This is a genomic window from Bradyrhizobium sp. SZCCHNS1022 (assembly GCF_032484835.1).
Lineage (GTDB): Bacteria > Pseudomonadota > Alphaproteobacteria > Rhizobiales > Xanthobacteraceae > Bradyrhizobium.
This window is the reverse complement of the sequence record NZ_JAUETT010000006.1, coordinates 56,475-114,145: the sequence shown is the minus strand read 5'-3', so window position 1 is coordinate 114,145 and position 57,671 is coordinate 56,475. Positions and strand designations below refer to the sequence as shown.

General features: G+C 62.0%; 49 protein-coding genes and 4 pseudogenes (2 of these 53 cut by a window edge). 35 read left to right on the top strand and 18 right to left on the bottom strand.

The genetic code is table 11. The annotated features are described in order from the left end of the window. From QX071_RS28585 to QX071_RS28560, 6 genes are all read left to right on the top strand, one after another. Positions 1 to 454, top strand: partial view of an RbsD/FucU family protein gene (locus QX071_RS28585; RefSeq protein ID WP_315705842.1) — the 3' portion only. Its footprint begins 5 nt before the window's first position; 454 of the gene's 459 nt are visible here — the last part of the coding sequence; its start codon lies off the left edge, out of view; its stop codon occupies positions 452 to 454. Positions 455 to 456: 2 nt separating this feature from the next. Continuing rightward, positions 457 to 1,389, top strand: a complete 933-nt coding sequence (locus tag QX071_RS28580; RefSeq protein WP_315705953.1) for a ribokinase — start codon at positions 457 to 459, stop codon at positions 1,387 to 1,389. Next, positions 1,386 to 2,261, top strand: a complete 876-nt coding sequence (locus QX071_RS28575; RefSeq protein ID WP_315705843.1) for a sugar ABC transporter permease — start codon at positions 1,386 to 1,388, stop codon at positions 2,259 to 2,261. The genes QX071_RS28580 and QX071_RS28575 overlap by 4 nt, the downstream gene beginning before the upstream one ends. Next, on the top strand, positions 2,258 to 3,295 hold the full coding sequence (locus tag QX071_RS28570) for a carbohydrate ABC transporter permease (protein ID WP_315705844.1): 1,038 nt from the start codon (positions 2,258 to 2,260) through the stop codon (positions 3,293 to 3,295). The genes QX071_RS28575 and QX071_RS28570 overlap by 4 nt, the downstream gene beginning before the upstream one ends. A gap of 37 nt (positions 3,296 to 3,332) precedes the next feature. Continuing rightward, on the top strand, positions 3,333 to 4,790 hold the full coding sequence (locus QX071_RS28565) for an extracellular solute-binding protein (protein WP_409977603.1): 1,458 nt from the start codon (positions 3,333 to 3,335) through the stop codon (positions 4,788 to 4,790). Between the two features lie 66 nt (positions 4,791 to 4,856). Then, complete coding sequence (locus QX071_RS28560; RefSeq protein ID WP_315705845.1) at positions 4,857 to 5,951, top strand: sn-glycerol-3-phosphate ABC transporter ATP-binding protein UgpC; 1,095 nt, start codon at positions 4,857 to 4,859, stop codon at positions 5,949 to 5,951. 184 nt (positions 5,952 to 6,135) lie between these two features. On the opposite strand, the gene QX071_RS28555 is transcribed toward QX071_RS28560, so the two are convergent. The 7 genes from QX071_RS28555 to QX071_RS28525 form a co-directional block, all read right to left on the bottom strand. Next, positions 6,136 to 6,618: a hypothetical protein gene (locus tag QX071_RS28555; RefSeq protein ID WP_315705846.1), complete on the bottom strand. Its 483-nt coding sequence runs from the start codon at positions 6,616 to 6,618 to the stop codon at positions 6,136 to 6,138. A gap of 58 nt (positions 6,619 to 6,676) precedes the next feature. Beyond that, positions 6,677 to 8,113, bottom strand: coding sequence for a HAMP domain-containing sensor histidine kinase (locus QX071_RS28550; RefSeq protein WP_315705847.1), 1,437 nt, complete (start codon positions 8,111 to 8,113; stop codon positions 6,677 to 6,679). Between the two features lie 8 nt (positions 8,114 to 8,121). Further along, the gene (locus QX071_RS28545) at positions 8,122 to 8,799 is read right to left on the bottom strand and encodes a response regulator transcription factor (protein ID WP_315705848.1); all 678 of its coding nucleotides are present in this window, start codon (positions 8,797 to 8,799) and stop codon (positions 8,122 to 8,124) included. A 506-nt stretch (positions 8,800 to 9,305) separates the two neighbouring features. Next, a complete protein-coding gene (locus QX071_RS28540; protein WP_315705849.1) occupies positions 9,306 to 9,638 on the bottom strand; it encodes a hypothetical protein in 333 nt (110 codons plus the stop codon). Between the two features lie 162 nt (positions 9,639 to 9,800). Next, positions 9,801 to 11,456 (bottom strand): glycosyltransferase family 39 protein, encoded by a 1,656-nt coding sequence (locus QX071_RS28535; protein ID WP_315705850.1) that lies wholly within the window; start codon positions 11,454 to 11,456, stop codon positions 9,801 to 9,803. Between the two features lie 915 nt (positions 11,457 to 12,371). After that, on the bottom strand, positions 12,372 to 13,445 hold the full coding sequence (locus QX071_RS28530; RefSeq protein WP_315705851.1) for an ATP-binding protein: 1,074 nt from the start codon (positions 13,443 to 13,445) through the stop codon (positions 12,372 to 12,374). Further along, positions 13,442 to 14,128, bottom strand: a complete 687-nt coding sequence (locus QX071_RS28525; RefSeq protein WP_315705852.1) for a response regulator — start codon at positions 14,126 to 14,128, stop codon at positions 13,442 to 13,444. The genes QX071_RS28530 and QX071_RS28525 overlap by 4 nt, the downstream gene beginning before the upstream one ends. Before the next feature lie 331 nt (positions 14,129 to 14,459). Here QX071_RS28525 and QX071_RS28520 point away from each other — a divergent pair, with 331 nt between their 5' ends. The 7 genes and pseudogenes from QX071_RS28520 to QX071_RS34150 form a co-directional block, all read left to right on the top strand. Beyond that, positions 14,460 to 15,668 (top strand): efflux RND transporter periplasmic adaptor subunit, encoded by a 1,209-nt coding sequence (locus QX071_RS28520; RefSeq protein ID WP_315705853.1) that lies wholly within the window; start codon positions 14,460 to 14,462, stop codon positions 15,666 to 15,668. A gap of 3 nt (positions 15,669 to 15,671) precedes the next feature. Next, on the top strand, positions 15,672 to 18,833 hold the full coding sequence (locus tag QX071_RS28515) for an efflux RND transporter permease subunit (RefSeq protein ID WP_315705854.1): 3,162 nt from the start codon (positions 15,672 to 15,674) through the stop codon (positions 18,831 to 18,833). A 74-nt stretch (positions 18,834 to 18,907) separates the two neighbouring features. Next, positions 18,908 to 20,407, top strand: coding sequence for an efflux transporter outer membrane subunit (locus QX071_RS28510; protein WP_315705855.1), 1,500 nt, complete (start codon positions 18,908 to 18,910; stop codon positions 20,405 to 20,407). A gap of 796 nt (positions 20,408 to 21,203) precedes the next feature. Beyond that, positions 21,204 to 21,497: a LysR family transcriptional regulator gene (locus QX071_RS28505; protein ID WP_315727938.1), complete on the top strand. Its 294-nt coding sequence runs from the start codon at positions 21,204 to 21,206 to the stop codon at positions 21,495 to 21,497. Between the two features lie 48 nt (positions 21,498 to 21,545). Next, positions 21,546 to 21,761 carry a hypothetical protein gene (locus QX071_RS28500; protein WP_315705857.1) on the top strand — a complete coding sequence of 72 codons (216 nt, stop codon included), beginning with the start codon at positions 21,546 to 21,548 and terminating at the stop codon, positions 21,759 to 21,761. A gap of 296 nt (positions 21,762 to 22,057) precedes the next feature. After that, positions 22,058 to 25,162 (top strand): DEAD/DEAH box helicase, encoded by a 3,105-nt coding sequence (locus QX071_RS28495; RefSeq protein WP_315705955.1) that lies wholly within the window; start codon positions 22,058 to 22,060, stop codon positions 25,160 to 25,162. A 57-nt stretch (positions 25,163 to 25,219) separates the two neighbouring features. Further along, positions 25,220 to 25,441 (top strand): annotated as a pseudogene (locus QX071_RS34150) (HupE/UreJ family protein); the annotation flags it as partial. Here the strand turns inward: QX071_RS34150 and QX071_RS34145 are convergent. Continuing rightward, a pseudogene (locus tag QX071_RS34145) lies at positions 25,376 to 25,669 on the bottom strand (RHS repeat-associated core domain-containing protein); the annotation flags it as partial. The pseudogenes QX071_RS34150 and QX071_RS34145 overlap by 66 nt on opposite strands. Positions 25,670 to 26,374: 705 nt before the next feature. Between QX071_RS34145 and QX071_RS28490 the strand changes: the two are divergent. The 3 genes from QX071_RS28490 to QX071_RS28480 are packed head-to-tail and all read left to right on the top strand — an operon-like array spanning position 26,375 to position 30,844. Beyond that, the gene (locus QX071_RS28490) at positions 26,375 to 27,373 is read left to right on the top strand and encodes a hypothetical protein (RefSeq protein WP_315705858.1); all 999 of its coding nucleotides are present in this window, start codon (positions 26,375 to 26,377) and stop codon (positions 27,371 to 27,373) included. A gap of 14 nt (positions 27,374 to 27,387) precedes the next feature. Beyond that, positions 27,388 to 29,952 (top strand): hypothetical protein, encoded by a 2,565-nt coding sequence (locus QX071_RS28485; protein WP_315705859.1) that lies wholly within the window; start codon positions 27,388 to 27,390, stop codon positions 29,950 to 29,952. Positions 29,953 to 30,001: 49 nt separating this feature from the next. Next, positions 30,002 to 30,844, top strand: a complete 843-nt coding sequence (locus tag QX071_RS28480) for a DsbA family protein (RefSeq protein WP_315705860.1) — start codon at positions 30,002 to 30,004, stop codon at positions 30,842 to 30,844. Positions 30,845 to 31,015: 171 nt separating this feature from the next. Here the strand turns inward: QX071_RS28480 and QX071_RS28475 are convergent, their stop codons facing one another. From QX071_RS28475 to mdcA, 7 genes are read right to left on the bottom strand one after another with little or no spacing between them, the layout of a single operon-like run. Beyond that, positions 31,016 to 31,936: an ACP S-malonyltransferase gene (locus QX071_RS28475; protein WP_315705861.1), complete on the bottom strand. Its 921-nt coding sequence runs from the start codon at positions 31,934 to 31,936 to the stop codon at positions 31,016 to 31,018. Beyond that, entirely contained in the window at positions 31,936 to 32,784 is an 849-nt protein-coding gene (gene mdcB / locus QX071_RS28470; protein ID WP_315705862.1) for a triphosphoribosyl-dephospho-CoA synthase MdcB, read from the bottom strand. The genes QX071_RS28475 and mdcB overlap by 1 nt, the downstream gene beginning before the upstream one ends. Beyond that, complete coding sequence (mdcG, locus tag QX071_RS28465; protein WP_315729494.1) at positions 32,781 to 33,401, bottom strand: malonate decarboxylase holo-[acyl-carrier-protein] synthase; 621 nt, start codon at positions 33,399 to 33,401, stop codon at positions 32,781 to 32,783. Before mdcG ends, mdcB begins: the two co-directional genes overlap by 4 nt. 19 nt (positions 33,402 to 33,420) lie before the next feature. Further along, positions 33,421 to 34,161 carry a biotin-independent malonate decarboxylase subunit gamma gene (mdcE, locus tag QX071_RS28460; RefSeq protein ID WP_315705864.1) on the bottom strand — a complete coding sequence of 247 codons (741 nt, stop codon included), beginning with the start codon at positions 34,159 to 34,161 and terminating at the stop codon, positions 33,421 to 33,423. Further along, entirely contained in the window at positions 34,148 to 35,062 is a 915-nt protein-coding gene (locus QX071_RS28455) for a biotin-independent malonate decarboxylase subunit beta (RefSeq protein WP_315705865.1), read from the bottom strand. The genes mdcE and QX071_RS28455 overlap by 14 nt, the downstream gene beginning before the upstream one ends. Then, the gene (gene mdcC / locus QX071_RS28450) at positions 35,059 to 35,376 is read right to left on the bottom strand and encodes a malonate decarboxylase acyl carrier protein (RefSeq protein ID WP_315705866.1); all 318 of its coding nucleotides are present in this window, start codon (positions 35,374 to 35,376) and stop codon (positions 35,059 to 35,061) included. The genes QX071_RS28455 and mdcC overlap by 4 nt, the downstream gene beginning before the upstream one ends. Before the next feature lie 10 nt (positions 35,377 to 35,386). Next, positions 35,387 to 37,033 carry a malonate decarboxylase subunit alpha gene (gene mdcA, locus QX071_RS28445; RefSeq protein WP_315705867.1) on the bottom strand — a complete coding sequence of 549 codons (1,647 nt, stop codon included), beginning with the start codon at positions 37,031 to 37,033 and terminating at the stop codon, positions 35,387 to 35,389. A gap of 193 nt (positions 37,034 to 37,226) precedes the next feature. Between mdcA and madL the strand changes: the two are divergent. The 3 genes and pseudogenes from madL to QX071_RS28430 all read left to right on the top strand — a co-directional run bounded on the left by madL (position 37,227) and on the right by QX071_RS28430 (position 39,147). Next, positions 37,227 to 37,660: pseudogene (gene madL, locus QX071_RS28440) on the top strand (malonate transporter subunit MadL). Next, a complete protein-coding gene (gene madM / locus QX071_RS28435; RefSeq protein WP_315705868.1) occupies positions 37,657 to 38,421 on the top strand; it encodes a malonate transporter subunit MadM in 765 nt (254 codons plus the stop codon). The pseudogene madL and the gene madM overlap by 4 nt, the downstream one beginning before the upstream one ends. Beyond that, positions 38,422 to 39,147, top strand: coding sequence for a GntR family transcriptional regulator (locus tag QX071_RS28430; protein ID WP_315705869.1), 726 nt, complete (start codon positions 38,422 to 38,424; stop codon positions 39,145 to 39,147). Positions 39,148 to 39,591: 444 nt separating this feature from the next. Here QX071_RS28430 and QX071_RS28425 read toward each other — a convergent pair. Then, positions 39,592 to 39,802 (bottom strand): annotated as a pseudogene (locus tag QX071_RS28425) (transposase); the annotation flags it as partial. A 354-nt stretch (positions 39,803 to 40,156) separates the two neighbouring features. Between QX071_RS28425 and QX071_RS28420 the strand changes: the two are divergent. After that, complete coding sequence (locus QX071_RS28420) at positions 40,157 to 42,304, top strand: PQQ-dependent dehydrogenase, methanol/ethanol family (protein WP_409977609.1); 2,148 nt, start codon at positions 40,157 to 40,159, stop codon at positions 42,302 to 42,304. A 182-nt stretch (positions 42,305 to 42,486) separates the two neighbouring features. On the opposite strand, the gene QX071_RS28415 is transcribed toward QX071_RS28420, so the two are convergent. Then, positions 42,487 to 43,251 carry a serine protease gene (locus QX071_RS28415; protein ID WP_315705957.1) on the bottom strand — a complete coding sequence of 255 codons (765 nt, stop codon included), beginning with the start codon at positions 43,249 to 43,251 and terminating at the stop codon, positions 42,487 to 42,489. A 394-nt stretch (positions 43,252 to 43,645) separates the two neighbouring features. Between QX071_RS28415 and QX071_RS28410 the strand changes: the two genes are divergently transcribed. The 14 genes from QX071_RS28410 (at position 43,646) to QX071_RS28345 (ending at position 56,499) form a co-directional block, all read left to right on the top strand. Then, on the top strand, positions 43,646 to 45,478 hold the full coding sequence (locus QX071_RS28410) for a methanol/ethanol family PQQ-dependent dehydrogenase (RefSeq protein WP_409977605.1): 1,833 nt from the start codon (positions 43,646 to 43,648) through the stop codon (positions 45,476 to 45,478). A 168-nt stretch (positions 45,479 to 45,646) separates the two neighbouring features. Then, positions 45,647 to 46,516, top strand: coding sequence for a methanol oxidation system protein MoxJ (moxJ, locus tag QX071_RS28405; RefSeq protein WP_315705871.1), 870 nt, complete (start codon positions 45,647 to 45,649; stop codon positions 46,514 to 46,516). Positions 46,517 to 46,591: 75 nt separating this feature from the next. Next, the gene (gene moxG, locus QX071_RS28400) at positions 46,592 to 47,131 is read left to right on the top strand and encodes a cytochrome c(L), periplasmic (RefSeq protein ID WP_409977610.1); all 540 of its coding nucleotides are present in this window, start codon (positions 46,592 to 46,594) and stop codon (positions 47,129 to 47,131) included. 75 nt (positions 47,132 to 47,206) lie between these two features. Further along, positions 47,207 to 47,497, top strand: a complete 291-nt coding sequence (locus tag QX071_RS28395) for a methanol dehydrogenase (RefSeq protein ID WP_315705958.1) — start codon at positions 47,207 to 47,209, stop codon at positions 47,495 to 47,497. A 168-nt stretch (positions 47,498 to 47,665) separates the two neighbouring features. Beyond that, complete coding sequence (locus tag QX071_RS28390) at positions 47,666 to 48,697, top strand: MoxR family ATPase (protein WP_315705873.1); 1,032 nt, start codon at positions 47,666 to 47,668, stop codon at positions 48,695 to 48,697. Beyond that, positions 48,694 to 49,542 carry an MxaS protein gene (locus QX071_RS28385; RefSeq protein ID WP_315705874.1) on the top strand — a complete coding sequence of 283 codons (849 nt, stop codon included), beginning with the start codon at positions 48,694 to 48,696 and terminating at the stop codon, positions 49,540 to 49,542. Before QX071_RS28390 ends, QX071_RS28385 begins: the two co-directional genes overlap by 4 nt. Positions 49,543 to 49,561: 19 nt before the next feature. After that, positions 49,562 to 50,500, top strand: coding sequence for a nonribosomal peptide synthetase MxaA (locus tag QX071_RS28380; protein ID WP_315705875.1), 939 nt, complete (start codon positions 49,562 to 49,564; stop codon positions 50,498 to 50,500). Then, positions 50,497 to 51,519 (top strand): vWA domain-containing protein, encoded by a 1,023-nt coding sequence (locus QX071_RS28375; protein ID WP_315705876.1) that lies wholly within the window; start codon positions 50,497 to 50,499, stop codon positions 51,517 to 51,519. The genes QX071_RS28380 and QX071_RS28375 overlap by 4 nt, the downstream gene beginning before the upstream one ends. Then, complete coding sequence (locus QX071_RS28370; RefSeq protein ID WP_315705877.1) at positions 51,516 to 52,148, top strand: MxaK protein; 633 nt, start codon at positions 51,516 to 51,518, stop codon at positions 52,146 to 52,148. The genes QX071_RS28375 and QX071_RS28370 overlap by 4 nt, the downstream gene beginning before the upstream one ends. Continuing rightward, on the top strand, positions 52,148 to 53,146 hold the full coding sequence (locus tag QX071_RS28365) for a vWA domain-containing protein (protein ID WP_409977606.1): 999 nt from the start codon (positions 52,148 to 52,150) through the stop codon (positions 53,144 to 53,146). Before QX071_RS28370 ends, QX071_RS28365 begins: the two co-directional genes overlap by 1 nt. Positions 53,147 to 53,156: 10 nt before the next feature. Further along, positions 53,157 to 53,675, top strand: coding sequence for an SRPBCC family protein (locus tag QX071_RS28360; protein WP_315705878.1), 519 nt, complete (start codon positions 53,157 to 53,159; stop codon positions 53,673 to 53,675). Positions 53,676 to 53,867: 192 nt separating this feature from the next. Beyond that, positions 53,868 to 54,377, top strand: coding sequence for a hypothetical protein (locus QX071_RS28355; protein WP_315731360.1), 510 nt, complete (start codon positions 53,868 to 53,870; stop codon positions 54,375 to 54,377). Between the two features lie 128 nt (positions 54,378 to 54,505). After that, positions 54,506 to 55,864: a LapD/MoxY N-terminal periplasmic domain-containing protein gene (locus tag QX071_RS28350; RefSeq protein WP_315705880.1), complete on the top strand. Its 1,359-nt coding sequence runs from the start codon at positions 54,506 to 54,508 to the stop codon at positions 55,862 to 55,864. Further along, positions 55,861 to 56,499, top strand: a complete 639-nt coding sequence (locus tag QX071_RS28345) for a response regulator transcription factor (protein WP_315705881.1) — start codon at positions 55,861 to 55,863, stop codon at positions 56,497 to 56,499. The genes QX071_RS28350 and QX071_RS28345 overlap by 4 nt, the downstream gene beginning before the upstream one ends. A 125-nt stretch (positions 56,500 to 56,624) precedes the next feature. Here the strand turns inward: QX071_RS28345 and QX071_RS28340 are convergent, their stop codons facing one another. Then, positions 56,625 to 57,506, bottom strand: coding sequence for a LysR substrate-binding domain-containing protein (locus tag QX071_RS28340; RefSeq protein ID WP_315705882.1), 882 nt, complete (start codon positions 57,504 to 57,506; stop codon positions 56,625 to 56,627). Positions 57,507 to 57,613: 107 nt separating this feature from the next. On the opposite strand from QX071_RS28340, the gene QX071_RS28335 reads away from it, so the two are divergent. Further along, positions 57,614 to 57,671, top strand: the start of a protein-coding gene (locus QX071_RS28335) for an SDR family NAD(P)-dependent oxidoreductase (protein WP_315705883.1). Its footprint extends 692 nt past the window's final position; 58 of the gene's 750 nt are visible here — the first part of the coding sequence; the start codon lies at positions 57,614 to 57,616; its stop codon lies off the right edge, out of view.

Here is a 57,671-nt window from a genome sequence, read left to right as displayed (position 1 = left end):
GAAGACCATCGATCCGCTGCTCAACGCCGATGTCCTCTACGCGCTGCGCGCGATGGGCCACGGCGACCGTCTGGTCATCTGCGACACCAACTTCCCGGCCGATTCGATCGCGCGGCAGACTGTGTTTGGCGAGCTGTTGCGTATCGACAATGTCAGTGCTGCGCGCGCTATCCAGGCTGTGCTTTCGGTGATGCCGCTCGACACCTTCGTCGACGATGCCGCGATCCGCATGGAGATCGTCGGTGCGCCAACGGAAGTGCCCCCTGTGCAGCAGGAGGTGCAGGCCGTGGTCGATCGCGCGGAGGCCAGATCCTGGCCCCTGGTCGGCGTCGAGCGTCATGCCTTCTATGAGCAAGCGAAGCGCGCCTATTGCGTGATCGCCACTGGTGAGCGCCGGTTCTACGGCTGCTTCCTGTTCACCAAGGGTGTCATTCCGCCGGAGGCCGCGCAATGACCATGAGCAGGCAGGGCGTGGCCATTCTCGGCGTGTTCGTGGCCGATCTGGCATTCCGCGCAGCGCGGCTGCCGGCGATTGGCGAGACGATCATCGGCTCGGGCTTCGCGGTCGGACCGGGCGGCAAGGGCTCGAACCAGGCGGTGGCGGCGGCGCGCGCGGGTGCGAGCGTCAGCTTCATTTCAAGGATCGGCCGAGACACTTTTGCTGAACTCGCGCTCAAGACCTGGGCGGCGGAGGGCATCGTGCCGCAGGTGACGCAGGTGGAGACCCCGACGGGCGCGGCTTTCATCTATGTGCACGAGACTCGTGGGGAAAACGCCATCATCATCGCACCGGGCGCGGCCGGCGGCATCTGCGTCGCCGATGTCGATGCGGCGGCGGATGCGATCCGGGCGAGCAGGGTGTTCGTCACGCAGCTCGAGCAGCCGGTGGAGGCGGCGCGGCATGCGCTGGAGACTGCGCGCGGCGCCGGCAGCATCACCGTGTTCAATCCGGCACCGGCCGTCCCGTTTGACGACGCGCTCTATGAACTCTGCGATTATGTCGTGCCGAACGAAACCGAGGCCGAAGCGCTGACGGGCATCGCGGTTTCCGATCTCGCCGGCGCGCGCCGTGCAGGCGACGCCTTGCTCGCCAAGGGCGCCGGTACTGCACTGATCACGCTTGGTGAGCGCGGTGCGCTGTTTCATGGCAAAGGTCGATCGGTTCACGTGCCGTCATTCGCCGCTGGAAAGGTCGTCGAGACCACCGGCGCGGGTGATGCTTTCGTCGGCGGCTTTGCTGCAGCGCTCGCCGGCGGTGCCGATCCGCTCGACGCCGCGCGCTTCGGCGCGGCGACCGCCGGCATCTCGGTGACGCGGCCAGGCACTGCGCCGTCCATGCCGCGCCGTGCGGAGATCGAGGCGCTGCTGAAGGAGCAGCCCGCGCCATGATGCGCAACGATCCGATCAAGCACGTCTTCATCTGGCCGGCGGTGCTCGTCGTGCTCGCGATTTCGATCTTTCCTTTGATCTTTTCCCTGACCACGAGCTTCCTGAGCTACCGACTGATCCCACCGATGCCGCCGCGTGTGGTCTGGCTCGGTAACTACGGGCAGCTTCTGCAGGAGCCGCGGTTTTGGAACGCGATCCTGACCACGACGCTGATCGCCGTCGTGGCGGTTGGCCTGCAATATGTGATCGGATTTGCGGTGGCATTGGCGCTGAAAGCGCGCATCCCCGGCGAACGGCTGTTCCGGGTCGCCTTCTTGCTGCCGATGCTGCTGGCGTCAGTCGCAGTCGCGCTGGTTGCGAGGATGATGTTCAATCCGACGATGGGGCCGCTGAACCAGCTGCTCAGCCATTTCGGCCTCGTCAACCTGCCGTTCCTGACCAATGGTCGCTGGGCACTTGGCTGCATCATCGCGGTGGAGGTCTGGCAGTGGACGCCATTTGTGATCTTGATGTTGCTCGCCGGCTTGCAGACCTTGCCGGAGGACGTCTACGAGGCGGCCGAGCTCGAGAACGCCAGCAACTGGCAGCAGTTCTGGGGCATCACCTTTCCAATGATGCTGCCGATATCGGCCGCGGTCGTCTTCATCCGCCTGATCGAGAGCTACAAGATCATGGACACGGTGTTCGTGATGACGGGTGGCGGTCCGGGCGTCGATACCGAGACTCTCACCTTGTTCGCCTATCAAGAGGGATTCAAGAAGTTCAATCTCGGCTACACCTCGGCATTGAGCTTCTTGTTCCTGATCGCGATCACCATCATCGGCGTAACCTATCTGGCGCTGCTGCGGCCGCATCTGGAGAAACGCCGATGAGCGCGAGCAGCCTCCGAGGACTGTCGCCATGGTCGCGGCGCCTGATCGCGCTCGGTTGTTTCGCCTGGTGCCTGATCACGGTGTTTCCGCTCTACTGGGTTGTTGTCACCGCGTTCAAGACGCCGCCCGGCGTCGTGGGCGGGCCAACCTATATTCCCTTTGTCGATTTCACCCCGACATTGCAGCCCTTCATCGATCTGTATCAGGGCATCCGCGGCGAGTTCTTTCGCACCTTCCTGAATTCGACCATGGTCGGCTTCTCGGCGGCGCTGATTGCGACGGCGATCGGCGCGATGGCGGCCTATGCGCTCGTACGCTTCGAATTCAAGGTGCGGCTCGGCGCTGGACTCGTGTTCTTCGGTCTCGCGCTCGGCGGATATCTCGCCTTCAATACCTATCTCGGGCTGACGCGGCCGCAGGCACTGTTGTTGGCGTTTCCGCTGGCGCTCATATCGGCGATCATCGCCAACCGGCTGCCTTTGCCGGGGCCGATCCTGGGCAATGAGGACATCCTGTTCTGGTTCGTCAGCCAGCGCATGTTTCCGCCGATCGTGGTCGCGTTCGCGCTCTATCTGCTCTACAGCGAGATCGGCCGGTTCGGCTTTCAGCTCATCGACAGCTTCATCGGCCTGACCCTGTGCTACGTGGCTTTCTCGCTGCCGATCGTCGTCTGGCTGATGCGCGACTTCTTCGAGGCACTGCCGATCGAGGTCGAAGAGGCGGCGATGGTCGATAACGTGCCGAGCTGGCGCATCTTCCTCGGCATTGTGGTGCCAATGTCGATGAACGGGCTGATCGCGACGTTCATGATCACGCTCGCCTTCGTCTGGAATGAATTTCTGTTCGCGCTGTTTCTGACGAATTCGCGCTGGCAGACACTGCCGATCCTGGTCGCGGGGCAGAATAGCCAGCGCGGCGACGAATGGTGGGCGATTTCCGCGGCTGCGCTGGTCGCCATCGTTCCGATGATGGTGATGGCAGCTCTGCTGAGCCGGATGATGCGGTCGGGCATGCTGCTCGGCGCAATCAAGTAACGACCAAAAAGGAAGCCTATAGGAGGGAGAAGACACCATGCTGAGAAGAACTGTCCTGATGCTGGCGACATCGCTCGCCACGGCCTGCACCTTCGGTCCGGCGCTGGCCTGCAGCCCCGATTACACGGGCGTGACGCTGACCGTCGCGACGCAGACCGGTCCCTACATTGCGTCGGCGCTCAAGCTCGGTGCCGATGAATGGGCCAAGAAGACCTGCGGCAAAGTCAACGTCGTCGAATTTCCCTGGTCGGAGCTCTATCCCAAGATCGCGACGTCGCTCACGTCGGGCGATGCCACCTTCGACATGGTGAGCTTCGCTCCCGCCTGGCTGCCGGACTTCGTGCCGTATCTTTCCGAGATGCCGAAGGAGATGCGGTCCGGCAAGGATTGGGATGACATCGAGCCGGCCTATCGTGAGCGCCTGATGGTGTGGGAAGGCAAGATCTATTCGCAGTCGATGGACGGCGACGTCCACACCTATACTTATCGCAAGGATCTGTTCGACGATCCCAAGGAGAAGGAAGGCTTCAAGACCAAGTACGGCTACGATCTTGCGCCGCCGAAGACCTGGAAGCAATATCTCGACATCGCCGAGTACTTCCAACGGCCTGATAAAGGGCTGTGGGGCACGGCAGAAGCATTCCGCCGAGGTGGCCAGCAGTTCTGGTTCTTCTTCAGCCACGCTGCGGCCTACACCAACAATCCGAACTATCCCGGCGCGATGTTCTTCGATCCGGAGACGATGGATGCGCAGATCAACAATCCCGGTTGGGTAAAGGGGCTGGAGGAATATATTCGCGCCTCCAAGCTCGGGCCGCCGAACGCGCTGAACTTCTCGTTCGGCGAGGTCAACGCGGCGGTGGCCGGCGGCCAGGTCGCGGAATCGATCGGCTGGGGCGACACCGGCGTCATCGCCGCCGATCCGAAGCAGTCGAAGATCTCAGGCAAGGTCGGCTCGGCGGTGCTGCCTGGCTCCGATGAGATCTGGAACGCCAAGACCAAGAAGTGGGATAAATTCCCCGAGGTGCTGCCCGCTCCGTTCATGGCGTTCGGCGGCTGGCAGATCGCGGTGCCGAAGTCGGGCAAGAACCAGCAGGCGGCCTGGGACTTCGTCAAGACGCTGACCAGCCCTGAGGTTTCGGGGCAAGCCGCGATCACCGGCGGCACCGGTGTCAATCCGTACCGCAAGTCGCATACGGCGAACATCGCGCTATGGAGCAAGATCTTCACGCCCGAGGAGGCCAAGGAATATCTCGGTGCCCAGGCGGATTCGATCAACGGCAAGAACGTCGCGCTCGACATGCGTCTGCCCGGCTATTTCTCCTACACCGAGGTAGTGGAGATCGAGCTCGGCAAGGCGCTGGCCGGCCAGACCACGCCGCAGGCCGCGCTTGATGCGATGGCCAAGGAATGGAACAGGCTGACTGACGAGTTCGGCCGCGAGAAGCAACTCGCTGGCTATCGCGCTGCGATGGGCCTGCCGCCGAAGAAGTGATGTGAGGATGACAGGTCCCGGACGGTGCGAACCGTCCGGGATCGCATGAGAGACAGAAAGCGAATCATGGCCGACGTTCTGATCGACAGCGTCTCCAAAGCCTATGGGTCCTACCGGATCATCGAAGGGCTCGACCTCCACGTCGCTGACAACGAGTTTGTGGTGCTGGTGGGGCCCTCCGGCTGCGGCAAGACAACGACCTTGCGGATGATCGCAGGGCTGGAGACGGTGACGTCAGGCACGATCCGGATCGGGCAGCGCGATGTCACGGATCTGCGGCCGGGACTACGCAACTGCGCGATGGTGTTCCAGAATTATGCGCTCTATCCACACATGAGCGTCGCCGAGAACATTGGTTACGGCATGAAGGTGCGCGGGGAGCCGCGGCCGCAGATCGACAAGGCGGTCAAGGAGGTCGCACGTGTGCTCGATCTCGATCCTTATCTCGATCGCCGTCCCAAGCAGCTCTCCGGCGGCCAGCGCCAGCGCGTGGCGATTGGCCGCGCGATCGTGCGCAGCCCGGACGTGTTCCTGTTTGACGAGCCGCTGTCCAACCTCGACGCCAAGCTCAGGATCGAGATGCGCACCGAGATCAAGGCGCTGCATCGCCGGCTCGCAAAGACCGTCGTCTACGTCACGCACGACCAGGTCGAGGCCATGACGATGGCCGACCGCGTCGTGGTGATGAACAAGGGGCGCATCGAACAGGCGGCCGACCCGATCTCCCTTTATGAGCGGCCATGCAACCTGTTTGTCGCCGGTTTCATCGGCGCGCCCAGCATGAACTTCATCGAAGGCGAGGTGATCGCGCGCGACGGTGCACTTGTGTTCGCCGAAGCGTCAGGCGTGGCGCTCGCTCTGCCGAAATGCAGAGAAGCGGTCTACGGCAGACATGTCGGAAAGCCGGTGGTACTCGGCGTGCGGCCCGACCATATCGCCCGACATGGCACTGCGGCAGGCGCGGTGGCCAGCATGATTGTGAAAGATGTCGAGCCACTCGGCCCGCACACGCTGGTCATCGGTTCGGTCGGCCACTCCCCCTTCACGGCGCAGATGCCGGTCGGCGTGGCGGCCGAACCCGACAACCGCTTCGACGTGCCGCTCGATCTGGAAAAGGCGCACCTGTTCGACAAGGCCACCGGGAGGGTGATTGCGGTGTGAGATACGCGGTCTGCCAGAAGGCTGCGGCCGAAGCACACGCCGTGAGGGCGGGCCACTGGAGGCGGTTTGCGTGCCTCGTGAAGATCGGCTGCCCGATTGCTCGTCGCCGGCCGAGCAAGAGTGAGCAGAGGCGCGTCGCTTTCGCAGATCAGTACTGAGATCTTCGTAATCGACGCCGCGTTGCCTATTGCACCACGAAACGGGAGTGATACGGCAGGTTGGCTGCGCCTACGGCCTTGGGCGCAACAAAGTTCGCGCCGTAGAGGAAATCCACCTCGGGTACCTCCTCATGAAGCTGGGAGCACAGGGTCTCTCCGAGTTTCGGTGGCGCATAGCTCGAAACGACAACGGAGTTGAAGCTGACCAAGCTCAGGAGGGAACGAACCGAATCGACGAGTTGGCGGCAACACAGACGACGCCATTCGGTGTAGTATTCCGCGGCAGCTCTCGGCAGGGCTTCCGATCCGACATCGTTCAGCGTAAGCCCATGCCGCTTCAGCTCCTCGCGCAGGCGCAGCAGCCCGACGTCATGGCTCAAGCCAAACCTGCCCCTGTGGATTTGATAGTTCAGGACGAGCCGGCTGTGCAGGTGCGGGCCAAGATAGAAGAAGAGAAAATCGGATAGCGAACGTGCTACTCCGAGCGGGGCGAGACGCTCGATATGCATATCATGATATGCAATACGCCTGCCTGTCGCCCTCGTACACTTCAATCAGTCGAAGCCCTCATGCCGCCGATACGGAGTCGCTTGTCTGCGCATCGGTCGACGTCTGATCGATCATTCTCGGTTTGGCTGGAGCCGAAGTTGGTGGTCGGCGGTCTGTAATCGGAAAATTCAATTCAATCGTGGTGCCGCCACCGGGTGTCTCGCAGATTGCGACAGTGCCATTATGCGTGGCCATGACCTGGGAAACGATGGAGAGACCTAGGCCCATCCCCTCAGCTCGGGTGTCTCCACGCCGGAACGGCTCAAGCAGAAGGTCAGGTTGGCTGGCCTTCATACCAGGTCCTGTGTCGACCACACTCAGTTGTCCCGAGGCCCTGACGTTGACATGAATGGGACTGCTGGTCGCTGCGTGAAGCACCGCGTTTCGGATCAGGTTCGAAAGCGCAACAGAGATCGCCGCTTCCGAGCCGAGGACCCAGACGGCGCAACCGGGGTCGGTGAACGCGATCTCACGCCCGCTTCTCAAGGCCATGGGCACATGATCGGCCGCAACTCTGCGCGCGAGTGCCACAAGGTCGATCTCTGTACGTTCGGCAGGCTCTATCGAAATGCGGGCCAGCTGAAGGAGCATCGTGACGATCGATGAGAGTTTCTGGTTTTCGGCAATGAGCCTGGTACGGAGCTCGGGATCGTCGACCTGCTCAAGCGTCGTGCGCGCGTTGGTGAGCGGAGTTCGCAGCTCATGGGCCGCATTGGACAAGAACGCCCGTTGCGCGTTCGATGCGCGATCAATTCGCGACAATGCCCGATTGAATGCCGCGATCAGCGGTAGCAGTTCCGCGGGAGCGTCCTGTTCCGGCAATCTGCGACCGTCAGGAACACCGTCGATCATCTCGGCCGCAGTTGCGACTGCGCGGACCGGACGTGCAATCAGCGTTGGTACAAAGACCAGGGCCGTAAACGCCGTCGCGACGAGGACGATGAGGATCGGGAGCGCGACAAACGTCGCATCGGTGAGCGTTCCGATCATGAGCTGTGTTGCAGTGTAGGCGACGCCTCCTGTCTCGATCCAGACTTCGCCGGCGGGCGTATCTCGAACGGCCACCATTTTCCTGATGTTTCGGGTCTGGCCGTCAACCGCGTAAGCAAGGAAACTTGTTCCCGGCTGTGGCATAAGTGGTTTCTGTGGGCGCCACTTTGGAATTGCGCCAAAACTGACCTCCCCACTCTTGTCAGACACAACGTACCAGAACGTTGGGAAGTCGCGAACGATCTTGTCGAGTCGCTTGGTCTGTTTGACCTCGAGCTGTCCCTGCTCGTTGCGCGCGACAGCCTCTTTCAGAGCGTCGGCCACGTCGGCGGCCCCCCACGTGCCGTCGTCATCGCCGCCAAGTCGAAGAAGCAGAGCGGCTGCGCACAACAGCATGATGGTGGTCACGACTCCGATAAGAGTCGCGGACAAGACCGTGATCGAGCGACGAAGGCGTCTAAGCATTTCACACTTCAGAATTGTTGTTCAGCCAACAGATATCCGAGGCCGCGGACCGGTCGAATTACAACCTTGCAATTTGCCTCGCGAAGGCGACGGCGCAGTCGAGAGACATGCGACTCGATCGCGTTCGACTGGATTTCGTCCTCAAAACCATAGGCCGCGAGCTCGAGCGTTTCGCGCAACACGACGCGACCGGTCCGTCGAACCATGGCCTCCAGGATCGCCAATTCACGTCGCGGAACAACGATGGGAGTCTGGTCGATGCAGACCACGCGGTTGACGATGTCGTAGCTCAGATTTCCGATGCTCACCACGGCACCCTTGTCAAGGAAGAGACGTCGCAGCACGGCCTTTGCCCTTGCCAACAGTTCAACCGGTTCGAACGGCTTGGGTACATAGTCATCGGCCCCGTCGTTCAGCGCACGAGCAATATCGAGGGGATCGTCGAGCGAGGTCAGAACGATCGTTGCGGGGCTCGGCTTCTGCAACCTTAGGTCAGGTAGCAACGCCAGTCCGTCGCCATCCGGAAGTCCTCTATCGATCACGACGAGCTCGAAATTGCGGACTGCGACCGCGGCTCTGCCCTCGTCGAGCGTCGTCACCATATCGGAGGAGCCAAAGGCGGTCGCGAGCGCATCCCGCAGCCAAGGCCCCAATTGGGGATCATCCTCCACGACCAGAACTCGCACCATTCTCTCCTAGGGTTCTCTAGGTCATAACTCTCTCCAATCATTACCGTTAGATTGCAATAGGATTACGAGCCCAGCTCGAATTGGGCTGTTTGATAAACAATTGATTATGCGTGTTTTTTTGTGTCTTTGCGTCAGGTCGCGAGCACTTTGGGCCGGGACCCAAGGGCGTCCCTGCTATCTCGCCAACTCGGGCGGCGGCGACACCTGCCTGGTGTTGTAGAACGATGTCATGTCTCGTTGAGGTGGTGGATGGGGCTGTTAGTTTTGGTTCCCTCTAAGATCACCCACGGTCACGCAAGGCGAAAGAACGAGAACCGGTTCGCGCCGCGTAGTGACGTACTGCCGACTGGGGTGGGGGCGGATACTTCGTCCAGGATTGGAACCGCAGCACGCGCGCCGCGCGCCGAGCGGACGCCGGGAATCAGGCGCGCAAGCGAAGAGGGCGTCGTCTTCCGTTGAAGACCACGCCCTCAGCGTTCACCTGCCAGAGTCCGCCTCAGGGTTCACCAATCAGATGAGGCGTCATAGTAGCCGTCACGATAGCCTGAGGAATAGTCGTAATCCGGGTAGTCGTACCCAGAATAGGCCGGCACCTCATAGTATCGGTGAACGTGAACACGTCGCCGATACGACGGAACATAGGCGTGTTGATCCTCATAGACATAGACTGGCGCGCGATGGGAGTTCGCAATGGCAGATCCGGCCAAGGCGCCAACGGCCAGTCCGCCGATCACGCCGGCCGCAATGGCGCCGCCGTCACCGGCTTGCGCCCCCGACGGCGAAAACGATGCAACAGCGATCAGCGCCGCCGCCGCGATCACAACTGGCTTATTCATGGGATGCTCCTTCCGGATTCGTCGATGCGATGCCCTGCCATTTGCCTACCGAACATTGCCGGAGAATTACGCCTGCGATCTCCCGAGATCATCAAGCTTTGGACGCGAGATGTTGTCGGGCGACCGGAGCGTGTCCGGCAAAGCGTGCCCGCGTTGCTGCGGCTAGGGCAGAATCGGCTGCGTCTCATCGGAAGACGCGGGGGTCTCGTCGGTTGGCATCCCATTTTGGGCTCGGAGAGCCTCGGGCGCGCAAGGACGTCGCACCGCCATCAAGGCAACGATATTTCGCTTCAGCCCAGGCAAGCCGAGCAGATCAGATTGGACGGTGAACACGCGCCTGACGAACGCGACGTTCTCCGCCTGGAGCGCCGTCCGGTGCATCCAAGCGAGACAATCGATCTGGTCCTGGAAGCAGAGGGCAGCCCAGCCGCGTTCCATAGCCACCTTGTTTGGCAATTTCCATCCGTACGGATAGGCGAAAGCCCGTGCATACTGCGGATGATCAGGACTATAAAAGGCGACAGCAAAACCAAGGCTTTCATTTCCGTCGACGACTGCAAGCGGGACTCCGGTCAGCTCGCGCCAGAGCCGGGTAAGTTCGTTCGCCGCCTCGGGGTAGAAGGTACGCCCCTCCTGATAGCCGTAGCTGTTGCGGTAAAGCGCATGGATCGGAGCTGCGATCACCACGGCTACGGCAGCGATGCAGGCCACAAGGACCGTTGTGTTTACAGTATAGAACCGCTCGATGCGATAGCGCGTGCTGCACACTGCGACAACGACGAACAGAAATAGCCCTTGCAGGGCCCACAGGGAGGGCAGGTCGGTGCCGACCACGACCGCCGTGACGATTGGCAGAGCAATCGAACCAAGGGCGATGTAGAGAAGCAGTCGAAGACCGGCGTTCAGTGCCGCAAAATCGTGACCAAGGCGCCTGAGGCGATAACCAGCAATCATTGCCCAGGTTATCGCAGGGACGCTTATCGCCGCCGCAAGGCCGGCCAGGAAAGAGGCGACCTCTCGAAGCGATGTCGCTAGATCGGTGTGAGCGTGCGCCAGCGCATAGGAGAATGGTGGAGCTCCCTTCTTTATGAGCCAGAAGATATGCGGTGAGAGCGCGATCAGTCCCGTCGCCACGGAGATCCACGGCGCGGCCGTCGTAAAATATGCGCGCCGCGAGGGGTGGGCAATGGCGGCCAGAACAAAACTGGCTACCAAAAAGATGGAGTAGTATTTCCCCAACATCGCCAGGGCGGCGGTCACTCCTGCAGCGATGGCCCAGAGCGCAGTCCTCGTTTCAAAAGCGCGCAGAAAGCAGTAGGTTGCTAGTGGCCACGGCACCAGCAGGACAGCATTGGCATTGAAGCGTTGGGCGTGGAACTGATAGGCGGGAGTCAACATCAGCAAGAGCAACACGATCAGTCGCTTGTGACCGGTCACGAATTGTCTCGAAATGAGATCGACGAGCCAGAGCGCAAGAGCGGCGTTCGACATTGCCATCAATTGCAGCGACCAGTTGGTCGAAGGAAATATCGAGCTCCACGCGCCTGTGACCCAGCCCATCAATGGCGGATGTTTGACAGAGCCCCATGAGAAGTGCCGGCCTAGCGTCCATGTCTCAAGTACGTCGGGATGTAGGCCGGAGCCGACATAGGCAATCGACAAGGCGAGCGTCCAGACAACGACAAAGCAAAGGAGCAGGAGGGGCACCGCCCAACCTGCTTCGACTCCCTCGATCCATCGTATGAAGGGACGTCGCCATGGCGCGGGGCAACGATCCGATTGTCTGGCCATTACGGAAAACGCAAAGTCTACCGGCATATGATCCGCTGAGGACGCAAGAGGGGCAGGACGGAGATGCTGGAGCGCCGGAATTGGATCGGCGCCGAGACATTCCGAATGGGCTGGCTGGTCCTGAGGCTCGCTGGGCGCGATGGTGAAGCGGTCGCATTTGATCCTCGCGGACCGCGATCGTGCGTCGGCTTCGCTATGCGCCTTTCACAGGCGTTCCGTCAGGCATTCGGTGACAAGAGCTTTGCTCAGTCGCTTACCAAAGAATTACGCCGCGCTCTTCGTTGTGCGATTATGATGGCCGTGAGCGATTTTGATGCCCTACGCCGACGTTTGGCGTTGCAACTCAATGTAGGGTGAGAGGAGCGCAATTGTGTATCAGAGGTGCTTCGTGGAGTGCATGAATCGAAATCCATCACACTAAGAGGAGCAGGCCGATAACGCGGCGGCCGTAATGTTTCGGTAATGCAGGTAGGCGAGTTCGGTTTAGGAAACGGACTGGAGGTGCGAATGAGAAAGTTTGCGCTCATTGAGCGGGCATTATAGGGGACCGTGCCTGCGAGCCCGTTTGGTCCCGCTGAGTTTGTGGTGCGCACCGCCGACGGCAAATCGAACGAAAAATCAAGAGCATTCACTTTCAGCAATAGCTGGCGTTCCTAGGTGCTGGAACACGAGGTTCGATGTCAGGCGGCACTGCAATCCCACGTGGTGCAACGCCCGATGAGCAGGCCGTCCGGGACGCGTCTCCAGCCCCCGTGACACCCGGACGGCCTGCGGCCGGGGATGTGTCCATGCGATTCGCTGACCTCGATGATCCGAATCTTGAGTGGCGTCGTGTAGTCGCAGCGGTTGCCACGTCGTCGGCCCGGATCGCGGCGCCAACCGCGTAGCATCGTGTCGCGCCTCGTGGCCCCGTCACCAGCGCCAACGACTGCGATATCGGTGCTAAATCTGCGACGCGGTATCGAAAGGAAGAATGATCTCGAAAATCGAACCGCCGACAACGGATGGTCTGTACTGGGCTCGCCCGTGGTGAGCTTCGGCGATCGCGCGGACGACTGAGAGACCAAGCCCGGAACCACCGAATCGTCGTGACCGAGAATGCTCCGCCCGTGCAAATGGATCGAAGGCGCGCCCTGCGAATGCCAGGCTCAAGCCTGGTCCCTGATCCTCGACGGCCAGGGTGACAACAGCTTCTTCGGTGCACAGCGAGATTTTGAGCAGCCCCGGGTCAGCGTAGCGGCGCGCGTTTTCCAGAAGGGCGAGCAGCGCTTGGCGAAGTCTGGTGCCGTCACAACACAGCGTCAGGGGGGGAGCAATCATTTCGATCGAGAAGCCTGTTTCGGCGAGAGCAGGGCGCATTGCATCGACCGCCTGCGCAACTTCCGCGGTCAAATCCGTCCGTTCGAAGTGCATTTCCAGCCTGTGGCTATCCGAAAGCGTTACGATCCGCAGATCATCGACCAGCCGTGACAGGCCTTCGACCTGGGACAACAGGTTGCGGAGCAATTCGTCGCTGGGTTCGAACACGCCTTCGGTCAGTCCCTGCAACGTGCCGCGTAGGATGGTCAGTGGTGTCCGCAGCTCGTGCGCTGCCGCGGCATTCCATGACAGCATTGCGTCTGCCACGTCTTGTAGCCTTTGGGCCATGGCATTGAAATCGTCCACCAGCTGGGTGGTCTCGCCCAGGGAACGGTCGCCGGCGGAAGCGCGCGCCGTAAGATCGCCATCGGCGATCTTACGGGCGCTTTCGGCCAATGAATTGAGGGGGGTGAGGATTCGGTGGGCCAGCCGAAGCGCGACGTGAATGGCGATCGCAAGGCCGAGAAGCAGAAAGACGGCGATCAACATGACATCCGGTGCCTCCGGAAGAAGGGGAGGCGGGCCGGGCGGCTGCGGAAACCAGGTCAGATAAATTCCATAGAAGAGGAACGAGCCGACGAAGACCATCAGGATCGCGATGACCGCGACGGCGCTCATCGAGAGTGTGATCTGCCGACCGAGACGATGTCGTCTCATATCGCTGCCAACCGGTAGCCGATCCCGCGGACAACCGCCAGCATTCCTGCTGCTCCGGCCTCATCAAGCTTGCGGCGAAGGTTGCTGACATGGCTGTCCACGGTTCTTTCGAGCGCATCACCGCCCGGAAGGCAGGCATCCACGAGTTCGCCGCGGCTAAAGGCCCGCGTCGGCGATTTTGCCATATGAACGAGAAGCCGGAATTCGGTCAGGGTCAGCTGCAACGGCACTGTGGCATCGTCGGCGCGCACGCGCGCGAGATGGCTTTCCAGGTCGACTTCGAGCTTGCCAATCCGAAAGACGGCACTGTTTCCTGAGGGCCTCGATCTTCGGAGGACAGCCTTGGCGCGGGCCACAACCTCAGCAGGGTTGAAGGGCTTAACCACATAGTCATCGGCCCCTAGACGCAGCCCCTGCAGACGGTCGATGTCCTGATCGAGGGCGGTGATCACGATGACAGGCGTGTCGCCGCGCCGCCGCAGCTCGGTCAACACCTCCCAGCCGTCGACCTTCGGCATCTTGAGGTCCAGAAGAACCAGATCGGGCTTGAGGATGACGTGCTGATCGAGCGCAGCCTTGCCATCCGTAGCACCTACGGTCCGGAATCCTTCCCGCACCAGATATGCGTCCAGAATCTTGGCGATTTCCGGCTCATCTTCCGCAACCAGAATAAGTTCGTTCATGTCTGGTAGCCCGGCTGATCTGCAAGCGTACTCTTCATCCGATCAACAGAACTCCTATCGTCGCACCGGTTCAGGAACCGCCTGCCTGACCGTCTAACGTTGCGACCGACTTCGCCCTCGATCAGGTGAGTGCTGATCCAAACCCGATTTTTCGATTTGGCATATATCCTGCTACGAGCGCGCTTGCGACGCGACGATCTGTCGCCTCCATCAGACCTCCATCAAATCTCCACGATCGCCCAATGCACGCCGGATAGGTGGCGCGTGCACTCCGCATCGCGTCTCGGCAACGGCTGGGACCGATCGCTGTGCGCTCGGAACGTGGAAGCTCATGGGTTATCGTTCAAAGATCGTAAACATCGCTGCCGTCGCGGCGAGCGTTGCGCTGGCCGGCTGCAAGCCGGTATCAAACGATGCGGTCCCTGCTGCTGGAATGACGACTCCAGAGGTCGGCGTCGTCACCCTGCACCCGCAGGCTGTCGCGATCACCGCAGAACTTCCCGGTCGCATCGTTGCTTCATTGACGGCCGAGGTTCGTCCCCAGGTCGCCGGCATCATCCAGAAGCGGCTGTTCACGGAAGGGGACGAAGTCGCCGCGGGCGCGCCGCTCTACCAGATTGATCCGGCCCCCTATCAGGCGGCGCATGACAGCGCTGTGGCCGCGTTGCAGAAGGCGGAAGCGGCCTTGCCGAGCGCGCAGGCCAAGGTCGAACGATACCAGGGCCTGGTCAAGCACGACGCCGTCAGCAAGCAGGATCTCGATGATGCCGGTGCCGCGCTGGCTCAGGCCAGGGCAGAGGTGGCGACTGCCAAGGCCAACGTCGAGACCGCGAGGATCAATCTCGATTACACGACCATCAAGGCGCCGATCAGTGGGCGAACCGACAAGTCTTCGTTGACGCCAGGTGCGTTGGTCACCGCCGGTCAGGCGACGGTGCTCACGACAATTCGCAAGCTTGACCCGATCTATGTCGACGCCACCCAGTCGAGCACGAACCTGCTCAACCTACGTCAAGCGATCGACACCGGGCGGGTCAAGGTTACCGGCACCAATATCGCCGTGAAATTGAAGCTCGAGAATGGAGCGTTCTATCCGTTGACGGGCAGACTCGAATTCTCGGAGGCCAACGTCAGCACAACGACGGGCACGTTCACCGCCAGGGCCGTCTTTCCCAACCCCCAGCGGTTGCTACTGCCGGGCATGTATGTCCGCGCGAGCGTTGAGGAGGGCGTGGCGCAGAACAGCTTCCTCGTGCCGCAGCGCGCCGTTGCCCGAAATGCCAGGGGCGAGGCGACGGCCATGTTCATCGACAAGAGCGGCAAGGTCGAGGAGCGCGTACTGTCGGTCGCGCGCAGCGTCGGCAACAACTGGCTGGTTGGCGCCGGCGCCCGCGACGGCGACCGGGTGATCGTCGAGGGCACCCAGTTCGTGCGCATTGGGCAACAGGCCGCCGGCACCGAAGTCGTGATCGACGAGACGACGGGCGAGGTACGCGAGCGCGGGATGAGCTCACCGCGCGATCAGGACATCAAGGGCTGACAGATGATCTCCGCCTTCTTCATCAACAGGCCGATCTTCGCCTGGGTGATCGCCATCGGGATCATGCTCGGCGGCCTCCTGGCGCTGAACACGCTATCGGTTTCGCAATATCCGGAGATCGCACCTCCATCGATCCAGATCAGCGCGAGCTATCCCGGCGCCGATGCGCAGACGGTCGAGAATTCGGTGACGAAGATCATCGAGCAGGGCATGACCGGCCTCGACAACCTCGACTACATGACGGCGTCGTCGACCTCGACCGGGCAGGCCGAGATCACGCTCACCTTCACCAACAGGGCCAATCCCGACGTCGCGCAGATGCAGGTGCAGAACAAGCTGCAACTCGTCACCGCCTTGCTGCCGGCCATGGTCCAGACCACAGGTCTCACCGTCACCAAGTCCTCCAGCGGCTTTCTGATGGTCATAGGCTTCGTCTCGACAGATGGCCGGATGAGCGAGACCGATCTGTCCGACTACGTCAAAAGCTCGCTCAATGACGCGCTCAAACGCGTCGAAGGCGTCGGCAATACGCAGCTTTTCGGCGGCGGCTATGCGATGCGGATCTGGCTCGATCCGGACAAGCTCGTCAAATATGCGTTGATTCCGGCCGATGTCGCGGCCGCGATCCAGGCCCAGAACACCCAAGTGTCGGCCGGCCAGCTTGGCGGTTTGCCGGCCCGCAAGGGGCAGCAGCTCAATGCGACCGTGACCGCCCAAAGCCGCCTGCAGACGCCGGCGCAGTTCCGCAACATCATTCTCAAGAGCACGGCCGATGGTTCGCTCGTTCGTCTCAATGATGTCGCAACCGTCGAACTCGGCGCCGAAGACTATACGAGCTCATCGACCTATAACCGCCTGCCGGCGACCGGGCTTGCCATCAATCTCGCAACCGGCGCCAATGCCATCCGCACAGCCGTTGCGGTCAAGGACCTCATCGATCGGCTCGCGCCGACCTTCCCGCAAGGTTTGAAGGTCGTCTACCCGTATGACACCACCCCTTTCGTCCGGATCTCGATCGAGGAGGTGACCCGCACCCTGGTCGAGGCGATTGCGCTGGTCTTCCTCGTGATGTTGGCATTCCTGCAGAACGTCCGCGCCACGCTCATCCCGATGCTGGCGGTGCCGGTCGTGCTCCTCGGGACATTCGGCGTCCTGGCGCTTGCCGGTTATTCGATCAACACATTGAGCATGTTTGCCATGGTGCTCGCCATCGGCCTCCTGGTCGATGACGCCATCGTGGTGGTCGAGAATGTCGAACGCGTCATGCACGAGGAGGGCTTGTCGGCGCGCGATGCGACCGCAAGGTCCATGACGGAAATCGCCGGCGCGCTGGTCGGCATCACCACCGTGCTGTCGGCCGTGTTCGTGCCGATGGCGTTCTTCGGCGGCTCGGTCGGTGTCATCTACCGCCAGTTCTCCGTGACCATTGTGTCGGCCATGGTGCTGTCGGTGCTTGTTGCGCTGATCCTGACGCCGGCGCTGTGCGCGACCATTCTGCGTCCGCCGAAACCGCACGATGGGAAGAGGAGGGTATTCGGCTGGTTCAACCAAGCGCTCGAACGAAGCGCGGATGCTTACTACGGCCGCACGGGCGCGATCCTGCGGCGGCCATGGCCTGGGCTTATTGCGTTCGCTTTGATCGTCGTCGGCGCGGTCCTTATGTTCGTCCGCTTACCCAGTTCGTTCCTCCCGGAGGAGGACCAGGGCCTTCTCATGGTGGTGACGCAATTGCCGGTCGGTGCCACGGCTGACCGGACCGAGCGCGTGCTCGATGAGGTCACCCGGTATTTTCTCGATCGCGAGACGAAGGCCGTCGATGGCATCATGACCGTGACGGGTTTCGCCTTCTCGGGCCAGGGCCAGAATGTCGGCATGGCTTTCGTGCGGTTGAGGGATTTCGCTGAACGCAAGACTCCTGATCTTTTTGCCGGTGCTGTGATGGGCAGGGCAATGGCGGTTTTCGGCGGTATCAGGGACGCTCGGGTTGTTGCCTTGGCGCCGCCCGCGATCGAGGGGCTGGGCACGAGCAACGGGTTCGACTTCTACCTCAAGGACATCGCCGGCGCCGGCCACGACAAGCTCATGGCCATGCGCGATCGATTGCTCGGCGCTGCCGCGCGGAGCAGGCTCCTGCGCGGCACCCGTCCAAATGGCCAGGACGACACGCCGCAGTTTTCGGTCGGTATCGATCAGGACAAAGCGAGCGCGCTCGGCGTCAATCTTGCCGATATCAACACGACGCTCTCGATGGCTTGGGGCAGCAGCTATGTGAACGATTTCATCGATCGCGGTCGCGTCAAGAGAGTTTACCTGCAGTCGGCACCGGGTTTCAGGATGCAGCCCGAGGACCTCGATCGCTGGCATGTTCGCAATGCCTCCGGCACGATGGTGCCGTTCTCTGCCTTTGCGTCAGGCCGCTGGACCTTCGGTTCGCCACGCCTGGAACGCTACAACGGATCGCCGGCCGTCGAGATCCAGGGCGACGCGGCGTCCGGCGTCAGCTCCGGCGATGCGATGGCCGAGATCAACCGTCTCGTCGCCGCGTTGCCCGCAGGCGTCGCCCATGAATGGACCGCGCTCTCGCGGCAAGAGCAGCTGTCCGGCAACCAGGCGATATCGCTCTATTCGGTCTCTATCCTGGTCGTCTTCTTGTGTCTTGCAGCGCTCTACGAGAGCTGGTCGATCCCCTTCGCCGTCATGCTCTCCGTTCCGGTCGGCGTCCTGGGTGCGCTGGTCGCGGCACTTCTGCTCGGCCAGAGCAACGACGTCTACTTCAAGGTCGGCCTGCTGACGACGATCGGCCTTGCCGCAAAGAATGCCATCCTGATCGTCGAGTTCGCGATCGCTCGCCAAGACGCAGGACTGGAATTGATCGACGCTACATTGCTCGCCGCCAAACAACGCTTGCGTCCAATTCTGATGACCTCCTTCGCCTTCATCCTCGGGGTTGCGCCTTTGGCCGTCGCGAGCGGCGCCGGCTCGGGCGCCCAGAACTCGATCGGTGTCGGCGTGATGGGCGGCATGATCGCCGCAACCGTGCTCGGTATATTCTTTGTACCGTTGCTGTTCGTCTCCGTGCGGCGCGTCTTCAAGGGCGGTTCCCGGACGGATGCATCGATGGACGGCCCCAGGGCGAGCGCGACAGATGCGCAGCGCTGGGGATAGCAATGAGAACGCAAGGAGCGACAGCACAGGCGCCTGGCGCCTCTTCGAAGCGCATCTGCTCGCTGTCTAGCGGGATGTCCTTGTTGGCCGTGGGCGCAATGATGCTGGGCGGATGCGCGGTCGGTCCGGATTATCAGGCGCCGCTGCTCGCATTGCCATCGCATTGGAGCAGGGCAGAAGCCGCAAGTCCATCCCGGCCGCCTGACCTGGCGCATTGGTGGACCCGGTTTCGCGATCCGCTGCTGGATCAACTCGTCGAGGAGGCGGTTGGCGGCAATCTCGATGTCGCCGCCGCTAGGGCGAGAATCCGCGAGGCGCGGGCCAGCTATCGGCAAGCCGTCGGCGCGCTATTTCCGACGCTCAGGAACACAGAGTCGGCAATGCGTTCCAAAGGCCCTGGCTTTTCGTCACAGGGGGTGTCGGGCTTGCAGCCAATGGGCAACACACCTTCACCATCCCGACCTGGGTTCGACGGACCCTACACGCAGTTTCAGGCTGGTTTCGATGCGAGTTGGGAGCTCGATTTGTTCGGCGCGAACCGGCGGGCGGTCGAGGCGGCGGCCTATGGCGCGGAAGCGTCCGAAAACAATCTTCGCAGCGTCCTCCTGACGCTCGTCGGCGACATTGCTTCCAACTATGTTCAACTGCGCGGATATCAGGCGCGCATCACGCTGGCCCGTCGTACTGCAGTTTCTCAGGACGTGACGACCCAAATTACGCGCAATCGCCTGGCCGCCGGCTCCGGCTCTGCCGCCGACGTCGCAAATGCAACAGGACAGGCCGCAACCACGCGCGCAGCGATTCCGACGCTGGAGATGTCTTACGCCGAAGCGGTGCATCGGTTGTCGGTATTGATCGGGCGGCCACCGGCAGCCTTGGATGGCCGTCTGGCCAAACCGGCGTCGATCCCAATGCCGAAATTGCCGATCACGGCCGGCATTCCGGCCGATATCTTGCTCACGCGTCCGGATGTGCGTCTCGCCGAACGTCAGTATGCGCAATCCACCGCCAGGATCGGGCAGGCCGAGGCTGCGCGCTATCCCAGTGTCAATCTCACCGGAAGCATTGGGACCTCGGGGACGCAACTGGGTGATCTCGGCAGGAATTCATCGATCAGTTGGTCGTTCGGTCCGAGCTTGAGCGTGCCGGTCTTCAACGGTGGCAAGCTGCGGGCAGCGGTTGAGATCGCGCAAGCCCAGCGAGACCAGTCCTTCATCGCCTATCAGTCGTCGGTCCTTGTCGCCCTCAGGGACGTCGAAGACGCGCTCCTCTCACTTGGTAAGGAGCGGTCGCGGAGCCGTATGCTCGCCGCTTCCGCAATGGCCTATCGGCAGGCGGCAAGCCTGTCTCAATCCCTCTACAGGGCGGGATCCTCGAGTTTCCTCGATGTGCTGACTGCCGAGCGCTCGCTCTACAGCGCCGAAGACACGCTCCTTCAAAGCCAGGTCCTCATCGCCGCCAACTATATTGCGCTCAATAAGGCGCTCGGTGGTGGCTGGGATGGCCAGATCGATGTCGCAAAACCAGAGGTGGCCGACACCAACACGGGGCCGCACGCGCTGGAAACGGACTAGTTCCCAAACCTAAGCCGAACGGTCATGCCGCTTTGACCTGTGCGTCCTGCGGATCGGTCTGGCGCAGCACGCAATTTTATCTCGGACCGGAGTTTCATGTCTCAGCGCAACCGAACCGGTCATCCTTGCCGCAATATAAGGGGCCAGGGCGACGTGTTGCGTCAGCCGCCCGTGTGCGGGGCGGCAGCCTGGCCGCTCGAGACGAGGAGCCCCCAGGTTGCGCGAATAAGCACCGTTCGGCTGCGGTTGTAATCTGCCGGTAATCTTGATCGAACAATTCGGAGACGGCTTTTGGGAGATAAGGCAACAGTGGCGCTTCGATCGAGGCTTGATCATCAAGGCCTATTTCGTGAGGATGTGCGGTCCCCGCTCACACTCAACGATGCTCTGTCGCTGGTCTTCACGATATTGTTCGTTTTGATGTGCCTTGCCCTGTTAACGCGGCCTGTGCAAAGACAACTCATTAGGGTCGCGCCCGACGCGAGCGAGCACGCCAAAGTCCATCAGCGCATGTCGCAGGGGTCTGTGACAGTATGGTACAGCTGAAAGCGGCACTCGACAGCGCTGCGCGCCAATATTGAACCGGTCAAGATCTGGATCCATCTCATAAAGAGGCGGTTCTCATCGGAGCTGCAGATCTCTGGCGAGCTTCGGCTCTTAAGATCGGCGGCACGATTATTCCGGATCGGAATAGGATAATGGAATCCGGCAGGGGCACGGGAAGCTCGCTGCGATTGAAAAAGCGCTATAGTGAACAGTCGTAAGGATACGATCGAAGACGGCCAAAATCGATCTTTTGACGCTGCAATTGTTCGTGGCGATCGTCGAGGAGCAGAGTATCGCGAAAGCGGCGGAAAAGAAGAATATCGCCGCGTCCGCAGTGAGCCGCCGCATCTCGGATATCGAGCACCTATTTAAGGTTGAATTGTTGCGTCGCCATTCGAAAGAGATCGCGCCGACACCTGCCGGCTTTGCCTTGCTTGAGCACGCCCGCGTCATCCTGGGAAACCTGAGTAAGGCTCGAGACCGAATTGACGGGATATCGGCAGGGCAAGCGTGGGTTGATCCGGATCTGCCAACAAGTCTGTGATCCTCGAAGCCCGCGGACGAGCTCAGCCTCTTCCTTGAGCGGCCCCCGTTGGTCCGCATCGACCTCGAGGAGGATCTCAGCCCCGCGATCGTGCGCGCGCTGGTGGAGAACCGGGCCGATATTCACATTTTCGGGGCCAACATCGACGGCCAGGATATGGAGTTGCTGCCCAATCGCTGCGATCTTCATCGTTGCTTTCGTTCGATCTGCTTTGCGCACCGCTTTCCGGGGAATGCCGGTGGTGCGGCTGATGCTGATCGGTGACACCTTCGAGCTCGAGGTCTGCCCGGTGATCAGGCTGCCGAAGTTCGGTCCCCTTTAACGACCGAATCCGCTAAAGCTCAGGCAGATTCGCTGGGGCTCCCTGGCGTTTGCCCATCACGCACGAGATCTCGTTGTCCTCTGTTCTTCGTACCCCTCGCAGCTCAGCGCAGCGAAAGACCGCTTCACCAAAGCACTCCACGGCACCAAAAAAAACCGCTCCGCGGAAGAAGGCGACACGTGCGCCCAAGAAGGCGGTGCCACCCCGGATTGGCGTTTCCTCCTCATCTCCGCTCGGCATGTTGGCGCTGCATGTCGTGACGCAGTGGCGTATGTCGGGGCGCCGCGGTCTCGTGTTTCTCGCCGAGAACGAGCGCCGCGCCGAGCGGTTGGGTTCCATCATCCAGGTCGTCGAGCCCACTTGTGATGTGCTCGTCTATCCGCGCTTGAACACCCTGCCATTCGATCAGCTGGAGCCGTCACGTGATATCGCGGGCAGGCGGAGCTCCGTGTTGAGACGCCTTGCGGGTGCGAAGCAGCCGATTCTGCTGATCACCACGGCGGAAGCAATAATGGAACGCTTGCCGTTGCCGGCGAACTGGTCTCGGCTCGGCTTGCCACTTCGCATCGGGGGCGTCTATTCCGAAGACGATCTCGAAGCCCGCTTGCGTGCTCTCGGATACGATCTGGACGACAGTCCGGATTATCCCGGTGGCGTTCTGTTTCACGGCAATACGTTCGAGATCTTTCCAGCCGGCGCGCTCGGCCCCTTCAGAATTGAGCATTCCGGAGGCAGGATACGGCGGATCGCGGCCTTCAACCCGATGGATCAGGAGGTGATTTCCGAACCCAGGGAGCTCCTGATCGATCCAATGTCCGAGCGCCTGGCGTTCAAGGACCGAGCTCGGAAAAAGTCTAACCTTGTCGAGTACTGCGCGCGCGCCAAATGGATCGCTGACACCGGCGTACCCAGGAACGCCGCCACCTGGCTGAGCACGATCGAGGATGCGGCCGCCCGTGGCGAGCGTGATCGTGCGTATCTGAGCCGACGCGAATGGGATCAGGCGGCGAAGAGGATCGCCCTGTTGCCCCCGACCGCTCCGTATCGGGCGACGCCAGAGTTCTATAAGGAATCCTCTCCGCGGAAGGCCCTTCGAGCGTTTATCGAGGAAGTTCAGCGTGGTGATGCACGTCTGGTGTTCGTCGCCGCGGTGGAAGCGGATTTGCGTCTCATGGCCCGGATGAGCGCCATCAAGGCCGAACGCGTCCCTGATTGGGCGCAGGCGACCGCGAAGGGCAGGCGAGAGGCCGCGATGCTGGCTGGCTTCGATGCCGGTTTTGTCGTTCCCGGACGAAAGCCGCTCGTGGTCATCACTGCTGCCGATGTGCTCGGCAGCAGGGCGCATCAACCGCAACCGGCGAACTGGGCATGGACGCCGGGCTTCGATGCGGTGGACCTGCCTGAGCTTGGATCTGTGGTCGTCCATCTGCAACGTGGGCTGGCACGCCTTGGCGGTTTGCGGTCAATGGGCACAGGAGATCTCACCGCACGCGAGATGGTCAGGTTGGTGTTTGCCGGAAACGACGCTGTTTTGGTGCCTCTTGCGGAATTGGCCTTGATCTGGCCGTACGCCGGTGAGCTTGGAGACATCTCGTTGGACAGGGCCGACGGCAGCTCATGGCGGCCGCGGCGAACTGCTGCCGAGACCGAGATTCACGTGGTCGCCAACGAGCTCGCCAAGCAGATGAGGCAGCGCAGGCGGCGCCCAGCACCGAAGCTCGTGCTGCGCCCAGCCAGTTATGAGCAGTTCGTCGCGCGGTTTCCGTATTTCACCACCCCCGATCAGGCCAAGGCCATCCGCGACGTTCTGGATGACCTTGGGTCGGGGCATCCCATGGACCGTATCGTCTGCGGCGACGTCGGCTTTGGCAAGACCGAAGTGGCGTTGCGCGCGGCGGCGGCAGCTGTGCTCGCCGGAAAGCAGGTTGCCGTCGTCGTGCCGACGACGGTGCTGGCACGACAGCACGTCGAAACATTCCGCAAGCGCTTTGCGCCGCTCGGCATCGAAGTCGGAAACCTGTCGCGGGTCGCGTCGGCTGCCGAGGCGCGGCAGGTGAGAGAGGGACTGAAGAGCGGAGAGCTCAAGGTCGTCGTCGGAACGCTCTCGCTCGCATCGAAGGACGTGAGGTTTGCCGATCTTGGTCTGATCATCCTCGATGAGGAGCAGCATTTCGGAGCGGCCGAAAAAGCCACGCTGTCGGGCCTCAATAAGAACGGTCACCGGCTTTGGATGAGCGCGACGCCGATCCCCCGCACACTTGCGGCCGGTTTGACCGGCCTTCGGGATCTCAGCGTGATCGCAACCCCGCCGGCCCATCGTGTTCCGGTCGTCACCAAGGTGGCGCCGCTCTCGGACATAGCGATCGCCGCCGCTCTGGTCCGCGAGCATAGACGCAATGGTCAGAGTTTCGTCATTTGTCCCCGGATTCAGGATCTGGATCCCATGCTCGCCAGCATCCACTCGCTGGCGCCTGAACTACGTATCATCACGATTCACGGCAAGCTGCCCGCAGATGAGATCGACGAGAGGTTGATGGACTTCGTCGAAGGCAAGGCCGATGTCTTGCTTGCGACCAACATCGTGGAAAGCGGGCTCGACATCCCGCGTGCAAATACCATCGTGGTGTGCTGGCCGGAACGATTTGGCTTGGCACAACTGCATCAGCTCAGGGGGCGGGTGGGGCGCGGCGGTATCCGGGCGTTTGCGTATTTTCTGACGGAGGGTGGCTCCGATCGCTCGGAGAAGCGGCTGGCCGTTCTCGAGGAGCTGAATCGTCCGGGCGCAGGTTTTGCGATCAGCGCGCGCGATCTCGACCTCCGCGGCGGCGGCGACATGCTCTCGGATCGGCAGTCCGGCCACATGCAGGTGTTCGGCCCGACCCTCTACGGCCATCTTCTGACCCTAGCCCTGGACGGAGATCGCGACGGAATGGGCGCGCTCTGGGTTCCGGAGCTGAATTTGCCTATCGCTGAGCTGCTTCCCTCAGTCTATGTGCAGTCGGAGGCGGTCAGGCTCGAGATCTATGCTCGAGCCGCTCGGTGCCGAAGTTATGACGAGCTGGAGGAGCTTGAGGATGAAACGCTGCGCCGGTTCGGCAAGTTGCCGCCTGCGGCCACCAATTTCTTCGCTGTTGCCAGGCTCAGGGTAAGCTGCAGGGAGCGGGGCATCATGCGCCTTGATGTCGGACCGGAGGCGATTGCCGCAACGATGCTCGGGGGAAGGCTCCGGAAGTCATATTCACGGTTGCTGCAGCGCGACGGCAATCGGGTCATCTATGTCGGACGGAGCAGCGAGGACGCGTTGCGAAGGGTCGAACAGTTCTTGGATCTGCTGGACGAATGACGGATCACGCGTAGCTTCGCTGACGCAAATGAAATTAGCTAGTGCTTTGCGGGGGCGCTACGCGAGCTCCGTCTGTCGAAAGCTGAGGTTCTACCAGCCTTGGCTGGATTCAACGTCGGAATCGAGCTGGCGCAACTCGCGATCATTGCTACCGTATTTCTGACAGTCGCTATGTGGCATCGCGAAAAGCGGTGGTATCGGGTCCGCATCGTTCTACCTGCTTCGTCCGCCATTGCGGTCACCGCACTGTTCTGGACATTGCAACGCATCGTCAGATAGCGATGCGGTCGCCCAATCGAAACGAATCCGGCTTTTGCGGCCCGGTGCGGCGCGCTTTGCGGCCGATCGTACTTCCGCGCCTACGGCAACACAGACTGGACAATTGCCAGTCGCATCACCGAAACTCAGGGGATTATTAGCTACGTAGGCATACAGGTTTATGCCATCAGCAATGCCAATCCGATCCTCTGAGATAAAGCGGCCCCAGGCCGGATATATGCGATAGCTGTAAGTTGCGAGTTTGCATACCGTTGCTCATTCAACGGATATTCGACGGTTTCTTCAAAACGAGGCTAAGTCGTAGAACTCTTGGTGCGTCTAGGGGGAACCGTTCCCTGTTCGACCTTGAGCGAGACTCTTCGCTCTTCACAAGAACACTCCCGAAAGTCCGGCCACGGTTCGCCCACGCATTCGGTGACGCTCGGACTTACGATGTACGGCATCATTTCGCTGTCGCCGGGTATCGTCGAACCGCTCATCGCTCTCTCGTGCCATGTTGATCTTCCGCTTCATCGCAGCATCGAGCGATGCCCTCGCGCAAGAGCACGAACTGCGGCAGAGACCGGAGCTGCGGTGGCGCCGATCTTCGTCGGTGTTCCCAAGGGACCGAGTCGGGCAGGGACGCGGAAGGCTTCAGAGGTGCCACCTGTATGTGCCCGACGGGGCGCGTGTCGATTGACGCATCTCAATGTCAACAGATGGGAGTCTGCCTAGACTTGAAGTACCCGGACTGGGGCAATGACCATGAGAGTTCCAGCAGGTTGGCGGGCCCAAGGTATAGCCATCATGGCAGCGGTGACGCTGCTTGCCTCTCCCGCGCGCGCCGGGTGCAGCTTCGAGGACATCGGCAACGCCTTCTACGGCACGCTGAAGGCAACATTGGATTGCAAGTCGGTCTGCGAGGATGAGGCATCCTGCGCTGCGGCGGTCGCCTTGGACATCGCGCTTGGGGGAGTAGCCCTCCAAGGATCGGACACCGGAAAAGGACAAAAGCTGGTCGATCAATTCTGTGCGGAAGCGCAGGTGAAAGGCAAAGATATCGTCGGTGCGTTGAACACGATATTCGGCAACGCCATCGCAAAGGAGGTGCTCGGCGATCTATCCGCGCAGCTTGCGGCGGTCGGCTCGGCTGCCAAGGTTGTGCAGTGCGCCTGCGAGACGGAGCAGAGCACAAACTCGATCGGTGGCGATATCGGCGAATGCATTGAAGACGCGCTGTGCGGCGGGCTGGGAATCGGCTGCAACTGTAAGCGGCCGCCGCCTCAGATGGCCTTTTGCGGATCGGTCGACGTCAAGCATTGCCAACCGCAGGGCCACTACGATCAGATGAAGGACCCCGCCTGCATCCCCTACAGCTCGATCGCGAACTGTAACGACAAATGGCAGAAGTGCGGCTACGGCGACAACATCCCAACGGTGGAGAGGATCGAGTCGCCAGAGGGAACGCTGGCCATTCAACTGCCGCCGACGCAGGAGAACACGGGCTGTGACCCCGTCCAATCCTGCTTCTGTCCCAAGCCGATGGTGCCCGCCTGGCATGAGGTCGCCAATCCAGGCACCGACGTGCATCGCTGGCTGTTCGCCTGCGATTGTCCGTATGAGGCCGATAATCCGGATCATCAAACACATCCGGGCCCGATCCTACCAAGCGGCCTATCGCAGTGCCTCTGCGACAACACGGGCCAGCCAGCGAACCTGGGCTTCGCACCATTCGGCATGTGTCCGCCGCCGGCATGTCCCACCGGACAGGTCCGCATCGGCGGGGTCGGCGCCTGCGTAACACCGTGCGCCGATCCAAGCCAGGGCATGGCGTTCGATGGGAGCTGCTGCAATCCCACCCAGATGTCTTCCTGTGGGCAATGCTGTCCGCCGAGCACCGTGCCTGACCCGAAGAGCGGCACCTGCGTCCCCCGACCTCAGCCTCCGAAATGAGGAGACAGAGCGTCATGGAACCTCGTCGACATCGGTCGTTTGTCATCGCAGCCCATGCGATACGCTGTATCGCCGTCGCAGCAAGCGTGGCTCTCGCGCACGGCAACACGGCCTCGGCTCAGGCGCCCCGCGGCATCTACGCGCCGGGCCAGGCCGTGGTCACCGGCTTCTCCGGCGGTCTCCGGCCGTTCGAGATCGAGCCCGGCCAGGACGCCGATGCGCACTCCTTCCTCAATCCCGACGGGTCGTCGCTGCGCGTCGTCGATCTCAGTCGCATGGGCGCTCCGCCGGAGGCGCAGCTCGTCGGCGCGCCAAAACCCTTTACGGTGAGCGCGAAGTGGATTGGGCAAGTGTTCGGTGTCGCGCTCGATGACCAATCGCCCGCCAACATCTACGTCGCGGCGACGTCGGCCTATGGGCTGTCGATCGTCGCACCCGGAGCCGATGGCAAGCCGCAGCACATCAGGTATGGGACGAACAATGCGGCCTTCATGCCGGCGCAGTGGGGACCCGGAGGCGGGCCTGGGTCGATCTGGAAGATCGACGGCCTTACCGGCGAGGTGAAGCTGTTCGCCAATGTCGTCACTGGCGGGCGGACGAATTCGGGCGCAGCGCTCGGCGGATTGGCCTACGATCCTGCCACGAAATCGTTGTTCGTCGCCGATCGCGAGACCGGCCTCATTCATCGCTTCGGCATGAACGGCACCGATCTCGGCGCCTATGACCACGGTGTTTCCGGCACCGCCGCCATCGGTCTTGCCCCGGTCCCCGCAGCTGCCGGGCCCGGCATTGATCTCGCGAGCCCGCAATTCGACAGCGCAGGGCCCGAGACCTGGGAGTACACCGCGCCGGAACGGCGCGTGTTCGGCCTCGCGATCCGCGATCACCGTCTCTACTACGCTGTTGCCGACGGACTGCGGGTCTGGTCGGTCGGACTCGACGCGGACGGCTCGTTCGGCTCGGACATCAGGATCGAGGTGGCCGCGCCGCCAGCGGCCGGCCCCACTGAAATCTCGCGCGTCACGTTCGACGATGCGGGGCGGATGTATCTCGCCGAGCGGCCGGCGCCGACCGGCGCGCAGGATTTCGAAGCGCTGTCGGTGCCGTCGATCGGCCGCGTGCTGCGCTACACGGTGATCGGCGTGACCGAGGCAAAGCAGCCGATCTGGCAGGCTGTGCCGGATGAATACGCGGTGGGTTTCCCCGAGACCTTCCGCAACGACAATGGCGGCGTTGCCATCGGTTACAGCTATGATGATCGCGGCAACATCAATCCGCGCTCCTGCGGCGGTTTTGTCTGGACGACCGGAGAGCAGTTGCGCCACGCCACGGATCCGAAAGCCGCCGCACAGCTTGGCCAGCCCGATATGCTCGCCATCGATGGACTGCAGGGCAATCCGGCCTGGCGTATCCGCCGCGACCACGAGCCGCCGCGGCTCAGCTATTTCATAGACTACGCCGATGCGCCGCCCGATCTGTCGGCGCGGGGACATCTGGGAGACATCGCCATCCTCCGCACCTGCGCTGACCAGCCGGCGCAACTCCAGCCGGGCATACTCCCGTTCGGCGTGCCGCTGCCGCCGCCGAGCTTCCGTGCCTGTCAGACCCATGTGTGCGGTCCGCCGGGTTGGCCGGTCTGTCCCGTCAACCAGGTCTGGAGCAAGGGCGCCTGCGCGCCGGGTTGCGCGCAGTCCGAAATCCTCATTGGCGGCAAGTGCTGCTCGTCTGCCGACCTCCGGCCAGGCGGTGCCTGCTCGAGCGGAGGCTCCTCGATTCCGTCGACCGACATCGCCAAGCCGATGTGTGGCACGACCCAGACGGCGATCGGCCCCAACCAGGAGTGCTGCAACAATGATCACATCTATTCCGGTCCGGGCGGGGGCCAGCTCTGCTGCCTGAGTGCGCTGGTGAACGGGGTTTGCGAGCCGTCGATCCCGAAAATCCCGAACGGAACATGCACCGATTGCTGTTCTCCGGGTTATGTGAAGATCGCGGGCAAGTGCTGCCTGAAGAGCCAGGCGACCTCGAAAGGGGTTTGCTGTCCGGCCGGACAGTCGCCGAGCGCCGACGGGACGCAGTGCCAGCCGACGTTCAAGATTCCGAAGATCTCGCTTTGCTGTGTCGCCGGCTACGTTCCGACCGCGGCGGGCAAGTGCTGTGCGACTGCGAACTTGACGACGAGCGGCGAGTGCTGTCCGGCTCCCGTCAATCCGAAGGACCGCTCGCAGTGCATTGCGCCCGCCCAGAAGAAGTTCGTTCCGCAAGAGCCCTGTCGCGTCGGCGAGGTTCGCGACGATAAGGGCGCCTGCGTGGCGCGCAAGCCGGCGGCTGTGCCGATTGTGCCCGGGCCGGTGCGGCGGCAGCCCTCAACACCGAAGGTGCCGGAAAAGCGCGCGCCGGAAAGACGTGCGCCATCCATCACTGGCCCGATCACGTGTCCTCCCGGAATGGTTCCCGGGCCGCTTGGGAAGCGCTGCTGGCCGATCGCGCGTGGTCGCATTGCGCCGCTCGCCCCGCGACGGCTTGCGCCGCCGCTGCTTGAGAGGCGACCGTTAGGAGGACTGTCGGGGGGCCGGTGATTGCGGCTGCCGTTCGATGGCGACAAGACATGAGTGGAGGAACTGAGCGATGATTGGACTGGCTGATATGCCAAAGCGCGCCTTGGTCCGGATACGCGCAGTCGCCGCGGTGGCGCTCGTCGCCGCGACGATCGCTGTGCCCGGGACATCGCACGCTCAAATGCGGCGCGCGGACGTCGACGAGGCGATCCAGCAATATCTCGCCGCGCATCCGGAAGCTCTGGGGCCGGCGATCGAGAAATACCTGGCCGATCACCCGGAGGCGGTCCGCACTGCGCTGATGGCGCTGATTGCCAAGCGCAACGCTACCGCGCAGACCGCACCGACGCTTGCGGCGAACAACGCCAAGCAGGTGATCGGCGACAATGCCAAGGCGCTGTACATGGCGCCGCTGCAGACGACGCTCGGCGCCGCTGATGGCGCGCGCACGGTGGTCGAGTTCTACGACTTCAACTGCGGCTATTGCCGCAAGGCCCTCGGCGATACGCTTGCGCTGATCGCCGACGCGCCGAATGTGCGCATCGTGCTCAAGGAACTCCCGATCCTAGGCCCTGACTCCGTCGAGGCCGCAAAGGTCGCGATCGCGCTGCAGATGCATCATCCAAGCGCGGCGGAATCGCTTGAATTTCATCGCCGCCTGTTGACGAAGCAGGGACGGGTCGATCGCGCAGCGGCGCTCGCGGTTGCAGCTGACCTCGGCTTCAATGCCGGCGAGATCGAAAAGGAGGCGGCGAGCGCCGAGGTGAACGAGGCCTTGCAGCAGAACATGCGCCTAGCCTCCGCGCTCGGCATCAACGGCACGCCCGGTTATGTGATCGGCGATAGCGTCATTCCCGGTGCGGTCGGCGCTGCGGCGCTGAAGGCGCGCATCTCGGCTGTGAAGGAGCCGTAGGGCGCGAGGGATTGGATGAGATATCGCAGCTTCGGTTGATATGGGTAAAGGCGGTCGCGTTCCCCCGCTACCAACGGATCCCCCACCTTTCTTTTTTGCGCGTTGATATGCCTGTGGGCGGTCGATGAACTGAGCGGGGCCGGGTGAGCCACGTGACGACGGCTGTTGCGCCTAATTGGAAGCGATCCAATTGCGCAAACCTTCCACCGAGTGAAAGCCGTCGGCGGCGTAGCAGCGGATGGACGGAACAAAGTCCTGCATCATCTCGGCGAGCGCATGCCCTGGACCTAGATCCAGCGCACGGTCGACCCCAAGCTCGGAGAGGGCCTCCAGCGTCGCCGACCAGTCGATGGGTTGCGCGATCTGGCCCGCGAGCTTCGCTGTCGCATGCCCTGCATTGAAGATGCGCTCGCCCTCGCTACCGGAGAGCAGGATGCGCTGGTCTGCGATAGGAGAACGCTTGCTGGCATCGAGCGCTCTCTCCAGCGGCTCGCAGGCGAGCTTGAGCCGTGACGTGTGCGAGGCGATCTTCACGGCGAGAAGGCCAGTGCGCGCGGCGCCGAGTTCGGCGGCCTCCCGGCAGACTGCGATCACGTCCCGCTCCGCGCCGCCGACTACAAAGAGAAGGCTGGGATTCTCGATCGCGATCTCGCAGCGATGTTGCTTGACCTGGCGTTCGAGCGTGGCCCGATCCAGCCCGCGGACGTAGCCAAGGCGCCCATCGGCCCCAGCCGCCTCTTCCATCAGCCGCGCGCGAACGTCCGTCAGCCGCAAGGCTTCGTTCGCTGTCCATACTCCCGCAATGCTCCAGGCCGCCATCTCGCCGACGCTGTAGCCCGTGACGGCGGTCTGCTCGTCCAGCAGGTCGGCAACGCAGGCGTGGATTGCGAGGGCTGATGTGACCGTCAGAATCTGACTGACATGGTTGGCGGACAATTCGTCAGCGCTCCGCTCGCGGACCAGCATGCGCGGATCTTGCCCGAGATAGAGGCTTGCAGCGGTGAAGACCGGCTGCGCCGCAGGCTGGTCGGCGACCAGATCGAAGATCTTGCCTGAAAGAGTGCCTTGTCCACCGCAGAGCAGTGCGAGCATCAGCAGTCCAGCCGATCGACGAACAGTGCCATGGCGAGCAGGTCCGCGGAGCCGCCGGGGCTCAGGTTGCGCTCGACGAACGCGCGATGAATGCCGGTGGCGCGCTCGCGCCATCCTGGAGATTCGATGCCTCCCGCGGCCAGGAACGCGGATGCGCTGGCTTGCGCGAAGTGCAATCCCGTCGGACCGCCTCTGTGCAGGAGGTTGGTATCGTTGACATCGGCGATAAGCGCCATACACGTCTGAATGCGGACCGCCTCTTCATCGTGAGGTGTGCGCGCGCGCGCAGCACGAAGCGCGGGGAGGGCGACGTCATAGACCGATGGGAAGCCGTGTGCCGCTTCCGCCCTGGCACCGCCGGCACCATAGCGACGGGAGGCCACAGCGCCATGGCTGCGCAAGGATACGGGGCCGGCGAGGATGTCCTCGCCCCAACGCTGCGACACCAGTTCGCCGAGCGGTTTTCTGATTCCGAGCGCGCCGCGATATCCGGCCGCGGCACAGAGCAGACCCAAACCGAAGATCGCGCCGCGATGCGTGTTCACGCCCGAAGTCACGTCGAGCATGGCGCGCTCCGCGGCAACGCCGATCGCGCGCAAGCGGCTCATGCCGGCGCCTTCAGCGCCTGCAGCTGCCAGATTGCGGAAGAATGGCCGCAAGGTATTGGCACTTCGGCGCAGCAGCTCAGCGTGCATGTCGTGGTGGGCACCATTGTCGACATGGCTGACGAGACCCGGCTTCGGGTAGGTCTCGACTTCGAGCCTCAGGCACATCGATGCCAACTGGCCAACTTGCTCCGCATGGAGCGGGTGCTCCGGCAGCGCTTGCCAATTCAGCGCTAGATTCATGACACGGCACCGGAGAGAAATGCAGCCTTCGTCATGCCGTGGACGCCATTGAGCCGCTTGACGAGAACTTCGTCCGTGTCCTCACACATCAGTTCGCGCCATTGCACGTCGCCGACAGGGCAGGTGATCTCTCCATCCAGCCGAATTGGAGCGTTTCGTGCGATGTTGGCGATGTCGGCGGGCAGGGTGCTTGCTTGCTGGGCCGAATACAGCGGCCAAATCAGGTCGAGGTCCGAGGACGCCGTCAGATAGCGCAGGCCCGTGAGATGCTGCCAGGCCAGGCTGCCGAAGGTCCGGGTCTGCGGGCAGAGCCGGAGAAGTCGATCGATCGTCTCCCGCCATGCGGGTGGTGCTGTGGCTGCGGCATCAGCGAGGAGCGGAGGCGGCTCGCGTTCGATTATCTCGCGGGCTTCGAGCGTGACCGCGATGCGTCGCTTGCCGTGAGAGGGCGGAAGCGGCAAGCCGAGCGGGATGGCTCCGGCCGAATCGCTGCAACTTTGCCGTCGCACGACCAGAGGGCGACCATCGCGCACCCAGCCCTCAACGATCGCGTGCTCGGCGAGTTCGGGATGACGTGCCATGAGCGCGGCCCAGGCTGCCGCGGAGGGTGTCACCATCGTATGCCGGCTCAGAGGTTCACGCATGCTGCTGCTCGGGATCTGTGCTCGCCGCGATTGCCGCGACCCGCTCAGCGATCTCGGAGGCCTTGCGCCGTCCGCCACGCTCCAAGCCGAGTCGGGCGCGATCATCCTCTCCTGTCGGCCGTGCCAGCGCTGCCGCAAGCTGCTGCGCCAGAGGTGCGTGTTCGTCCCAGACGACGTGAACGCCGCCGGTCTGCACCATGTTGTCGAGCCCGGGCGCGAACACAGGCGTCGCTTCGGCCTTGGCTTTCAGCACGTCGATCGGCAGCTTCGTCACCCGCGCCATCGACGGCAGATCCATCACGGCGGGATGCGCGCCGGGCAGCGCCGCCAGCGTGCCGGTCGCGAGCGCCGTGGCGATGAATGCGCCAGCTGCGCTGCCGCCGTAGAGCAGGCCGACCGTGCGATGTCCTTGCGCTTCCGCGAGCAGCAGGGTCTTGGCGAGATGGGCGAGGTATTCGCTAAGGCCGAGCAGCTCATCACGCTTGCTCATGCGCTGGCTGGCAGAATCCACCAGGACCAGGATTGGCGCACGATCGCCTGATTTGATGATCTCGATCACGCGCCCTGCAAGCTCGATGGCCTCGTCGACGCCGAGCGGCTGGCCTTGGGTGATCCCGAGCACGTGGATCGGTTCCCCACCGGGCAGGGTTGCCGTCCCGGCGATCATCGTGCCCGTGAGGTCGATCCCGCTGTCGTTCGGGAACAGAGCGCCCACAATCTCATCGAGCGTCATCGGCGTTCTCCCTGACCTGGGCCGCGCGAAGAAACCGATCGGTCGGCAGGGCGGGGATTTCGGACGGCTCGTCGATGCCGAGTCCCTGCCAGATCTCGACGGCATCCTTGGCCTCGCCGAAGCGCTGCAGCCGCCGCTCCAGGCGCGTTTGTTCGGCTTCCAGATATGCGACGCTGCAAGCGCGTTTGATACGAAGTACGTCGATCGCGGCTTCGCGAAACGCGCGAGCGTCATCGTCCACGAATACGTCGGCCCCGCCGATGAGGTAGCGGTGCTTCCCACCCATCGTGCGCCAGACCAGCGCGCGGTCGCGCGAGTCGAATTCTTCGATGCCCTTGTTGGTCTCGATCACTTCGGGGCCACTGACGCTGATCCGCCCCTGCTCGGAAACGATCAGGCGCGAGCAGGTGCCCGCAATCAGGCTGCCGCCGCCATAGCATCCTGCGCGACCGCCGATCAGCCCGATGACGTTGACGCCCGCGCGCCGCGCTTCCACGACCGCGCGCATGATTTCTGCGATCGCGAGCTCGCCGGCATTGGCCTCCTGAAGGCGCACGCCGCCCGTGTCGAACAGGATCAGCACGTCCTGATGCAGTGCGCAGGCCGCGCCCAACAGACCGGTCAACTTCGCGCCGTGAATTTCACCGAAAGCGCCACCCATGAAGCGACCTTCCTGCGCGGCAACGAGCACCGGCTCGCCCTCGAGGCGCCCGCGGCCGATGACGATGCCGTCATCGAACTGTTCCGGCAGATCGAAGATGGCCAGATGCGGGCTCACCTCGCGCAGCTCCGGTCCGATGAATTCAGAGAAGCTGCCGGTGTCGATCAGCGCATCGATTCGCTGCCGGGCGCTTGCCTCATACCAGCTGAGCGGTTCCATGTTGGTTGCGGCCGCTCTCATCGTTCCGGCTCCTCGATCTTGCGGATGCCTTGTGCAAGGCGCAGCGCGACCGTGTCCGGCCGGGCGCCGCCGTCATTGATGGAGATGCGCAAGCCTCCAGCTGAGCGGCGAGCAACGAAGTCCCGAACCACGGCGTCCCAGACCATGCCGAAGCCATGGGCGGCTGTGGCAATGTCGATGGTGCAGACGTCGGCCGGCGCGCTCCGTTCGAGCAGCACTTCGAGATTGCCGGAAGCGACGACGCCGACGATCGCCTGGGTACGGGTGCCGCCGGCGGATCTTGCTGCGGTCAGCCTGAAGCTGAGTTTTTCCATGCGAAACTCCTCACCAGTTGCGGAAGCGGCTGGGCGGACGGTACAAGCCGCCGGAGGCCAGCATGAGATCCTTGATCGAGCGTGCCGCCAGCAGGCGACGATCGGCATCGAGCGGATCGATGCCGAGATCCTCGGGCCGGCGGATCACGCCACGTGCACGCAACGTCTCGACCATCTTCGCATCGCGAGCCCGGCCGATGTCGGTGTATCCGGCGACGCCGCGGATCGCCTGCTCGCGCTCGTCCTTGGTCCGGCACATCAGGAGGTTGGCGATGCCTTCCTCGGTGACGATGTGTGTCACGTCGTCCGAGTAGACCATCACCGGCGCGAGATCGAGCTTGAGCTCGCGCGCCAGGTCGAGCGCATCGAGCCTCTCGACGAACAGCGGTGCATTGCGCTCACCGAACGTCTCGCCGATCTGCACCACCAGCTTGCGGCCGCGGCGTAGTGCGGCGTTGTCCTCGGGCGCCGCCTCGGCGCCGGCCTTGAGCCAGGGCTCGCTCGGGTGGCGGCGGCCGCGCGGATCGGAGCCCATGTTCGGCGCGCCGCCGAAACCGGCGATGCGGCTGGTCGTCACGGTCGAGCTGTGGCCTTCGAGGTCGATCTGGAGTGTCGATCCGATGAACATGTCGCAGGCATAGAGGCCCGCGGTCTGGCAGAAGGCGCGATTGGAGCGCAGCGACCCGTCGGGCCCGGTGAAGAAGATATCGGAGCGCGCCGCGACGTAGTCCTCCATGCCGACTTCCGATCCGAAGCAATGGATCTGGTCGACCCAGCCGGATTCGATCGCCGGAATCAGCGTCGGATGCGGATTGAGCGCGAAATGGGTGCAGACCTTGCCCTTCAGGCCGAGCTTCTCGCCATAGGTCGGCAGCAGCAGCTCGATTGCGGCGGTATTGAAGCCGATACCATGGTTGAGCCGGCGCACGCCGTAGGGCGCGTAGATGCCCTTGATGGCGAGCATCGCTGTCAGGATCTGGGTCTCGGTGATGGCGGCCGGATCGCGGGTGAAGAGCGGCTCGACATAGAAGGGGCGACCGGCCTCGACCACGAAATGCACGAGATCGCCGGGAATGTCGACCCGCGGCACCTTGTCGACGATCTCGGTGACCTGCGCCACGACGAGGCCGTTCTTATAGCTGGTCGCCTCGACGACCGTCGGCGTGTCTTCGGTGTTCGGCCCCGTATAGAGATTGCCGTCCTTGTCGGCGCTCACCGCCGCGATCAGTGCCACGTTCGGCGTGAGATCGATGAAGTAGCGGGCGAACAGCTCGAGATAGGTATGAACGGCGCCGAGCTCGATCTTGCGGCCGAACAGCATGCGCGCGATCCGCGCCGATTGCGGGCCCGAATAGGAGAAGTCGAGCCGCCGAGCGATGCCCTTCTCGAAGATGTCGAGATGCGCAGGCAGCACCACGCCCGATTGCACCATGTGAAGGTCATTGATGTCCGCGGGGTCGAGGCTCGCGAGCGCCGCAGCGAGGATGTCGGCCTGCTTCTGGTTGTCGCCCTCAAGGCACACCCGGTCCCCTGACCGGATCACCGCCTTCAGAAACGCGGGAAGGCCGGGGACCGGGACGACCTTTCCCTTGGCGTGCTGGCGGCCAGCCGCTAGGCGCAGTCCGAGGGCGGTCCTTTGCATACCCCAATCGCTCATTTCGACTCCCTGGCATGCCCGAGTGGGTGTGATGTACTTCAATGTATGCGTATTTCCTTAAATCGTCAATTAAAGTATACGAAAAGCTATAAACGAGAAGTGTTCGCATACACAGGAGGAAGTATACGATGCGAATGCATACAAGGTGTCCAAGTCCTGCGACCGCTACTCCGCCCGCAGAAGGGAGGCGCCCGTGACCATTTCCGGCGTAGCGCTGCTCGCGATCTGCACGCTGTTGGGGGCTTCCTTGGAGATCTGCTCGGCGTCGCACTCGGCGTGAAGGCCAATGTCGGCGGCGTCGGCATTGCCATGATGTTCCTGATCGCGGCCCGGCTCTGGCTGGTGCGGCACAAGCTGCTCAGCCACGGCCTCAAGACCGGCGTCGAGTTCTGGGGCAGCTTCTACATCCCGATCGTGGTCGCCATGGCCGCGCAGCAGAACGTGGTAGCTGCGGCAAAAGGCGGTCCGATCGTCATCATCGCGGGGGTCGGCGCGGTCGTGGTGTGCTTCGCGATGGTCGCCCTGACCGGCCGGCTGAGCGGTCGTGTCGAGACAATGGACGAGATCGAGGCGCGAGAGGCAGCGGATCTCGCCGCGCCTCACTTTAAGTCCGGGAGGATCGCATGACCATGATCTCTCACGTGCTGGTCGCCAATGCGCTGCTCACCGCCTTTGCCGCCGTCGGGATTCTGATGTGGATCTCCGGGGTGATCTCGAAATACCTCACCTTCGGGCGCGTTCACGGCTCGGCGATCGCAATCATGCTGGGCCTTCTGCTGGCCTTCTTCGGTGGGCTTGCGACCGGGGGCGAAAAGGGCGTGGCCGACCTGCCGGCGCTGACCGGAATTGCTTTGATGGGCGGCGCGATGCTGCGGGATTTCGCCATCGTCGCCACCGCCTTCGAGGTCGATGTCGTCCACGCGCGGAAGGCCGGCGCAATCGGTGCAATCGCGCTCGGGCTGGGCACGGTCGTTCCCTTCATTCTCGGCGTGTTCGTCGCCGCGGCCTTCGGCTACACCGATGCCATCTCGCTGACGACGATCGGCGCCGGCGCGGTCACCTACATCGTCGGTCCGGTGACGGGAGCGGCGATCGGGGCGTCCTCCCCGGTTATTGCGCTTTCGATCGCGACCGGTGTATTCAAGGCGGTCATCGTGATGATCGGCACGCCGTTTGTCGCGAAGATGATCGGCCTCAACAATCCGCGCAGTGCGATGGTGTTCGGCGGCTTGATGGGGACGGTCAGCGGCGTGTCCGGAGGCCTTGCGGCAACCGATCGGCGTCTGGTGCCTTACGGTGCATTGACCGCGACGTTTCATACCGGATTGGGATGTCTGGTCGCGCCGTCGATCCTTTATTTCGCGGTGCGCGCGATCATAGGAGCGTGAATGGCAGGTTTGCTCAAGGTCGCAACCGATGCGGAAGACGATGGAGGGCTGCTCTCCGATCGCATCCGAAATGCGCTCACCGACGAGATTGCGTCAGGTGCGCTCGTCGCCGGCTCGGCCCTGGAGGAGCAACAGCTTGCCGATCGCTTCGGGGCTTCCCGCACGCCGGTGCGGGAAGCTCTTCGGCAACTCGTCATCAGCGGGCTCGTCGAGGTCCGCGGCCGCCGCGGAGTCGTGGTTGCTCGCCTGACCCCCGAGCGCATCATGGACATGTTCGAGACCAGCGCCGAGGTGGAGGCGATGTGCGTCAGGCTCGCCACCTATCGCATGACGCCGCTCGAGCGAAGCCAATTGATCGAGTTGCACGAAAACTCGCGGGCGATGGTCGAGGCGAGCGACGTCGATGCCTATGACGCGTTCAACCGCCAGTTCCACGAATGCATCTACAGCGCGACGCACAACGCGTTCATGGCGGAACAGGCACAAGACGTGCGCGCGCGGCTCAGCGCCTTCCGTCGTACGCAATTGCGCCAGGGTGATCGCATTCGAAAGTCCCGTGACGAGCATGATGCCATCATGCAAGCGATCGCGGAGGGCGATGGTGAGACCGCATCGCGCAGAATGCGTGCGCACATGTTGAATGCGGCCGCCGCGCTCAGGCGCTACATCGACGATCGCTTCGGCAGAGATGCGCCGCCGGGCGTCGGCGACGTGCCACACGAGTAGAGGATCGGAGATCCGATCTCCTCAATGGAGCGACTGAGTTCAGCACGTCTTCAGAACTATTGATCCAGCCGCAGTTGTCCCGACCAGCAAAGGTCCCTACGGTCCGTACCTCGAACCAGGCAGATCGGAGTCCATCGCAACCTGAGCTGTCGCCGGGAGAGCCGTTTTTGACAGACCGCCACGCTCTGCCGGGTTCGCGATCCTGAACGGGAAGCAAATCAGTTGCGGCGGAGCATCCGAAATCTGAGGGGCAGGGGAGTACTCGGCACTCGCGCTGGCCGCCCGGAGTCTGCGCTTGAGCTCACGGCATCCTTCCTCGAGACGAGCGATGTCCGCGCGCGCTGCACGTTCCTGATCACGCCGTTCCATCACGCGGATCTTCCGACCGGTGCGCTTGTAATGAACGATGCTCCAGCACGGCAAGCGAATTTCGGCAGCAGCGGTCCATTCGTCCTTCTGCTCGAGCAGGATGGTGCTGACTATAGGCGGACGATGGCGTCTTCGTTGGGGAAGATGCCGACGACCTCGGTCCTGGCTTGATCTCGCCGTTGAGGCGCTCGATCGGATTGGTCGAGTGCAGCTTGGCCCGATGCTGAGGCGGGAAGCTCATGTAGGCGAGCACGTCGGCCTCGGCTTCATCCATGAAGGCGGCGAGCTACACCACTCGCGGGGACACACGGTAACAAGGCGGATTTTTCCGTCCACTGAACTTAGTGCGGCATCTTGAGGCATATGTCTGATAACAATCGGGAAACATTCCCGCAAAATCTACGTTTTCTTCATGTTGCTTCACGATGATCGAGATTTCATGTTTATAGCTCTGCGCATTTTGGCACCTTGCGTAGATCGTTCATTCTATCCCAACTCAAGCCCGTCTCTCTGAGGCGGGCTTGTTTTCTATCCGTATCATTCACGCCTGTCTTGTACTGCTCCAGAATTGACGCTTCCCTCGATAAACGCCTACGATGCGCGAAGGTCCGTTAGTTAGAGACCAAAGGGAGGAAACATGATGGGATGGCTACATCCGGCTTTCGCGCGTCTTGCGTCACGAACAGCTACGCTTTTGGTGACTCTTGCGCTGCTCGCAGGCGTTGTTATCGCTGACGAGCTGACGCCGGCGCGTATCAGGACCGCGATTTCCGCTGTCGATGAAACGATGATCAAGGCCAACACCGCGACGTCGAAAGACTGGCCTACCATCGGCCTCGATTATGCCGAGACGCGCTTTTCCAAGCTTGACCAGATCAATGCCGACAACGTCAAGGGGCTGGGACTGGTATGGAGTTATAGCCTCGATTCCGAGCGTGGCGTCGAGGCGACGCCTGTCGTGGTCGACGGCATCATGTACCAGAGCGCCTCGTGGAGCATCGTGCATGCGATCGATGCACGCACCGGCAAGAAGCTCTGGACATTCGATCCCGGTGTCAACCGGGAGCTCGGTTACAAGGGGTGCTGCGATACGGTCAATCGCGGCGTCGCCGTCTACAAGGGCAAGGTGTTCGTCGGCGCCTATGACGGCAGGCTGATTGCGCTTGATGCCGCAACCGGTCAGAAGGTGTGGGAAAAGGATACGCTGATCGACCACGCGCATTCCTACACCATCACCGGTGCGCCCCGGGCATTCAACGGCAAGGTCCTGATCGGGCAGGGCGGAGCTGAATACGGCGCGCGCGGCTATATCACCGCGTATGACACCGAGACTGGCAACCAGATATGGCGCTGGTTCACCGTACCCGGCGATCCGTCGAAGCCGTTCGAGGATGACTCGATGGCGGCTGCCGCCAAGACCTGGGATCCCGCCGGCAAATACTGGCTCAATGGCGGCGGCGGCACGCCGTGGGACACCATCACATTCGATCCCAACCTGAACATGGTCTATATCGGCACCGGCAACGGCGCACCGTGGAATCGAGCGATCCGTAGTCCGTCCGGCGGCGACAATCTTTATCTCAGTTCGCTGGTCGCGCTGAACGCCGATACCGGGAAATACGTCTGGCACTATCAGGAGACGCCCGGCGACAATTGGGACTATACCTCGACGCAGCCGATGATCCTCGCCGACATCACGATCGACGGGGCGCCGCGCAAGGTCATTCTGCATGCGCCGAAAAACGGTTTCTTCTTCGTCGTGGATCGGACCAATGGCAAGTTCATCTCGGCAAAGAACTTCGTCGATGTGAACTGGGCCACCGGCTATGACGTCAACGGGCGGCCGATCGAAGTGCCGGCCGCGCGCGGCGCTGCGCCCTATGATAGCGTGCCGGGCCCCTATGGTGCGCATAATTGGCACCCGATGTCGTTCAATCCGCAGACCGGCTTGGTCTATCTGCCGGCTCAGAACGTGCCCGTGAACCTGACGCCGGAGCAGAAGTTAGAACAGAATGCAGCGACACCCGGCAAGTTTGGCGGCGCGACCGGCTGGAATGTCGGCTTCGTACTGAACGGCACGCCGCCGAAGGCGCCTGCCTTCGGTCGACTCGTTGCCTGGGACCCGGTGAAGCAGCAGGAAGCGTGGCACATCGACTATGCGTCGCCCTGGAACGGTGGCACGCTGACAACAGCCGGAAACCTGGTATTCCAGGGGACCGCGGACGGGCGTTTCGTCGCCTATGATGCAAGGACCGGCAAGAGCCTATGGGAGACCCCGACGGGCACCGGCGTGGTGGCGGCGGCGTCGACCTACATGCTCGACGGTCAGCAATATGTCTCAGTCGCTGTCGGCTGGGGTGGCGTTTATGGAATCGTGCAGCGTGCGACCGAGCGCAGAAGCCCCGGCACGGTCTATACGTTCGCGCTCAACGGCAAAGCCAAGCTGCCGGAGTTCGTGAAGTATCAGGTCGAAGGCTTGCTGCAGGGCGTCAAATACGATCCGAAAGATGTGGCCGAGGGGGCCGCGATCTATGTCGCCGCTTGTGCCACCTGTCATGGTGTCCCTGGCGTCGACAAGGGCGGCAATGTCCGCAATCTCGGCTACGTGCCGGCCGAGGAGATCGCCAACCTGAAAGACGTCGTGTTCAAGGGGCCGTTCCGCGAACGCGGCATGCCGGACTTCACCGGCAAGCTGCAGGACGAGGACGTCGTCAAGATCCAGGCCTTCATCCAGGGCACGGCCGACGCGATCAGGCCGAAAACGACGGTGAGTCAGGACAGCAAGTAAGGGCGCGAGCCTGCCGTCGCGTCATGGCCGAGGTGTCACATATGTCTCGGCCATGTCCCGAATTTGATATCGTGCTTGACCATCAGCGCGATGGAGCCAGCGGGTAAGCGCCTATCACGGTCAGCTGGCATCAGGCATCAGAATGGCGAACACAAAGGGAAATGCAGCTTATACGTCTGAGCTTATGGTGCCTTCTCAAGGATCTTCACGATCGCGCTGCGAAGCTCGCCCTCGATCACCAGGGCTGAGCCGTAATGCCGCTCGATATCGAAGGCGAGACGCCGGTTCATGTCAAGCGAAGCGCTCTGCATCGCGATGAGGTGATCGCTGTCATCGAATAGGCCGGAGCCCGAGCCGCCATAACCGTCGTTGCAGTCATGCCGGGCCCTGCGGATGCCGCCTTCAGTCGGCGGATCGATCAGGTGGATCCGGCATGGCTCTATGCTGGTGGGTCCATTGTAGTTTCCGTGCCCCGCGGGCGAGACCATCGTCACCTGGAGGACGCCATAGCCGGTCGTCAATATCGAAGCCTTCGGGACCGGTTGAGGGGCGACGTCCGCGGCAACCGCATGCTCGAGGCGCGCAAGCGCCCAGTCGTCGGTGATGTGCAAGGCATCTGCGTCTGCAGGGATGCCGAGCTGCAGATCGCCGCCAAAATCGTAATTCTTGCCGCCGACCTGAAAATAGCAGTCATTGATAGGACGCGTCTGTCGTCCATGACGGTCGCGAAAGTTATGCGCGTTCATCATCACCAGCGAGCGGCTTCCAATCAGCCAGGCAGCGGCAGCTTTCTGGAATAGTCGGGCTTCGTCGCGGCAGAACAGCACGCCAGCGCCGGGGTAACGCTGGTAGTCGCTGCTCGACATCGCGCGGCGATGCTCTTCCAGATAGAGAGCTGCCGGCATTGGCTTGATCCCGTGCGGATGTGTCAGGCCAAGCAGGATCATAAAGCCGGCGCCAATGGCGGAAGCGATCTTGAGCGGCATCCACGCGATTCCTTCCATCCATATCCGGGTTCTTTGCCGTAGGAGAGGCCGACGCCTCCCCGGGGGAGCGCGAAGCCATTCCCGGCAAATGATGCCCTGGGAATTTTTCCCGCATTAATAGCAAGATTGCCATAGGAAGTTTGAGACATCCTCTTGCTGCGCAGAAGAAGAAGACGACTTAGGATTGTTTGATGCAATCCTCAACATAGCGAGGATCGCAGGAAGTGCGACCAAATGGCACTTCTTAAAATCATGGGCGCGGCACCTGCCGAATACAGGCAGGGCAGGAAACAGCAGGAGATGGGCCTAAATGCACAGGCTTTTACAAACCGCATCATTTGCAGCGCTTCTTGCGATGGGTTCGCTGGGAGGGGCAGGCCTTGCAAGCGCGAACGACAAGCTCGACCAGCTCTCGCAGAGCGACGAGAACTGGGCAATGCCCGGCAAGGACTATAAATCGGACAATTATAGCAAGGCTAACCAGATCAATACGGATAACGTCAAGAATCTGAGGCCGGCTTGGACGTTCTCGACAGGACTGCTCAACGGCCACGAAGGCGCGCCGCTTGTCGTCAATGGCACGATGTACATCCACACATCGTTCCCGAACAACACCTTCGCATTAGACCTCAAGGATCCAACACGGATCTTGTGGCAGGACAAGCCGAAGCAGAACCCGGCGGCGCGAGCGGTCGCGTGCTGTGACATCGTCAACCGAGGTCTTGCCTATTGGCCGGGAGACGCGAAGACACCACCGCTGATTCTGAAGACACTGCTCGATGGGCATATCGAAGCGCTGAACGCCAAGACGGGCGAGTTGCTCTGGAAGATGGAGAACTCGGACATCAAGGTCGGCTCGACGTTGACGATCGCGCCCTACGTGGTCAAGGACACCGTGCTGGTGGGCTCCTCCGGCGCCGAGCTCGGCGTTCGCGGCTATCTGACGGCCTATGACGTGCACGATGGTGCACAGAAGTGGCGCGCCTACGCGACCGGTCCGGACAAGGATTTGCTGCTTGCATCAGACTTCAATCTCAAGAATCCCCAATACGGGCAGAAGGGTCTCGGCCTCTCGACGTGGGAAGGGGATGCCTGGAAGGTTGGCGGCGGCACCAACTGGGGTTGGTACGCCTTCGATCCGAAGACCAATCTCGTCTATTTCGGCACCGGCAATCCGGCACCCTGGAACGAGACCATGCGTCCGGGCGACAACAAGTGGACGATGACCATTTTTGGTCGCGATGTCGACACCGGCGAAGCCAAGTTCGGCTATCAGAAGACGCCGCACGATGAGTGGGATTATGCAGGCGTCAACGTCATGATGCTCTCCGAGCAGAAGGACAAGGACGGCAAGACTCGAAGTCTGCTGACGCATCCGGACCGCAACGGCATCGTCTACACACTCGATCGCACCAATGGCGAATTGGTGTCCGCCAACAAGATCGACGATACGGTGAACGTGTTCAAGACCGTCGATCTGGCGAGTGGCCAGCCGGTACGAGATCCGGAATACGGCACAAGGATGGACCATCTCGCGAAGGACATCTGTCCGTCCGCGATGGGCTATCACAACCAGGGGCACGACTCCTACGATCCCACCAAAGAGCTCTTTTTCATGGGGATCAATCACATCTGCATGGATTGGGAGCCCTTCATGCTGCCCTACCGTGCCGGACAGTTCTTCGTCGGCGCGACGCTCAACATGTATCCTGGTCCCAAGGGCGATCGCCAAAATTATGAAGGTCTCGGCCAGATCAAGGCCTACAACGCGATCACCGGCAAATTCAAATGGGAGAAGATGGAACGCTTCGCCGTCTGGGGCGGCACGCTGGCGACTGCCGGAAACCTGGTCTTCTACGGGACGTTGGATGGCTTCATCAAGGCCCGCAACAGCGATACCGGCGAATTGCTGTGGAAGTTCAAGATGCCTTCCGGGGCCATCGGCTATCCGATCACCTACATGCATGACGGCACCCAATATGTCGCCATCTACTACGGTGTCGGCGGCTGGCCGGGCGTCGGTCTCGTATTCGACCTGCAGGATCCGACGGCTGGTCTTGGTGCGGTCGGCGCCTTCAAGCAGCTCGCCAATTACACCCAAATGGGCGGTGGCGTAATGGTCTTCTCGCTGAACGGGAAAGGCCCCTATGACGACGTGAACCTCGGCGAATACAAGGCGTCGAACTAACCTCGTCGGATGTTACGCAGAGCCGTCGACAACAGTGCTCTTTCCGGCCGCATGGCTGGAAAGAGCGGGGTGTGGTGGTTCGCGCGCTCGCTGGCCGAGTAATCCCTCAACGTCAATTGGCTTCATCCAAGGTTTGGAATTGTGATGTCGCGACCATTAATGGTTTCTATGTTCGCCTCTGCCGGCGTGATCGCCTGTCTGCTTGATCCTTTGCCGATTGCGGCTGCGGCGTCCGATCCGGATGCGTCGGGCCGTGCGACGCAGGCAGGCACGAGCGACGAGTCGAAGCTGCGCATTTGCGCTGCCGGAAGCGAATTGCCGTTCTCGTCCAAGGATCGGACCGGCTTCGAGAACAAGATCGCCGCGACAGTCGCAAAGGCGATGGGCCGTGAGTCCGTGTTCGTGTTCTCCGACAAGCCGGCGATCTATCTCGTCCGTGACTGGCTGAACAAGCAGAAATGCGATGTCGTGGTCGGCCTTGACAGCGGCGATCAGCGGGTGCTGACCACCAAGCCATATTACCGGGCGGGCTATGTATTCGTGACTCGCAAGGACAAGAACATCAATCTGGAATCGTGGGGAGACCCGCAGATCAAGTCGCTCGGACATATCGTCGTCGAGTTCGGATCGCCCAGCGAGGTCATGTTGAAGGAGGTCGGAAGATACACCGACAACATGGCATATCTCTATTCGCTGGTCGGCTTCCGTTCGCCCCGCAACCAGTACACTCAAATCCCGCCGCAGAAGATCATATCCGAGGTCGAAAGCGGTAACGCAGATCTGGCGGCTGTGTTCGCCCCTGACGTCGCGCGTTACGTCAAGACGAACGCGGCGCTGAGGATGACGCCTGTCAAGGACGATGCGGACCGCGATGGCGAGCGGGTGCCGCAGCAATATGACCAGTCGATGGGCGTGCGGCTCGGAGATGACGCGCTTCTCGTCGCACTCGATACCGCCCTTGCAAAAGCGGCTCCAGAGATCGCGGACATCCTCCGGGACGAGGGTATACCGACCATGCAAGTTGCGAAATCAAACTAGATAGAACTTGCCGAAATCGTGTTGGGATCAGGAATGAGAAAATTATCGCTCATCATTGGTTATCTTGTCTTTGGTATGACTGCGCAGAGCCTGTTCGCGACACCGGCCGAGCCCATACCGCCCACCTCGCTCGACCTTCGCAACACCGACACCGGAGAGCCGCTCGATCTGTCGGAAGCGCAGAAAGAGGGGCGCAATACGGAGGGCGTGCGCAAGTTCCTTCAGACCGGGGTCAATCCTTACGCCGAGGACGTCAGTTGCTTGAAAGTGGGCGAGTCATTTTATCTCACCTCCTGCTCGGGCTGTCACGGAGAAATCGGCGAAGGAAAAATCGGTCCGGGTCTTAATGACGACTACTGGACTTACCCGAAGAACACGACCGATCAGGGATTGTTTGAGACGATCTTTGGCGGTGCAAGAGCTCAGATGGGGCCGCATTACGACGATTTGACCCTCGATCAGATGCTCGAGGTCATGGCTTGGGTGCGGCATATCTACAAGGATGATGTCAAGGCGGCGACGTGGCTGACGGCGGATCAGAAGAAGAAGTTCAAGCCGTTCACGCGGGGAGAAACCTTTCCGGATGATCCGCCGGGCCTATGCAAGGCACCATGACATTCCGGCCGACTGTCGAGAGCCGTCAAGGAAAGAACTGCTTCAGCGAGAGGAGAAGACCAAGTGACAAATGCCCTGAACTCTATCACCTTGGGAATCGTCGTGGTTGCGGCGGTGGCCTTAGCCGCGCCGGCGTCGGCCTATGACGGCACCAAGTGCAAGGCGCCTGGAAATTGCTGGGAACCGAAGCCTGGTTTCCCGGACAAGATCGCCGGCTCGAAATATGATCCCAAGCTCGATCCGAAGGAGGTCGCCAAGCAGGACGCCTCTGAGCGGGAGATGGAAGCGCGTAACGCCAAACGTGTCGAGAATTTCCGCAAGACCGGAAAGTTCGTCTACGAGATCGATAAGATATCCGAGAAGTAGTCGGGATCGGGCGTACCGATCCAGCGCAACAGTCTCGCGCTGACAAATCGGCAGAGTGAGACATCTCGGCCGGACCGTATGACGTTGAAGCCGATCGTCAAGGATCCGTTCGGCTTCATGTCCTGCCGTCCGGGCGGCAATCCGTGACGGTCATCCCGCGGAGTCTCGATGAACGATGCCGTTTCAACCGCCTCCCTGTTGGAGCGCTGGCGATCCGCCGCGTCGGCATTTGAGGCGTCGGTCGAGCAGGTCATTGTTGGACAAGCGCGTGCGGTCCGCCTGATCACGATCGCGGTATTCGCGCGCGGGCACGTGCTGCTCGCTGGCGATGTCGGCGTGGGAAAAACCACGATCCTGCGCGCGGTGGCGCGGTCTCTCGGTGGCAGCTATGAGCGCATCGAGGGAACCGTGGACATGATGCCGAGCGATCTGCTCTATCATACTTATCTCGGGGATGACGGCCGGCCGAGGGTCGAGCCTTCAGCGGTTCTCGAACGATCGAAGGAATTATCGGTCTTCTTCTTCAACGAGATCAACCGGGCGCGGCCGCAGATGCACTCGCTGCTGCTGCGGCTGATGGCGGAACGAAGCGTTTCGGCCTTCAACCGCACGTTCGAGTTCCCCTATATGCAGGTCTATGCCGATCGCAACCGCGTCGAAAAGGAGGAGACCTTCGAGCTGCCTGCCGCTGCGCGAGACCGCTTTCTGATGGAGATCGCCATCGAGACGCCGATCGAAGCGGATGTGCGCCGACAATTGGTATTTGATCCACGCTTTCATGACACCGAAGAACTGTTGCAGGCGATCGCTGCACCAGCCCTCGATTTCAAATCGCTGACTGTTTGTGCGCCGTTGATCCAGCGCAGCATTCATACGAGCGAGGCCGTGGAGGCCTATGTGGTGCGCCTGTGGGACGCCATCGTGCACCCTGGGGCGGCCGGGATCTCGATCCCCGGTGTCGATACCGGGCGTCTCGTTCAGGGCGGCGGAAGTCCAAGAGGGCTGGCATTCGCTGTCCGCGCCGCGCGCGTACGTGCCTGGCTGGAGGGCCGTGACATGCTGGTCCCGGAAGACATCCGCGACGTCTTCATCGAGACCATGGCGCACCGGATCTTCCTCGATCCGATCTATGAGCTGCGGCGCGAAGAGATCGTCCACGATCTCTGCACAGCCGTGGTTGCCAGCGTGCCAGCGCCATGACCGAAGCCCGCGACATCCATTACCGGCCGCGTGGCCGCATCTCGGGCCTCCGGGCGGGCGCGCATTCGAGCTTGGGTATCGGTGCTTTCGGCACTTTTCGTGATCAGGTGCCGTTCATGGCGCATCCCGATGCGAGGCGGATCGACGTCCGTGGCACGCTTCGCGACCCGTTCGAGAACACGCTGGTCCGCCGCTTTCAACAGCGCAGTGCGATCGACGTTTATGCATTGGTCGATCTCACGCGGTCGCTATCCTATGAAGGGCGGGCACGCAAGCAGGACCTGGTTGCCGAGCTCTGCGGTGCGCTGGCGCGCTCGGTCGTTCGCAGCGGCGACCGCTTTGCGCTGATCGGCTTCGATTCCGGGATCAGGGAAGACTGTGTCATCCTTCCAAACCGCCGTCTCGGTGCCACTCTGGAGGTCGAGGCACGCCTGCGGCAGGCAGAGTGGAGCGGGCGGAATGCCGATGGCCTGATCGAAGCCGCACGATGCGTTGCCGGCAAGCGGAAAATCGTCTTCGTGATCTCCGATTTCCTATTACCGCTCGATATGCTGAATTCGGCATGCGAGGCGCTCAGCCGGCACGATCTTATCCCCGTTGTGATCAACGATTCCTCGGAAAATGAAGCATTGCCGGATTGGGGGCTGATGGAGCTCACCGATCTCGAGACCGGGCAGTGCAAGATCGTTTTCATGCGCCCGGCCTTGAAACGGCGCTGGCGCGAACAGGCGGCCGAACGACAGGCCGGAATCAAGCGAACCTTGCTGCGGTTCGGGCGCGCGCCCATCGTGATCTCAGACGCGTTGGATGTCGACCGGATCTCCCGGCAGCTCATGGAGGCTTAGAGCCGTCATGTGCAGCCTCATGCGGGGTATCCTTGCCATTGCGTCGATGCTGGTGGTCTGCGCGATCGCCCCGGCATCGACCTTGGCGGCGGCCGACGCGCCCGCAGTGAAGCAGGTGACGATCCGTACGCCGCGCGACATCGGCTATTTTGTCGGCGATTTGATCCGAGCGGATATCACGCTGGTTGTCGATGGCCGTACCGATATCGATATGGCGTCGTTGCCGCGTCCTGGCGCCGTCGCTTATTGGCTCGACATTCGTTCCGTCGATATCAAGCAGCGAAGTGACGGCGCCGATCGTCGCTACGTCCTGACGATCATCTACCAGAATTTCTATGATGCGCTCGATGTGCGGCTGCAGGAGATTCCGGCCTTCTCGCTGCTGTTTCACCGGGCGGATGAGACCGCATCGTTCGATGTTCCGGCCTGGACCATTGGTGTTTCGCCGCTGCGGGAAGTGGCGCCGCCGGCCAAGAGCGATCCAAAGGACTATCTGCGGCCGGACCGCGGCGCATCCGTGATCGATCTCAGTCCGCATGTCTGGTCCCTGACCGCGGCAGCCGTTGCTGTGCTGTTCTGTCTGGTCCTGGTGGCTCATGACCGCGCCTGGTGGCCGTTCGTGCGGCGTCCGGCGCGTGCGTTCTCGCTGGCCTCAAATCGACTGCGGGGCTTGCGCAGCCGGAAGAACGAAGTCGCGGCCTATCTCGAGGCGTTGGAAGCCCTTCATCGCGGTATCGATCAGGCCGACAATCGATCGGTGCTGGCCGATGATCTCGAAATATTTCTGCAGCGTCATGCGGCCTATCGGGCTTTGCGAGAGGGCTTAGGCGGCTTTTTCGGCGCATCGCGGCTGGCATTCTTCGCCAACGATCCCGAGCGCGCGCGGCGGGAGTTTTCGTTCGATCGGATCGAGATGCTGGCGCGGAAGCTGGCTGTTGCGGAAAGGACCGGGGCATGAACCTGGCGGTGGATCGGCCATGGGTGCTGTTGGCGCTGGCGTTCGCGCTGTTGCCCCTGGTCTTCTCCGGGCATCGCGCAGCGCAGGTCGGCTCCGTGGCCGTGATTCCGGCCGACGCGGTTTCGATGCTGATCGGCTGGGTCTTGCGCTGTTCCGCAATGGCGGCGATTGCGCTGGTGGTCATCGCACTCGCCGGTCCATATCGCCTTGGCCAGACGATCAGCCGGGCCGGCGAGGGGGCGCAGGTCGTCATCCTGCTCGACCGCAGCGGAAGCATGAACGATACGTTTGCCGGCCGTACGCCCGAAGGCAATGAGGAATCGAAGGCTTCGGCAACCAAGCGCCTGCTGCGCGAATTCGTCGGCAGGCGACCGCACGATCTGTTCGGAGTCGCTGCCTTCTCGACCTCTCCGATGCTGGTGCTGCCGCTGACCGATCACCATGACGCCGTCAGGGCGGCGATCGATGCCAGCGATCGTCCAGGCTTAGATTTCACCAACATGGCGCGCGGCCTCGGCATGGCGCTCTCGATGTTTGCCGCCGATCGGCCGGACGAGCACCACGCGATCCTGCTGGTCTCCGATGGAAGCGCTGTAATCGAAGCCCGTCTGCAGGACCAGTTGCGCGCGGAGTTCCGGAAATTCAAGGCGGACCTGCTTTTCCTGTTCCTGCGAACGGCCGGAAGTCGTGGCATGTTCGACAAGCCCGGTCCGGACGAAGACACGCCACGCGCCATGCCGGAGCGCTTTCTCAATCTTTTCTTCCAGACGCTCGGCGTCCCCTATCGGGCATTCCAGGCTGAGAATCCGGATCAGGTCGCCGATGCCATCAATCGGATCGACCAGCTCGAACGCTATCCGATCACCTATGCCGAGCGCGTTCCACGCAGGGATTTGACGGGATTGGCTTACGCTGCAGCCTGCGGCGCCATTCTTGTGCTGGTCGCAGGCAAGCTGGTTGAGGTGCGTCTGGTCACACGCCGCGCGGCCTCTGAAACGGCGATCGGAGTGCCGATATGACCGGAGCTTCCAGCCATGCGCTCGGTCTCCATCGGACCAGGTCTCGGCCGGGCAGGATATCCTGGACGCTGCTGTGGCCACGCTGGCGGTCGCGCCTGCTGGTCGCGCTATTGGCGCTGTTTGTCTTGGCGTTTCTTGCGCTGCTTGTCGAGATAGCTCTCATCGTCAAGGCCAATGAGGCGATCCGTCGGTTGAAGACGAACCATGATGTTCCGGTCGCCGTGGACGCACCGGCAGAATTGCTGCTGGCACGGGTGTCCTTCCTGCTCGATCACGACCGCATCGACGAGGTGCGACCTTATGTCCAAGCACTCGACAAGCAGGACGCCGGGCGGCTTGCCGCGATCGCGCATTACGATCTTGCCAACAGCCGCCTGCGGCAGGCGTTCGATCTGATCACGGCAAGCAAGCTCGACAGTGCAGGCCCCTTTGTCGTGCTATCGCGCGAAGAATATCGGCGGGCGCTCACGCTATCGCCCGATGATTGGGATGCGAAATTCAATTTCGACGTGGCCTCACGGCTGATCCGAGATTTTCCGACGTTCGAACGCACGTCCGGCGACGACGTCAAGGCGGACCGGAAGAAGATCTGGACCGACATCCCCGGCAAGCCACAGGGGCTTCCCTGATGATCTTGCATGGTGACATGGTGATGTGGAACTGGCGGCAGAATCTGCGCGATCCGATGGCCCTGCTGCTGCTCGCAGCGTTGGCGCTGGCGTGTGTCGCGATTGCGTTGCCGCCTATGCCCATGACCGTGATCGGGGTCGACGTCCTGGCGATCGTCGATATCACCGGCAGCATGAATACACGCGACTATCAGGTCGCTGGCAAGCCGACCAGCCGGTTGCTCGTTGCCAAGGCGGCCCTGAAGGACATGATCGGCAAATTGCCATGCCCGAGCCGGCTGGCGTTGGGCTTGTTCAGCGAGCGCGTACCGTTCCTGCTGTTCGAGCCGGTCGATGTCTGCCAGGACTATGGTGCGGTCTCCGGCGCGATCGAAGCGATCGACTGGCGCGAAGCCTGGGAAGGCGACAGTCACGTGGCTGCCGGTCTTTATAGATCGATCGAGATGGCCAAGAGCCTCGGCGCGGATCTCATCTTCATCACCGACGGCCAGGAGGCGCCGCCATTGCCGGCCTCAGGCGCTCCCGCTTTCGAGGGCAAGCGCGGCGAGGTGAGGGGGCTGATTGTCGGGGCCGGCGGTTACTCTCTGTCGCCGATCCCGAAATTCGACGATCGCGGTAACGAGGTCGGATTTTGGGGTATTGATGATGTGCCGCATGAGAATCGCTTCGGATCGCCTCCGCCCGATGCCGAGAGCCGGCCGGGCTATAATCCGCGGAATGCGCCGTTCGGGGCCGCCGCCGCAATCGGGACGGAACACCTGTCCTCCGTTCGCGAGCCCTATCTGAAGCAACTCGCTCAGGAGGCGGGCCTTGGCTACGCGCATATGGACGGTTCGTCCCACCTCGCACAACGCTATCTCCCGATCGCAACATCTCATGCGAGCCCTGGCCTGACCGATCTGCGCTGGGTGCCCGGGGCTCTCGCGCTCCTCGCTTTGCTTGCCGTTTTCTCGCCGTTGGGCCGGCGCCTCGCCGGTCTGAAGTCCGCCAACCTGTGAGGGTCTTCCGATGCGCCTTTATCCTGTCTACGCCGCCACCTGTCTTCTCGCCTGCACGGCGGGAGCCCTTGCGCACGGCCCGACGCCGCAGAAGGTCGACGAGACGATCGCGATCAAGGCGGCGCCGGACAGGGTCTGGGCGATTGCGGGCGACTATGCAGGCATCTCGAAATGGGATGCTGTGGTGAAATCGAGCGAGGGTTCGACCAAGAAACGGGTCATGACCTTTGGCAATGGCGAGCAACTCGAGGAGGAAGTCGACGAGTACGATCCGGCAAAAATGACCTATTCCTATCGGATGCTTAATCCGAACGTACGAGCCTTGCCGGCGAGTTCTTATTCCGCGACGCTTGTCGTGACATCGGACGCACATGGTGGCAGCAATGTCGAATGGACCGCGCACGTCTACCGCGGTGACACTGACAACGAGCCGCCGGATGATTTGAATGACGAAGCGGCGAAGTCGGCCCTGCGCAGATTATTCCGGGCCGGACTGGAAGGGATCAAGGCGAAGGCCGAGGCAGAGTGACATGGTTTTCGAACGGCCGACCCCGAAGATCGCCACGGGAGGCGGAGCAGGTCTCGGGTGGTCGGGGCCCGCCGGCCGCCGCGGGATTCCTCGCATCAAGGTTGCCGACCGATCGGGAAGCCTCGTGCCGTGCGCCGTGCGGAAATAGGGGCGCAAATGCTCTCGGTGGCGCGCAGCAGCCGATCCTTTTCCGTGCTTCTGTTCCTGTGTACGGCTTTCCTTGCCGCCTGCAATGAGGAGCCGGAGTCGCGAGACGAACGGACCGTTGTGGTCAAGAAGCCGGAAGACGTTTCGACATGGCTTGCGGTCACCGACAAAATCGAACCTGCGGTCTGGTTGCGGGGCCGGGAGGTCGGCCATGAGGTGCTGGCGACCGATCCGGAGGTCGATCGGCTGCGGAGGGCGATCCGGCAGGCCGTGTCCCGCTTCTATGAAGACGAACGCATGATCGCGAACCGGACGGTGCAAACGGCGGATGCGTTGGCGGAAGCAGGGCAGCCCGAGCGATACGTCGATATCATGGCCGGCATGGTCGATGCGGCCGACGTGTCGCCCGACCGTAAGCTCTATGGCGACATGTGCCAGCACTATCTGATCCTCAGGCGCAATGGTGAGGGCCGGACTCAGGCGCTCGAACATGTCGGCGCCTCCTATAGGCATGCGGCCTCTTGCAAGGACGCCGCATGCACGGATCCGAAGTGACGAGAGAACCACTGGTACCGGCGAAGTGAAATGAAATGACGAGTTATCACCCGTCCTGGCGACACGCGAGCAGGACTCTCTTGCGGTCCCTCTCCTTCCGTTCGTTGCGGATACGCCTGATCGCGATCGTGCTGCTCATCGACTGCATCGCCGCCGCACTGACGACCACAGTCGTGATCATGAATGCGCGAACCAACACGAGACGTGAAATCGCATCCTCGATGCAGCTTGCCGATGCCCTGGTTGGAGATACCATCCGGTTGCTACGGGATATGCCGCCGGCCATTCTGCTACGGAGCATCGATCTGCATTTTCAACCCGTTCGTCACATCAAGATATCGGTGATCGATGCAGAAGGAAGGTCTGTCGCGGCACTGGCATCGTCGTCCGATAAGGCCACGGATGACACGGATATCCACGACGCTCCCGAATGGTTTACTCGCCTGATCGCGCCACCGATCGAGCGAAATCGGTTTCAGATCGTTGCGTCAGGCCAGAAGATTGGAACTGTGGTGATTACGTCCGAGCCAAGCGACGAGATCAATGAAGCCTGGAATTATGTTCGAGCTCTTGTTCTGACCGCGTTCTGCTTGAATGCAGCTGTTCTGTTCGTCCTGTTTATTCTCTTCGGCCGAATATTGGAGCCCCTCACGCGCCTCGTGTCCGGCTTGAAACACCTCGAGGACAGAAATTACGCCGTGCGCCTGCCGAGCCCGTCGATGTCGGAGCTTTCCATCATTGCGGATCATTTCAACAAGACGGCCGAAGCGCTGGCTGTCGCGTATCAATCCAACCGCAGTCTGAATGTAAAGCTTCTGACGGCGCAGGACGAAGAGCGGCGGCGAACCGCTCTGGAGCTCCACGACGAGGTCGGCCCATGCCTGTTCACGCTCGAAGCTGGCGCGACCGCGATCGCTCGTATGTCCAAGGATCGACCCGAGCTCACGCGATTGCACGATAGGGCGTTGGACGTCATCGATATCGTTTCGCAAATTCAGAGCATCAACCGGCGGCTGCTTGACCGGCTTCGTCCGATGGCCTTGGGGCAGATTCCCTTGAAGGATTGTCTAATCAAGCTGATTGTTGAATTCGATAGTACGGATAATGCTCCGGAATTCGAACAGACAATTGGCGAGTTGCAGGAGAGCTATGGGGCTGTCATCGATCTGACCATTTATCGATGCGTTCAGGAAGGCATGTTCAACGCGGTCCGGCATGCTCAGGCGCAGAAGATCGTTTTGACGATAGATCAGAAGGACGCCTTGAAAAGACAGTTTGTGTTCGTGCAACTATCGGATGATGGAATTGGCCTGCGGAGACCGTTCAAGCCTGGGGTCGGGCTGGCCGGAATGCGCGAACGTGTCGAGGCGCTGAGCGGTGCGTTCAATCTGGAGAGTTCGTCGTCCGGAACCATTTTGACGGTGATCCTTGCCGCGGATGGAGGTGACGTGCCGGTTGAAGCATTTGAAGGGAGCGTTGTGTCATGACAAGCGCGCTTCTCGTTGACGATCACCCCATGATGCTGAAAGGCTGCCGGAATCTTTTGCAGGATATCGGCGTTGCGCCGATTCACGAGGCGACCGACGTCAGGACCGGCTATGGGGCGTTCCTGAAACATCGGCCCGATGTCGTCATCGTTGATCTCACGCTCGCCGGGGATGATTTGGGCGGGCTGTCGCTGATCCAACGCATCATTCACTGCGAGCGAAAGACGCGGATCCTCGTCCTGAGCATGCACAATGATCCTGCGATCGTGAAGCGAACGCTCGACAGCGGGGCGGCCGGCTATGTGCTCAAGGACTCGCCGTCTTCGGAATTCGTCAGCGCGTTCGAGCGCGTGGCTGCTGGCTCCACGCATCTCAGCCACGACATGGCGGTGCAGGTGGCTCTCTTGCACTCCAAGAGCAACGAACTGGCGGCCAAGAATCTCTCAGATCGCGAGCTGCAGATCCTCTCGCTGCTCGCAAAAGGAAATAACTATGACCAGATCGGCGTCAAATTGGGCATCAGCTATAGCACGGTGACCAACGCCTGCTCGTCGATGCGAACGAAGCTGCAGGTCAGGACACTCGCGGACTTGATCCGTTTTGCGATCCAGAATGACCAGGGTGGTTCGCAGTAAGGTGCGGGACGACGCGACTTGTCGGCATGGCGTCACCGACAATCTTTGCGCCTTGGATCTCTGCGGTTGGGCTCCGGCTGGGCCGTGATGCCCACGGGACCTTCGCCATTTTGGCGCAAGCATGCTCAATGCTCCCAACCCAGCTCGGATGTGATCCAGTGGGCAAAGGCGCGCACGGCCATGCGCTGGTGATCGTTGCGAGGAAATACCAGGCGATGGCCCACATAACGGATGTCCGTGGCGCGGCCGGCCAGCGGCGCGACGAGCCGACCTGACGCGAGCTCACGCTCGGCCAGCAGGGTCGATTCAAGCGCGACACCGAGGCCTTCGGCCGCGGTCGCAAGCGCCAGGAAGCTGCGGTCGAAGCGCATGCCGTGAAGGGCGGGAGATTCAAGACCGTTGGCAGCGAACCATTGATGCCATTGGATCTGCTTGACGTCGGAGCGGATCAGCGTTCGTTCCAGCAGATCCGCCGGTCGCTTGATCGTTGCTGCGAGCGCAGGTGAGCACAGCGGCGTGATCGTCTCCTCCGCCAAGGGCACGATCTCGACGCCTTCGGCATGTGGCTCGCCGTAGACGATATCGATGTCGAAATCATCGTTCTTGAAGCGTGCGTAGTCTGTGTTGGCCGAGAGTCGCACCTCCAACTTGGGATGCGCGGCGAGGAATTGTGCCAGGCGCGGCGTCAGCCATTGCGCGGCAAAGCTCGGTGCAGAATGAACGCGCACGAGCTGGGGGCCGCGTGCGGCGACTTCTTCCAATCCTCTGCGCAGTTGGTCGAAGGCGGCGCCGGCGTGGCGCATCAGGTTTTCGCCGGCCGGGGTGAGGTGAACCGCGCGCGCCTTCCGTTCGAACAGCACGGTGCGCAGGGTGGCTTCCAGCTTGCGGATCGCATGGCTGACGGCTGATGGCGTCAGGTGAAGCTCATTTGCTGCATCGCGAAAGGAGCCGGTGCGCGCAGCGGCCTCAAACGCCTTGATCGACGAGATCGGGATGTTCGATAGCATCCGATAAGTGAACCAGATTCATCGATCCATGACAACTGCGCGTTTGTCGCCGTCACTTCCGCCGGTCATGGTTGCGCCCACGAAAACGAGACATCGGGAGGACAAGGATGCTGCTGAGCGGCAAGACGGCGATCATTTCGGGTGCAGCCTCGCGGCGAGGCATCG

Bases quoted from the DNA above. Each gene is read 5' to 3' on its own strand.
- QX071_RS28580 (WP_315705953.1), top strand. From the start codon at position 457: ATGAGCAGGCAGGGCGTGGCCATTCTCGGCGTGTTCGTGGCCGATCTG.
- QX071_RS28575 (WP_315705843.1), top strand. From the start codon at position 1,386: ATGATGCGCAACGATCCGATCAAGCACGTCTTCATCTGGCCGGCGGTG.
- QX071_RS28570 (WP_315705844.1), top strand. From the start codon at position 2,258: ATGAGCGCGAGCAGCCTCCGAGGACTGTCGCCATGGTCGCGGCGCCTG.
- QX071_RS28565 (WP_409977603.1), top strand. From the start codon at position 3,333: ATGCTGAGAAGAACTGTCCTGATGCTGGCGACATCGCTCGCCACGGCC.
- QX071_RS28560 (WP_315705845.1), top strand. From the start codon at position 4,857: ATGGCCGACGTTCTGATCGACAGCGTCTCCAAAGCCTATGGGTCCTAC.
- QX071_RS28555 (WP_315705846.1), bottom strand. From the start codon at position 6,618: ATGCATATCGAGCGTCTCGCCCCGCTCGGAGTAGCACGTTCGCTATCC.
- QX071_RS28550 (WP_315705847.1), bottom strand. From the start codon at position 8,113: ATGCTTAGACGCCTTCGTCGCTCGATCACGGTCTTGTCCGCGACTCTT.
- QX071_RS28540 (WP_315705849.1), bottom strand. From the start codon at position 9,638: ATGAATAAGCCAGTTGTGATCGCGGCGGCGGCGCTGATCGCTGTTGCA.
- QX071_RS28535 (WP_315705850.1), bottom strand. From the start codon at position 11,456: ATGCCGGTAGACTTTGCGTTTTCCGTAATGGCCAGACAATCGGATCGT.
- QX071_RS28530 (WP_315705851.1), bottom strand. From the start codon at position 13,445: ATGAGACGACATCGTCTCGGTCGGCAGATCACACTCTCGATGAGCGCC.
- QX071_RS28525 (WP_315705852.1), bottom strand. From the start codon at position 14,128: ATGAACGAACTTATTCTGGTTGCGGAAGATGAGCCGGAAATCGCCAAG.
- QX071_RS28520 (WP_315705853.1), top strand. From the start codon at position 14,460: ATGGGTTATCGTTCAAAGATCGTAAACATCGCTGCCGTCGCGGCGAGC.
- QX071_RS28515 (WP_315705854.1), top strand. From the start codon at position 15,672: ATGATCTCCGCCTTCTTCATCAACAGGCCGATCTTCGCCTGGGTGATC.
- QX071_RS28510 (WP_315705855.1), top strand. From the start codon at position 18,908: ATGTCCTTGTTGGCCGTGGGCGCAATGATGCTGGGCGGATGCGCGGTC.
- QX071_RS28495 (WP_315705955.1), top strand. From the start codon at position 22,058: ATGTTGGCGCTGCATGTCGTGACGCAGTGGCGTATGTCGGGGCGCCGC.
- QX071_RS28485 (WP_315705859.1), top strand. From the start codon at position 27,388: ATGGAACCTCGTCGACATCGGTCGTTTGTCATCGCAGCCCATGCGATA.
- QX071_RS28480 (WP_315705860.1), top strand. From the start codon at position 30,002: ATGATTGGACTGGCTGATATGCCAAAGCGCGCCTTGGTCCGGATACGC.
- QX071_RS28475 (WP_315705861.1), bottom strand. From the start codon at position 31,936: ATGCTCGCACTGCTCTGCGGTGGACAAGGCACTCTTTCAGGCAAGATC.
- mdcB (WP_315705862.1), bottom strand. From the start codon at position 32,784: ATGAATCTAGCGCTGAATTGGCAAGCGCTGCCGGAGCACCCGCTCCAT.
- mdcG (WP_315729494.1), bottom strand. From the start codon at position 33,401: ATGGTGACACCCTCCGCGGCAGCCTGGGCCGCGCTCATGGCACGTCAT.
- mdcE (WP_315705864.1), bottom strand. From the start codon at position 34,161: ATGACGCTCGATGAGATTGTGGGCGCTCTGTTCCCGAACGACAGCGGG.
- QX071_RS28455 (WP_315705865.1), bottom strand. From the start codon at position 35,062: ATGAGAGCGGCCGCAACCAACATGGAACCGCTCAGCTGGTATGAGGCA.
- mdcC (WP_315705866.1), bottom strand. From the start codon at position 35,376: ATGGAAAAACTCAGCTTCAGGCTGACCGCAGCAAGATCCGCCGGCGGC.
- mdcA (WP_315705867.1), bottom strand. From the start codon at position 37,033: ATGAGCGATTGGGGTATGCAAAGGACCGCCCTCGGACTGCGCCTAGCG.
- madM (WP_315705868.1), top strand. From the start codon at position 37,657: ATGACCATGATCTCTCACGTGCTGGTCGCCAATGCGCTGCTCACCGCC.
- QX071_RS28430 (WP_315705869.1), top strand. From the start codon at position 38,422: ATGGCAGGTTTGCTCAAGGTCGCAACCGATGCGGAAGACGATGGAGGG.
- QX071_RS28420 (WP_409977609.1), top strand. From the start codon at position 40,157: ATGGGATGGCTACATCCGGCTTTCGCGCGTCTTGCGTCACGAACAGCT.
- QX071_RS28415 (WP_315705957.1), bottom strand. From the start codon at position 43,251: ATGATCCTGCTTGGCCTGACACATCCGCACGGGATCAAGCCAATGCCG.
- QX071_RS28410 (WP_409977605.1), top strand. From the start codon at position 43,646: ATGGGTTCGCTGGGAGGGGCAGGCCTTGCAAGCGCGAACGACAAGCTC.
- moxJ (WP_315705871.1), top strand. From the start codon at position 45,647: ATGTTCGCCTCTGCCGGCGTGATCGCCTGTCTGCTTGATCCTTTGCCG.
- moxG (WP_409977610.1), top strand. From the start codon at position 46,592: ATGACTGCGCAGAGCCTGTTCGCGACACCGGCCGAGCCCATACCGCCC.
- QX071_RS28390 (WP_315705873.1), top strand. From the start codon at position 47,666: ATGAACGATGCCGTTTCAACCGCCTCCCTGTTGGAGCGCTGGCGATCC.
- QX071_RS28385 (WP_315705874.1), top strand. From the start codon at position 48,694: ATGACCGAAGCCCGCGACATCCATTACCGGCCGCGTGGCCGCATCTCG.
- QX071_RS28380 (WP_315705875.1), top strand. From the start codon at position 49,562: ATGCGGGGTATCCTTGCCATTGCGTCGATGCTGGTGGTCTGCGCGATC.
- QX071_RS28375 (WP_315705876.1), top strand. From the start codon at position 50,497: ATGAACCTGGCGGTGGATCGGCCATGGGTGCTGTTGGCGCTGGCGTTC.
- QX071_RS28370 (WP_315705877.1), top strand. From the start codon at position 51,516: ATGACCGGAGCTTCCAGCCATGCGCTCGGTCTCCATCGGACCAGGTCT.
- QX071_RS28365 (WP_409977606.1), top strand. From the start codon at position 52,148: ATGATCTTGCATGGTGACATGGTGATGTGGAACTGGCGGCAGAATCTG.
- QX071_RS28360 (WP_315705878.1), top strand. From the start codon at position 53,157: ATGCGCCTTTATCCTGTCTACGCCGCCACCTGTCTTCTCGCCTGCACG.
- QX071_RS28345 (WP_315705881.1), top strand. From the start codon at position 55,861: ATGACAAGCGCGCTTCTCGTTGACGATCACCCCATGATGCTGAAAGGC.
- QX071_RS28340 (WP_315705882.1), bottom strand. From the start codon at position 57,506: ATGCTATCGAACATCCCGATCTCGTCGATCAAGGCGTTTGAGGCCGCT.